Origin of the sequence: Wolbachia endosymbiont (group A) of Paraperithous gnathaulax, from assembly GCF_964028485.1 — a bacterium.
Lineage (GTDB): Bacteria > Pseudomonadota > Alphaproteobacteria > Rickettsiales > Anaplasmataceae > Wolbachia > Wolbachia pipientis.
In genome coordinates, this window is the sequence record NZ_OZ034784.1 from 1036698 (window position 1) to 1094368 (window position 57671).

Here is a 57671-nt window from a genome sequence, read left to right on the forward strand (position 1 = left end):
TGCAACAAAGCCATTCCAGTGTCAAGCACTGGAATGACATCATCTGTTGTGCAATTTACCTTCAAAAATGAATGTTCGTACAGTTATGGAAGACACATTGGAATGACACTATTTGCTGTCTTCAAAAATAAACATTCGTAAAGTTGTGCTTTTAATATGGGTTATCAGTTTAAAAATGTTGCTAATCAGCATATATGAATGTAATATTAATTAACATTCATAAACGAAGCAATACCATGGAAAATAGTTATAATGCCGATGCAATAAAAATCTTAAGGGGTCTTGATGCTGTAAGGAAACGTCCAGGTATGTACATTGGTGACACTGACGATGGATCTGGCTTGCACCACATGGTATATGAGGTTGTTGATAACGCAATAGATGAATCTTTAGCTGGGTATTGTGATAAAATTGAAGTTAGCATAAATAAAGATGGTTCAGTATCAGTAACCGACAATGGTCGTGGCATTCCAACTGACATTCATGAAGAAGAAGGAATATCAGCAGCAGAGGTAATAATGACTCAACTCCATGCTGGTGGTAAATTTGACAGCAATACCTATAAAGTTTCTGGGGGATTACATGGTGTTGGAATCTCAGTTGTGAATGCATTATCAAGCTGGTTGGAATTAATTATTTGGCGCAATAAGAAAGAACACTTTATGCGTTTTGAAGATGGTGAGTCTATTGAACCTTTAAAGGTAGTCAACGAAAATACAAACAAAAGAGGAACTAAAGTCACGTTCATGCCATCAACAGAGACTTTTAATGGCATTAATTTCAGTTACTCAACGCTTGAAAGTCGTATAAGAGAATTAGCATTTTTAAATTCAAATATCGACATTACTTTACGTGATCTGCGCAATGAACCATATACAGAATCTCATTTCAATCAGAGCAATCAATCTAAAGACAATTTTGGTACAGCAAATTTTGTGCAGTATTTAGATAAGAATAAGACACATGTAACTAAAATTGCCAGTATGAAAGGAGATGCAGAAGATCTTGGCATCAGCTTGGAAATATCGATGGAATGGAATGATTCCTACTATGAGAATATGTTGTGTTTCACTAATAATATACGGCAACGAGATGGTGGTACGCATTTGGCAGGATTTAGATCTGCACTAACTAGATGTATCAATACCTATGCAACTAATGAAGGGTTTTTAAAGAAAGCAAAAGTAAATTTAACTGGAGAGGACGTTAGAGAAGGTTTAACTTGTGTTTTATCTCTTAAGATGCCTGATCCTAAGTTTTCTTCACAAACAAAAGATAAACTAGTTAGTTCTGAAGCACGTGCAGTTGTAGAAAGTATAGTTTCTGATAAATTGAGCACAATCCTTGAAACTGATCCCAAATTGGCAGCAAGCATAGTAGAAAGAGCAATCAGGTCAGCAAAAGGAAGAGAAGCTGCAAGAAAAGCGCGCGAGCTAGTTAAAAGCAAAAACAATATTGATATTGCAACTCTGCCAGGAAAGCTTGCTGATTGTCAGGAAAAAGCTCCTGAGTTATCGGAATTATTTATAGTAGAGGGTAATTCAGCAGGTGGTACTGCAAAGCAGGGGCGTAATCGTAAAACACAAGCAGTGCTTGCCTTAAGAGGAAAAATTCTAAACGTAGAACGTGTAAGTTTAGATCGTATTTTTTCATCTGCAGAAATAGGCTCTTTAATTACTGCAATTGGTGCTGGAATAGGGAGTGAACACTTCGATATTGAAAAAGCTAGATATCATAAAATTATCATCATGACAGATGCAGATGTTGATGGTTCACATATAAGAACTTTGATTCTAACTTTCTTTTTTAGACATATGCGTGAAGTTATTGAAAAAGGTTACTTATACATAGCACAGCCACCCCTCTATAAAGTTACAAAGAATGCCAAAGACACTTATATTAAAGATGACGAAACTTTTGAAGAGTATATAATAAACTCAGCAGTTAAAAGATTAACACTAAGTGGTACAGCTACAGAATTTAACAACTTGCGCCTTATTTTGAATAAATGCGTTAGCACTTCTAATATTAGCAAAAATTATGATAGAGAAATACCACAAAATCTCTTAGAGTCATTGCTAATTTTAAGTAAAAAGAATGCTCTATCATCGGCTGATGAGATATTAAAGTATTTGAAGTTAATGTACAGCGAATACACTTGGGAAGTGGAAATAAAAGATGAAGAAAAAGAAATTCATATCTCTAAATTGTTTCAAGGATTGGCAGACAAATATATATTTGCACTTAGTATGCTTGAAGGCAAAGATATGCAAAACATATTAAGTTTGCTTGATGGTATAAGTAATTTATTTAATGGTGATTCATTTTTAAAGTCACAAGAAACTGAAATAAGAATCACTTCTCCAAGTACGCTTGCAAAAATAATAATGGACTATGGTAAAAAAGGTTTAACTCTGCAGAGATTTAAAGGTCTTGGTGAAATGAATGCTGATCAGCTATGGGATACTACGTTAAATCCTGAGGCTAGAACTTTATTAAAGGTTGAAATAAAAGATTGTGAAGAAGCTGATTCCATATTTTCAATATTAATGGGTGATATAGTTGAACCACGCCGTGATTTTATTAATAGCAATGCACTTAATGTGCATGATGTTGATATTTGAACTTTTAGCAAAATGTACGAACGTTACGGGTTTAAGCAAAGACTGTGTCATTCAAGTAGCTGACACTGGTTCCTTTATAACGGCGTCATTCCAGTGCTTGACACTGGAATCCAGGTTGCTCACAAGTAAACTAGCATAGAAAGTGGTTACAACGTTTTCGATGAGATTGCAGAAAGGCTGGATTCCAGTGTCAAGCACTGGAATGAAAGCAGTCCTACGTCATGCCGCGATTCATTCGCGGTATCTCTAGATCCCGCTAACAAGCAGCGGGATGACGGTTGTCAGGGTGTCATCCCACTACCTTCTCCTGTCATCCCAGTGCCTCCCTCCCCTGTCATCCAAGTAGCTTGACACTTGTATCTTTATGATGTGAGGCATTAGAGCTAAAATACCTCACAGGGAGGGTGAAGCTGATGCAACGCTAATGCCATTAAGGCCGAATCCCAGATTTTGCTTCCCTCCCATAGAGTTATAGCTCTTCTCATAATAATCCCAATAAGGTAAGAAGGATTTATGGTAGAGGGGTTTGTATGCCAGCAGCGTATAGTTACGACTTAAGGAAAAAAGCAATGGAAGCAATGGAAGCATTGGATGAAGGAGAAAGTAGAGCAACTGTTGCCAAGTGACCTTACCCAGAAAAAGTGGAGAGAAAGAAAGGAGTTTTTTTGGGTAAAATAAAATTTTGGAGGATTAGAAATGGTAAGAGAATATACGGCAGAATTCAAATTGGAAGCTGTTAAACTGGCAAATGAACAAAGAAAGGCAGGTCAAACAATTACAAAAATAGCAAGAGATTTAGGAATAAAGGGTGGTTTATTAGGAAAATGGATGAAGAAATATAACGAAAAAAAGTCAGCGGCAAATGCATTTCCAGGTAGAGGTAACATGGCTCCTTACGACAAAGAGAGGTTTGATTTACAAAGCAAGAGTAACAAGGGAAAGAGACATTTAAAAAAAAGCCCTGGCCAGTCAAAAAGAGTAAAATATTTTTTTATATAGTAACTGCTATAAAGTACAGGAATTATGTAGGATTTTCTGCTAGTGGCTACTATAAGTGGACCACAAGAAAAATAAGCAGTAGAGAATCAGCAAATAAAGAGCTACTCGAAGCTATTCAAAAAATATATCAAGTTTCTAAATGTAGATATGGAGCTCCTAAAATTCATGCTGAATTGAAGGCTTTGGGTAAAAGTTGCAATTTGAAAACGGTGCAAAGTATTATGCAGAAAAATGACATCAGGGCTATACTGAGAAGAAAGTTTAAAATTAAAAAACAACAAACAGATAATAGAGCTGTAGCTCCCAATATACTAGATCAAAACTTTATTGTTGATCAACCAAATAAAGTATGGGATTACTTACATCAAAACCAAGGAGGGATGGCTATATTTGGCAGCAATAATTCTCACGTATGGTAGTTAATGAGTAGTGCAATAAATAAACAATTGGTTATGAACTCTTTATTAATGGCCATTAATAGGCGTAAACCTGTTAAAAATCTACTGCTGCACAGTGACCAAGGTTCACAATATACTGCGCAAGGGTATCAATATCTCTTAGCTGTAAAGAATATAGATGAGTAATAAAGGCTGTTGTTACGACAATTCTGTTGCAGAAAGCTTCTTTAGCTCATTGAAAAGAGAAATACTTATTGATACTTCACAACACTCTGCTCAACACACTAGAACTGCAATATTTGAATACATAGAAATTTTTTATAACAAACAACGTCACTATTAACTATTGCATTCCAGAACAATTTGATGCATCATTCTTTTTGTAAAAAACATTCCGCACTTTCTCTCCACTTTTTCTGGGTAAGGTCAGTCAAACCTCCATTTTTTTTATATCAATTTATTACTTTTTTTCGGTTTGACACACTTTTTTGAACATTCCCAACGAAAAAAGAAAAACAAGGTTTAATTTTCTTTTTTATTTGCGATTTATCTATTAATTAACCGTGAAAGGTTACGTGTAATGCTTCTTCACATAATTATCAATAATTGCCTTAAATTCTTCAGAGACATTATCACCTTGTAAAGTTTTGAAATATTTGCCGTTTTTGTAGACTGCTGAAACAGGTTTTTCTCCATATCCAGGTAAGCTGATTCCCAAATTTGCGTGTTTGCTTTCTCCAGGACCATTTACTATGCATCCCATAACAGCAATGTTCATATGCTCTACACCTGGATTTTTTTTCTTCCACATCGGCATATGAGTTTTTATATAGCCATTCACCTCTTCAGTTAATATACGAAAACGATCGCTACTCGTGCGCCCACAACCAGGACATGAATTAACCTGAGGGTTAAAGTGTCGCAAGCCTATAGACTGCAATATTTCCTGACACACCACCACTTCATTAGTACGCGATTCACCAGGACGTTGAGTCAAAGAAGCCCGTATTGTATCTCCAATGCCATTTTGCAATAAATAAGTAAGCCCTGCTGCGGTATTTACCACACCTTTATTGCCCATACCAGCCTCAGTTAAACCCAAATGCAGCGCATAATTGGAAGATTTTGCAAGTGCCATATAAACTAAAATTAAATCTTGTACTTTGCTAACTTTACATGAAATGATTATTTTGTTTGAATTTAGACCAATTTCTTCAGCTTTTTTTGCACTATCAAGAGCAGACATTACAAGTGCTTTGCGCAGTATAACATCAGAAGGCCTTGAATTACTAAGCGAAGAGTTTTCATCCATCAATTTTTGCAAAAGGTATTTATCAAGACTACCCCAATTTACCCCAATTCTAACCGGAAGATCGTGCATTATTGCATACTCTATCACCCTTTCAAACTTCTCATCACGTTTGTCGCCAAAGCCTATATTGCCTGGATTGATTCTAATTTTACCCAGCATTTTGATGTTGTCTGGATAATCTTGAACTAATTTATCTAGCTCATATTGACCGCAGCCTACCAATATTTTACCGTCAAAACCTTCTTTATTTATCTCTTCTACTATATAAGGTATTGCTCTTGCTACCTCCTCTGAGTTCAAGGCAATTCGCACCAATTCTGAACCTGTACGCGCTAGTTCTGTTATCTCTTTTGCATAATGTTTTGCGCTACTTTTTATATTATCAGCATCTATATGCACGCCAAGCGCCATAGATTGTACAACTACAGGATTATTTCCGCCTATCTTTACTTTTCCAACTTCTACAACATGAGTTTTGTGCCTGGAAATCTGCGATAATTCATATGTATTATCATTCAATATCAGGTCTTTATCTAGCATATTATTAATGGCCAATATTGTGATACTATTTTACTGTGTCAGCTACACTGCCAAATGAACTTGAACCATTCAAACTATAAGCATCTACGTTATCCAAATTAGCAATAGAATCATGTGAGCACGTTCTTCTTGATGGAGTTTCTTTTATAGTGACATTTATAGGAGAAACTTTCTTTTCTCGTGTTGAAGTAACTTTCTTCTCTTCTTGTTGTTCACTTTCATGCTGCTTATTTTCATACTGGAAAACTGACTCTTGATCTATAAATACAGCACCCCTTAAACGTGCGATATTAATACCATGCTGATTTATCATAGTGCTCTCTTCATCGTCGACTATGCAAGCTTCCATGTCATTTGGCTCATTATCAAGACTAGCAATTTTTTTCTCTTTTAATTTTTTGATTAGATCTTCTTTATTTATAGCTCGATCTTGTAATTTTTTTTTCTTGAGCAATTCCCTACGCTTCTCATACAGTTTATATGACTCAGCAAAATCCTCATCTGTATGAAAGTTTGCACCACCAGGGTTACCAGGAGGTATGTATCTCTTACTGAGCTTAGATTTAGCTTCAGCACTATGCACAGTAAAAAAGCTAGAAACCAAAAACATTAATATAAATAAAATTTTAGAAAAAACCCTAAGCATATGGTGCTATAGTAAATATCGTGTTTTAAAAGATAGCAATTAACAAACTTTAAGTAAACCAGAATCTTTACTAACTTTACAATACAAATATTTTTCTAAAAAGTGATATGTTTGCTATCAAAAAAACCTACGCAGACTAAGAGAAGAGTAAGGTGTTACAAGTTGCGTAACACCTTTTCAAGAAAAGTGTTATGCAGCTATATGTTTGCAACTTTTAAGTTATTCTGTAGTTTTTCAGTACCATCGGTAGTATCTACATTACTAAGTTTTGCGTCTGGCGTATCTTTAGATAAGTCGTTTTTCTTCTCTTTATCAAGCTTAACTCCCTGATAGATACAGAATGCAACAAAAGAAGCGACCGCTATTGCGGCAACAGCACTGACTATGATACAAGTTGCCATTATTTTTTCTTGATCTGCTACTGCTTCTGTAAGTGTTTTCACTTTTTCTTCTAAACCTGTGAAGTTTTCTTGCAAGCCTGTAAGCTTTTCTTGCAAACCATCGAATTTATCGTTCAAACCGTCGAATTTACCTAATAGCTCTTTAAAATTTCCCGTGAATTCACCCGACAGTTTGATTACTTCTTGTTCCAAACCTGCGAAGTTCCCTGATACCTTCTCTAGTTCTCCCACTCTTTTTTGCAATTCTTCTATTGCTAACTTATCAAGACCCTTAAAATTATACATAATACGTTCCCACAAAGACATTTTTAACCTCCTAGCTAATTAATATATTATAATTTTACATTCCAAATGTTTAAATTATTATTAAATTAACTGTCATTATGTATTGACCTTTTAATAATTTTGTTTGACTTGCTTTTTGAAAGTGCGGAAACTTAAATTAAGGTATTACAAGATTGTTATTCAACCAATATCTCTCTTTTCCCTGAGTAATTTGGAGCGCTGACAATACCTTCCTTTTCCATTCTTTCAACGATGTTTGCTGCTCTGTTATAGCCTATTCTAAGCTGCCTTTGAATGTAACTGGTTGAAACTTTTTGATCTCTTTGAATGATGGCCACCGCTTGGTTATAGAGGTCATTTTCTTCATCCTCCGTTTCATCGTGTGACTCTGTAGAAGAATTTTCATCTTCTTTAGTGATTTCCTCCATGTAGTTTGGCTCACCTTGCATTTTCAGATGATCAACTATATCTTGCACCTCATTATCACTTACAAATGGGCCGTGAACTCGAATGATCTTACCACCAGAGGCCATATAGAGCATGTCACCCATGCCGAGCAATTGTTCAGCCCCTTGTTCGCCAAGTATTGTACGGCTATCTATCTTAGAAGTAACAGCAAAACTGATTCTCGTTGGAAAGTTCGCCTTTATCACACCTGTGATCACATCCACAGATGGGCGTTGTGTTGCCATTATGATGTGTATTCCTGCAGCACGAGCCATCTGAGCTAAGCGTTGAATAGAGCACTCTATTTCTTTGCCGGCAACAAGCATCAAATCTGCCATTTCATCCACGATCACTACAATATATGGAAATGTTTCCATCTTGATTGGTATTTTTTCAAACAGAGGTTTGCCTGTTGTTGAGTTAAAGCCAATCTGCACAACGCGCTCCAATTCTATTCCACTATTCATCGCTTCTGTGATTTTTTGATTATAGTTTATAACATTGCGTACATTCAAATACGACATCATGCGATAGCGGTTTTCCATTTCTTTCACGATCCACTTAAGAGCGACTACAGCCTTTTTTGGCTCTGTTACTACTGGCGTTATTAGATGTGGTATTGCATCATATATTGAAAGCTCAAGCATTTTGGGGTCGATCATTATCATCTTGCATTCGTCAGGACTTAATCGATAAACGAGTGAAAGAATCATAGTGTTAATCGCAACTGATTTACCAGACCCTGTGGTTCCAGCAACGAGCAAGTGAGGCATTTTAGTTAGATCTGCAATAACTGGTTTTCCACTTATTTCTTTGCCAAGCGCAATTGGAAGATTTAAGTTTGCATTTTGGTATTCTGGTGATTCAAGCAAATCACGCAGCATTACAATTTCCCGTTCCTTGTTCGGCAACTCTATTCCCATAGCATTTTGCCCACGAATTATTGAAATACGTGCAGAGAGTGCACTCATCGAACGTGCAATGTCATCTGCAAGGCCAATTACTCTTGCAGATTTCGTACCAGCTTGTGGTTCAAGTTTGTATAAAGTCACAACCGGCCCATAGCATACACTGATAATTTTTCCTTGCACGCCAAAATCACTCAGGACTTGTTCCAGCAGAGATAAATTTTTATTGCTCTCCATTTCATTCAGCTGTTTTCTCTGCAAAGACTCCTCTGCTTTGGAAAGTAAATGAATGCTTGGAAATTCGAACTCACTGAAAATTTCTTTGGTGGCTTTTTTCTGTCTTTCTTTTGGTTGTTGTTTAGTAGTGATTTTAGTTTTATGTTTTTCTTCTACTACTAATGGTGCAATTGAATACTCAGTAGTTTTATGTGATCTGAAGAATGGAACATTTACAAATAAGCAAGCTATTTTTTTACATAAGAAGAATAGAGAGTAAATTGCTCCCTTCCAACCAACAGATCCTACAAGACCTATTAATGTTACTATCACAAATACATAAAACGGGCAGTTATTAACGAGTGCATTCCCTATTATTCCACTGTGTCTGTACCTTGCTGTGATGCCTAGCGAAAGTTGTGGTAATATAGCACATACCCCTAAATTGATTAATATTAAATAGAGAATTTTCAGCAGTATTTTTGCTGACCTGAAGATCAACAAGTAAACTATGGTTGTAGCTATTGTAACACTAGTTAATCCAAGAAATTGAACCAATATATCAGCTAAATATGAACCTACTATTCCACCTAAATTTGTCACTTCCTCATTTGTAGCCGTGTTTAAGGAAGGATCTTTATAGTTATAGCTAAAAACTGATATATATATATATATTAAAAGGGATAGATATATTGCTGATTTTAGATATTTTTTTAACATCTACCTAAAGTAGTAAGCTACTGTATATTTTACAAAGTGAATTGTTATTAGCAATATCATTATAGATAAATCTAATCCGTTGAACGGTGGTATATATCTTCTAATAATCTTTAGTGGTGGATATGTCAATTGGTTCAAGATGTGCATTATGCTACTGACAGTTTCATTATATATGTTCACCATATTAAGTTTAACCAGCCAGTTTAGGACAACCCAACATATTAGAATGAAGCTATAAAGATCAAGTAACGTATTGAGTAGATATATGATTGGATGCATACATATCTATTACACGAAAGTTATATAAAAGACAAGTATTTAGCCTTTTCAAACTCAAAATGTTGTTTTTGCTGAACCAAAAAAAACTTCATTTTTTGAGCTGCGCAAAGCCACCTAAAGTAGAGAATGGACAAGGAAGGAGGGGTGTATAATATATATTAATGTTGATATTTATTTCTTATAAATATCATCTCTATGTCCTATCTCTGTGATAGTTACTATATGATCTAATTGATTTACTCTGTAAATTACACGATAGTCACTAACTCTTAGCCTTCTACATCCTTTTAAGTTATGATGTAGTGGTTCACCAAAATTTATTGGGTCAACTGTAAGACGTTCTTTTATAGCCTTTTGAACTCTTAGCCTTATTATCTTTGGAAGGTTTGGTAAATCTTTTTCAACAACACTCTTTAGAGACTTAACCTTGTAACGCTCTAATCCCACTTAATATCTTCAAAATCAACTGTTTCTGCACCTTCAACATCACGCTCATCAGAAATTTTAGATACTAAAAAATCCTCCATTTCAAGCTCAACTGCTTCTCTAAATAGTTTTCCTGCTAATTCTTGAACGGGCTGTTTAGTAAATTCAGATAATTCAGCAAGATGCTTTAAAGTTTCTTCGCTAAGAGCTATGTTAATGCCTGAATTTGCCATATGTTTTACTGAACTCTACTACTGTAACAAGTATACAACATTTTTTTTAATTTTTCAATAAAGAAAGTTGATGATACGTAAGAAAAATTTTGCCACCTGCGTTAATAAATAATTAAAAATTTAGCATATTTATCTACCCTCTATTCTATTACTTAAGTTAGACCACTTTTTTCTATTAATATTTTTTGTTTATAAAGATGAGCAGTTACTCATCACGCAGTTGATCTATGGATATAATACTACCGTTTGATAGTTTTTCAGTACATTTTTCACTTTTGTATTCTTTATCAGAGTCGATACTGATTTTGTCAAATATTAAAACATCTCCTGAAATTTTATCACGAAACTCACTAATAGCAAAAAACGGTATAGTAATTCGCTCTTGTTTTCCTTGAAAACTCAAACTGACGCTAAATTTATCCTCAGAAACTTTTAAATCATAGAATTGATGCTGTAATATAATAAGCATTTGAGTAGGGTATGACTTTTTCAAACGATCTGGCATGGTCACACCATTAAAATATGTGAAAAATAATATTTCTAAGTGAGGGATAAAACCATTACCTGATATAACATCTAAAGTCTTTTTGATAACTTGAAACTTAGCAGAATTAAGCAGTTTTTTGTAATCTGTTTGCTCCATATAACTTTCACATACGTAAATTTTGGGGAACTTCTGTTACCCGGCGTTCCCTAAACCGTGCTTTAGTAATAAACCGGTTGTGCTAAATTAAGCAGCAACACGATATTCTTCAGCAGCAAAATTATCGTTTGCATTTAAATTATGAACTCTTAGCGGTGGTGTCTAACCGAGCAAAGCTACCATCTTTACTATGCATGTCGATCCTTAATCGCCCCCGTATAATTAAAAAACATGGTGGAGGCGCCGAGTACTGCCCTCGGGTCCAATACACCTATTACAAGGTAATTTTATTGCTATAGTACACAAAATGTACATAGCTATTATATAGCAACATTAAATAAATGTCAAGATATTATGACCTTAAGTTGATTTATTGCTAAAACAAAATTAATATTCCCAGTAAAAAATTCTGTGCTCTTAACCTGACACATATGGCTTTTTGAATACTCCCAATGAAAATATTTATAAATAAATATTTACTCTTCTTTTTTATTGTTTTTAGGTTTTTCTTGATCAACCATTTCTCCACCGATCTCTTTTATTTTTAGTATCAACGACTCTGGTACATACATGTCAATTACTTCTTCTGCTGTCACAAATAAAGCCTGATAAGAGTGTGAATTTATTATCCAATTAGGCAATATGTCTTCTGCTTCTATTTTATACTCTCCCTCTTTTTTGTCATATACTGTGTAGCAATATAAGTGCACAGCAAAAAATAATACATAAGAGAGCAATATTCCTTTAAGCACTCCGAGAAAGATTCCAGTAACTCTATCGATAAACCCCAACCTTATGGGTGATAATATGTACATTAGCCAGTTATTTATTATCATGAATATAAGATTAAGTATAATAAATACAGAGATTGTAGAAAGTATGTTTAGTGTAACTTTAGAATCAAAATATTTACTATAATTTGGAGCGAAAAAATCATAGTGATTAGCTGTCAGAAAGACCGATAAAAATAGAAACATTAGTGCGCATAGCTCTTTTATAAAGCCTCTAGTTACCGAGATTATTACGCATAGAACAACAATGAAGATAATTAGGCTATCGAAAAGCATGTTTTATATCTATATGGTTTTCAAGATATAATAGTTGTAAATAACAAGGTTGTAAAATTAATTGTATTTATGCTGCATCAATTGATCTAAATACCTAGCGATCATGTCAATTTCTAAATTCAAATAATCATTTACTTTGTTGTACTGAAAAGTTGTATTTTCCCATGTATAGGGAGTGATATTTACTGTAAATTCCTGATTAATAACTGAATTCACTGTGAGGGAAACCCCATCTAGTGTAACGGAGCTTTTTTTTGCAACAAATTTAATTAATTCTTGTGGGCACGATAGTTTGATTTCATGAGAATCTAAATTTTGATTAATTGTTAAAAATTTTACTATCCCATCAACATGACCCTGAACCAGGTGGCCATCGATCTTATCGCTTAATCTCATTGCTTGTTCGAGATTTATTTTTTTTCCTATTCTCCACGTATTTAAGTTAGCAACCTTCATAGTTTCTTGAGATGCTTGGACTGTAAATGTATCGCTCATTATATCAACAACAGTTAAACACACACCAGAGCAAGCTATTGAATCTCCTTTATTTATAGAGGATAAATTTTGTGTCTTGATATGGAAAATTTGATCAGAGTTGGAGTGAGTGGTAGTATCAGTTATAGTCCCGATATCCGTGATAATTCCTTTAAACATATGGTGAAAATAAATAATTTTACCATGAAAAATTTTTTACAACAACTTATTTCTATTTTGTTATAGTTAAAGTAATTCTGGTTTACCGACAATTTAAAAAACGACAAATTCGTCATCCCGCTACGGTATGACGTAGGAAAACTGAGCCTGCACTAGCTATAGGCGCGAGAAAGGGGATCGTTTTCACTTACTTGTTCAATAGATTCTATAGAATATTCAGAATATATGAAATAAGCCAAACTCAGAACACATAATGCAGTTAATATTGGTAACCCTATGTTCAATGCTAGCCCAATACTTTCTCTTTTTTCTGGTGGCACTAATCCTTTTAACATTGACACTTTTCCTAACGGAAAATGCCATAAGCAAAGTGTTGATGCAGATGCTACTATTATAAATAGACAAAAATAAGCCTTTTTTGAGGAAAATATAGTTTTTAATGATGATTTGAGTGTAATGTTAGTAGGTGGTAGAGTTTTAGCTTCATTTGTTGCTGGTGAAAGATCTTTAATTGGTAAAGGGTTTGTAGATTTATGAGGAGTATTTTCATGTTGTGGAGAAGGTTGTTGTATATAAACACCTGAAACTAATTTAAGCAATTGCTCTTTTTTTCTATATACTTGTTTTTGTAAATATTCTTTACCTAAAAGTGAGTTACTAAGAGGTTGTGGCCTTTCGAGTATCTGTAATACTTCTGATATCTCGCCTGGCTCTAATATTGCATGTAATTGTTTATCTTGAAAGTAAACAATATTGAATACTGAGCTGAAAATATTGCAAAATGTTTCTGGATCTTGATTTTTGTATCCACTCATCACTTCAATAAATATTTTATCGAGTTTTTCCCCCTGTGCTCAATTTGGTTATCTATCATAGCTACTCTAGCATCATTTTGTGCTTGTTTTATGGCTAATGGTTTTTCTTTCTCTGATAGTTCTTTGGTCTGCTTTTTTGACTTCTTTTTTCTGTTAGCCTTAAAATACTCTGTGTGCGAAGTAGTTTGACCTACATTCTGTTCTGCTTCTTGAGGTATTGGATTTTCTATACTACCCCCTGTCATCCGAGTAGCTTGACTACTTGGATCCATGTTTCTTTTTTCCTGGTCAAACGCTGGAATAACACCAAATGGTATATTGTTGCTCTGTATAGAAAATTTTGGCAATTGTTGGGAAAAGAATTGTGACGTATTAAAAAAATTGGGTAGACAGAAAAAAGATCTAAACCAGAAAACGTTTTCATGCATTGCAGCAACTACTATCGAAACACGTGTAACTTGTTTTCCATTATTTGTTACATCGAAGCCAAATGAGCCTGTAACTGGTACGATTTGTTTATTTTGTGCATTTTTTTGGTTAGTTTCACTCTGTTCTTTTTTGTCTTCATTTTCAGTTTTTTCTGCATGTTGTAGCTTTTCATTTAGAAATAACTCGATTTGGTACAAGTTGTCCAGGTTAATGTTTTCAACGTCTGTTTGTAGCGTTATCGTTGTGCCCTGCAGAAGGATTTGAGGCGGAGCACTATTTACGAATTCTTCTACAGTTTTATAACTGTTAGTTTTACAGTAGTTATTATATAGTTCACTGCTTTCTTTGGGCACTTTTATGTTGGCTGTAAAATTTTTTTCCCGGGAAAGGCAGATTTTGAAAAAATTAATTAAAGAGTTTATTCGAAATAATCTTATATTAAAGGTGTCTTTATCTGTTGCTGTTAGCTCAAATGAAAATTCTTGTATATTACTTTCAATACTTCTCGAGCGAATAGTACTGATCTTAATTGTTTCGCTAGAAAATGCTTTACTTATGTTTCTGGATTTTTCCTTAAAGAGCTTAGGTAAATCCTCTATTTTATACTTATTCTTAGTTTCAGTATTACTGTTGTGCATAGTTGATACAGCAAATTCATCAACGCAAAGGTAAATAAAAAAGATTAATCAGTCAATAAATTAATAATCAGAATAGGGCAATTTTTCGGATTGTTGATGATATTTAAAATTTCACTATAATGAAAGTTTAAGCCAGCGTTTTTAAGATGAATAAAGAGTTATTAGATGACATACTTTCACTTGAAGATAAAGCAGTTTCCGAAATTGAGAATGCTTCTTCTTTACAAGATTTAGAAAAAGTTAGGCTATCATATTTGGGAAAAAAGGGTGTAATTAAAGCTTATTTTGACAACTTAAAAGAGATAGAAGACGCAGGAAAAAAGCGCAATTTAGGCGAAGTTATCAACGTTTTACGTAATAAGCTAGATCAGCTTATAATGAATAAGGAGAATATACTAAAAGCCGAAGAAGTTAACTTTAAATTGCAGAACGAGGCAGTTGATATCACGTTGCCTGCGAGGCCAGAAAAAATTGGCAAGGTCCATCCACTCAGTAAGGTTCTAAATGAAGTAAAGCTTATTTTTGCACATATGGGTTTTAAGGCAGTTGATGGCCCTGACATTGAAGATGAATTTCATGTATTTGATGCACTGAATACTCCAAGTCATCATCCTGCACGAGAGGAGCAAGATACCTTCTACTTAAAGAATAAAATAGATGATAAAAGAATGGTACTGCGCACTCACACCTCATCTGTACAGATTAGAACCATGGAAAAAACAAAAAAATTCCCAATTAAAATAGTAGCCGCAGGTAGAGTATACAGAAACGACTTTGATGCAACTCACACCCCTATGTTCCATCAAATAGAGGGGTTATATGTCGATGAGAATGTCAATATGGGCCAGTTAAAATTTACTATTCATCACTTCCTTAATAAGTTCTTTGGCGATAAAGGGCTGAAGATACGTTTTCGTAATAGTTTTTTCCCTTTTACCGAGCCTTCTGCGGAAGTGGACATAAGTTATAAAGGTAGTAAATGGATAGAAGTACTGGGATGCGGTATGACGCATCCAAATGTATTTCAAAATGTTGGAATAGACCATACTAAATACAACGGTTTTGCGTTTGGCATTGGTATAGAAAGGCTTGCAATGCTAAAATATCAAATTAGCGACTTGAGGAGCTTTTATGACAACAAAATCAGCTGGCTTGATCATTACGGTTTTCATTTTTCATCTTTAAGATAAGTGATAAGTAAAACTCATACGTTCGTTATACTTGCTGCAGGGCATGGCAGGCGGATGAATTCAGATTTGCCTAAGGTCCTACACAAAATAGGCAGTTTTTCCATGCTCCAGCATGTCATTTACAATGCAAAACAGTTAAATCCTGAAAATATTGCTGTTGTAGTTGATCAGCCTTTAATTGAAAGACTAAAGTGTTTTAAGGATATACAGTTAATTACACAAGAATTAACACTTGGCACGGGAGATGCGGTCAAAACTGCGATGAGAAACCTAAGAGAATTGCCAGATTCAAGCATAGTTGTTGTGCAGTATGGGGATACTCCGCTCATAAAAAGCAGCACAATAACTAAAATGATTAGTTATTTAGAAGGCAAGGCTCTAGTTTGCCTAGGTTTTAGGGCAAGCAATAAAGAATATGGTAGGTTAATCATTGAGAATGGTTCCTTAAGAGAAATCGTAGAAGCAAAGAGTGATAAAAATAATCATGAAGAGTTTCTTGCCAATGCTGGAATAATGGTTGCATATGCAAAGAATTTACGTGAATTGGTGGAGAAAATAGAGTGCAATAGCTCAACTCATGAATATTATTTGACCGATATAGTTTCCATTGCAGTGAAGAGTAATTTAAATGTCGGTTACGTTATTACCGGTGGAGAAGAAGCAACGGGAATAAATAACAGAAATGACCTTATAAAAGCTGAGTTTTACTTTCAAGAAAATAAAAGAAAAATTTTTACCGACTCCGGAGTAACGCTTGTTGCACCAGAGACTGTTTTCTTTTCTCTTGATACGCAAATTGCCAGAGATTCAGTTATTTACCCATATGTTTTTTTCGGTACTGGAGTGAAAATAGAGTCTGGTGCGAAAATACTGCCATTTTCGCATTTAGAAAACTGCTTAATTAAAAGTAATGCTGAGGTCGGTCCATTTACCAGAATACGCGGAAACACAACAATTGGTAATAAGGCAAAAATAGGAAATTTTGTGGAAGTGAAAACAAGTGAAGTTGGTCAAAACACTAGAATAAAACACTTAAGTTATATAGGAAATGCTAAAGTAGGGCAGGAGAGTAATATAGGAGCAGGCACTATTGTTTGTAATTATGATGGGAAAAATAAACATGAAACGAATATAGGGAGCAATTGCTTTGTTGGCGCCAATAGCTCACTAATTGCGCCGCTTAATATTCATGATGAATCTGTAATTGCAGCAGGTAGTGTTATAGTTGAGGATGTACCAGAAAAAAGCCTTGCAATAGCAAGAGAAAAGCAAGTAACTAAGAGAACAAAGTAGTCTAATTTAATTATGTTGTTGTGTCATTTTTAATATTAGACTTCTTGCATAACCATATAACAAACTTTTATTGGGAATAGAAACAAAAAAACTTCCTTGACAAACTCCGCTAGCCCCCTTATCATGAAACTGAAGCTATTGTATTTGCTTTCGCCAATCTGCAGATTAAAAGGTAAGGATTACTTAATGTATCGGCGTCTTATGTTCAATTTTTTGCAGTATATAGATACTGTATGTCTTTACAAAACTTCATCTACATCTAGATTTTTATCTAAATAAGCTGAACGCGCTTATAAAGCGTTACAAGACATCAAAAAATGCCAATACTCGACAGAGATAGTAAAAGACTAGCTAACTCGGGGATTCTTTGTCTTTTTTTCTGCTTAGTAAATTTCTTAAACGTTTGCAGCGTAAGTTAGTTGCAATTAAAAGCAGCTAAATTGCAGTGTTTAAGACTTAAAAAACGCCAATACTGAAAATAGACAATGACTAGGGTTTCTTTTGCCTTTTTTTTCATTTGGTAAATTCCTTAATGTTTATGGCTAAACGACAATCGTCATCCCGCTGCTTGTTAGCGGGATCTATTGCTGAGATACCGCGAATGAATCGCGGTATGACGTAGGACTGCTGTCATCCCAGTGCGTGACACTGGAATCCCAAAAAAGGATGATGTCATCCTAGTGCTCCTTTTTTTGTCATCCGAGTAGCTGACACTTGGATGACATCGTCATAAAGGAACCAGTGTCAAGCTACTCGGATGACAGGAGAAGGGGCTACTTGCATGACGGTGTCGGTAAACTTAGAGCTATAATAACTATTTGCCTTTTTTCTGCTTAGGTTATGCAAGAAGTCTACTGTCTGAGAAAAGGTAGATAAAAGATGAAAACAGATAGAAGTATTTTAGTAGCTCAAAAAGAACGTTAAGTCATGCTTTTTATTTATATTGACAGCGTATATGACATCGTTTACGATTAAAGTTAATAACAATAATTTATATTTATCATGTTTGCAGTAATTGAGACTGGTGGAAAGCAATATTTAGTAAAAGAAGGTAGTATAATAAAGGTAGAGAAGTTAGAAGCTGAAGAAAAAAAAGAGGTGGAAATCAATAAGGTGATTTGTATTTCAAATAATGGCTTATCTTATTCATCTAATGCTACTGTTAAAGCTGAAGTGTTGGAGCAGTGCAGGGGGGAAAAAATTATAATCTTTAAGAAGAAAAGAAGAAAAAATTACCGTAGGAAAACTGGTCATAGGCAGTATATAACTGTTCTTCGTATAAATGAAATTAGTCTTCAAAAGTAAGAGGTAAGATATGGCAACTAAAAAATCAGGTGGTAGTTCCTGTAATGGTAGAGATTCAGCGGGTCGTAGGTTAGGAATAAAGAAGAATGGGAAGGTTATTCCTGGTAACATAATTGTGCGCCAAAGAGGCACAAAATTCCATCCTGGGAAGAATGTTGGTATAGGTAAAGATCATACGATTTTTGCTAAAATAGAAGGCTGGGTCAGCTTTAGAAGATCAGCAAATAAAAAGACTTTTATTGATATCGTGCCTACAGATAATATGAAAGCTTCAGCTTGAATAAATCATGGGTCTGTAGCTCAGGTGGTTAGAGCGCACGCCTGATAAGCGTGAGGTCGGAGGTTCAACTCTTCCCAGACCCACCATTTAGTAGTTACTAACTGTGTTTTCTATAGCGGTTTTGATATTGTATAAGCAAAAACATGAGTTTATATAAAAATTTAGTAACCAGTGAATCAGTGGCGGCTGGTCATCCAGATAAAGTAGCAGATCAAATTTCAGATGCAATACTTGATGAGTACCTTTTTACTGATCCTTTTGCGCGAGCTGCAATAGAGACTTTAGTCACCAAAGATAACGTTATTATAGCTGGGGAAGTGTTTGGGCCTAACATCAAAAATAGCAGGATTGAAAGTATTGTACGGAATACAATAAAAGATATTGGTTACAAGCACGATGGGTTCCACTGGAGAAAAGTGAAAGTAAATATATTGCTGCATGAGCAATCAAATGACATTGCAATAGGGTTGGATCAAGGTGCTGGAGATCAGGGCATAATGTATGGCTATGCAACAACAGAGACAGAAAACCTTATGCCGGCACCCATTTTTTATGCACACTCGATTCTGAAAAATATCATGAGCGCAGTTAAAGAAGCAAAACTTGGTCCAGATGCAAAGTCACAAATCACTTTGGCATATGAGAATAACCTCCCGGTACGTGCTGAAAGTATTATTGTCTCAATACAGCACCCTGAGGATTTGGATCAATCAAAAGTAAAAGAAATAATTTACCCTTACATAGTTTCATCTTTACCTGAAGGATGGATGTGTCCTGAGGAAAATCTCTTAGTCAATCCAACTGGTAGATTTGTTATTGGTGGACCGGTTAGTGATTGTGGATTAACCGGACGAAAAATTATGGTTGATACTTATGGAGGTTATATTCCACACGGTGGAGGAGCGTTTTCCGGAAAAGATGCAACCAAAGTTGATAGATCTGCGGCTTATATGGCAAGATATCTTGCTAAAAATATTGTCTTTGCAGGCTTGGCTGAACGTTGTCTTGTGCAGCTTTCTTATGCAATTGGTGTATCAAAACCTACTTCATTCTATATTGATACATTTGGTGCGAATAAGGTAGAGGAAAGAGTAATTAAAAAGTTTATCGAGAATAATATAGATTTATCAACAAAAGGCATAATCAAGCATTTATCGCTTAATCATCCTATATATAAACGTACAGCCTGTTATGGACATTTTGGTAAAGAGTCAGAAAGTGACGGTGGATTTTCTTGGGAAAGCATAAACTTGTCTGCTGATCTTCGTAGAGAATTCAATATAGAAGGTAATAGTAAAATTTCTTTAGATTGCTAAAATTTTTGATTTACAGCCCCATATTTATATACTAGCTTATTGTTAAAGCATAGCACGCTTTTTCATAATAATTATACCACATTAGTAATAATTTTTATATTCAATTTTTATTGTGAGGCTTATAAAGTGTATAACGAAATAGAAGGAGAACTGTACAACGTAATTGTAAGAGGTTGTCCGGAAACTAGTAAATTCAAGCATATTCCCTCTTTAACATAACCCTACTCATAGCTAGGTATATGAAATTCTCAGTGGATGTTGTGAGTAAATCATACTCCTTCGATAGCCTTCTATTCCTATTAACCCAAGCAAAAGTCCTTTCTACAACCCATCTTCTTGGCTGTACTTTAAACCCTTGTTCTCTTGTTGGTAGTAGCTCAGGTGGCGTATCTTTGTGCACCCAAAATCTACATGGAGGCCTTTTAACAATTTCAATATCTATGTCATATTCTTCCTTTATGTGATTCTTTAAATTTCTTCCTTGGTATCCCATGTCAGCCCACATTTTTTTAACTTTAGTATATTTTGTTCTCATATTGTTTAATGCTATTTTAATACCATCTCTATCATTTTCGTTAGCAGCGCCTACGTAACAACCTAGTATAAAACCCTGAGTGTCTGTAATTATATGCCTTTTTCTACCCTTTACTTTTTTACTTCCATCATAGCCTTTGATCCCCCCTTTTCTGTAGTCTTTACAGATTGACTATCTACTATACAGGCACTCGGCTGCTCATTCCTTCCTATTTTTCTTCTACTATATTTTGTAATTTCATAATTCATTTTCTCAAAAATTCCCTGCTTCTTCCATTGCCTGAACTGCTCATACACAGTCTTCCATAGCGGAAAATCATTTGGTAAATACCGCCATTGACACCCTGTACGCAATACATAGAAAATTGCTTCTAATATTTCTTTTTTGCTATACTTTGGCGGCCTTCCTCCTTTCTTGTATGATACTCTGAAGTGTTTTTCTATTCTTGCCCATTCCCTTTCGCTTAGATCTGTTGGATACTTTTTTCTCATCTTTACCCCGTACTAAAATTTCAGATATTATAGCCTTTTACTTGTTTCCGGACAACCTCTAAAAGAGTTTTCTGATCTTATTGATAAAATAAAAGAACACCCTTTTAATGTTGAATTGATAAATAATACATTAGATTATGAAAAATTCAAATTCTACCTTCAGCAGGATTTTCTGTATTGTATAGATTGCGCTCGTGCTTTTTTAATTGTTGCAGCTAGAGTTGATGATATTGAAATGATGAGTAGTTTAATCAATTTGGCACAAGGAGCATTTTATGTTCGAGAACAGTATAAAAAATATTTTGAAGATTGTGATCTATCTGATGATCACAAAAAGTCAAGATCTTGTTCTGCCTTTACTGACTTTTTCATGAGTGCCGCATATCACAATTCTGTTAATGAAGCTTTAGTAGCATCTTATTCTTGCTTTAACATATACCAAATCGTTATACGCCATATGGTAAATGAGATAACAACTAAAGGGGTTAAAAATAACAAATACAAAGAGTGGATCAACATTTATAGTAGCGAAACAGTAAATGCTGTAATTGATGAGGTTACTGATATTACAAATAAGCTATATAAAAAAGCTAGTGACTGTGAAAAAAAGAGGATGTATGAGTTTTTTAAGAAAGGGCTGGAATTAGAAATAATGTTTTGGGATGAGGCATATTACTCTAATATATCTAGCAAAGAATATTAGCAGCGGATTATTTACGTTAACTTGATCTTTTATCGGTAACTACAGTGTTCAGTGGCATAATTAGGAGCTGTTACGGGTCAAATCTTTTAAAGGATATAATTGAGCATCCTTTTAATGTTGAGTTAGCGAATAACACCCTAAATATAGAGAACTTCAAATTCTATGCTCAACAAAAGACGTTGTTCTTAGGTGATTATATTCGTACCACCTTAATTACTGCATCCAAAATGGAAGATTATAGTAGTATTATCTCGCTTGCTGAAGTAGCCCAAAGAGTAGTGACTGTTAATAGAATGCTATATGACTACTACTTTACTATGTACGGTATAAGTCGCGAAAAGAAATCTCTTGAGTGTTTTAATTTCACTAATTTTCTTTTATCCATCTCGCATAGTAATACCTATGAGGCTATGACGGTTTTGTATTCTTGCATGTTTATATACGAGACTGTCGTTGATAGCATGAAAAATAGATTCAAGAAAAATAATAGATATAGGGATTGGTTTAATTTTTGTTACAGTGATTCAGTAAAGTCTGGATGCATTATTTTGGAAAATATTGTTGATGGATATTGCAGCAGAGCAAGAGAAAACGAAAAGAGCAGAATGCTTGAGTTGTTTAGAATAACTGCACAATTTGTGTTAGATTTTTTGAACGGTGCATATAATTTTTCAAGATTCAATCAATTTCCTAAGGAACATTGACAATTTTAAGCTAATTTGTATCCTTAATAAGTATTTTTTAAAATGCTATGAAAAGTAAAGAACATGATTTTCATTTAGTGGATCCAAGCCCTTGGCCAATTGCTGTATCAGCAGCAATTCTTATTCTTGCACTTGGATTAGTTGGCGCGCTTCATAAACAAATTGTCGGAATGTTTTGTTTAGTTTTGGGAATCTCCGCAGTATCAGGGGTGCTGTTTTATTGGTGGAGAGATGTAATAAGGGAGGCCATTTATGACAAATGTCACACTGCCATTGTAAAACATGGACTCAAATTTGCAATGTACTTGTTTATTCTCTCGGAGGTCGTATTTTTTATAGTGTTCTTTTGTTCATTCTTTAAAGCCTGGCTTGATCCAGTTTTTTTATTTGAGGCGTTTTCTCCTGCAAAAAAAGTTGAATGGCCCCCTGAGGGAATTTTGCCACCTGATCCGTGGTCACTACCATTCATGAATACATTAATATTATTGCTTTCTGGTACAACAATTACTTGGGCAAATCACTCTTTACTTAAAAATGATAAAAAGAGCATGATTAAAATGCTGTCCATAACTATATTGCTTGGAGTTTTTTTTATAATAGTGCAAGCAATAGAGTATCATGAAGCGAGTTTTTCTCTACAAGAAACAGGAGAAAAGCTTATTTATACATCCAATTTTTATATGATTACCGGTTTTCACTGCGCACACGTTATAATAGGAATAATATTTTTATCAGTGTGTTTATTTAGAGCACGGAAAGGCCAATTTACACTTCAGGACCATTTGTGCTTTGAGTTTGCCTCCTGGTATTGGCACTTTGTAGATGTAGTCTGGATATTTTTATTTTTGTTTGTCTATTGGTTAAGCGTTTATTAAGTGGTTAAAATAATAGGTCTAGATCCAGGAATAAGCAAGACTGGGTGGGCCATTATCAGCCTGAACGAAAAAAATAATATTGAATTTTTGGGCGGCGGTACCATATCAACTGATGGTAAATTGGGTACAGGTGAACGCCTACATACAATTTTTGAACAATTAAAGAAAGTAATTTCCCTATACTCTCCGAATGAAGCTGCGGTAGAAAAAATTTTTGTTAATAAAAATCCTAAATCTTCACTAACTTTGGGATATGCAAGAGGGGTTGTAATTTTAGCGTTAAAAATAACAAAGCTAACTATGAATGAATATGATGCAAACTATGTAAAAAAAAGCATTACCGGAAATGGCCATGCTGATAAGGATCAGATTATATTTATGGTGAAGCAAATAGTTAAAAATTTGAGTATAAAATGCCACCATGCTGCTGACGCTCTTGCTGTAGCAATTTGTCATGCTTATACGAAAGGTTCTTGTTTTGTTGAGTAACTTTTATATGGGATTCAGTTTGAAGATTTCCAGATCTGGAAAAACTATTTGATTGTATTTATCTTGTCTAACGTTCGTTGCAAAATAATACATGCGGAGATTTTATCATCTATTTTTTTCGATTTTGTGATTGATACTCCAGTAATTTTTAGTGTATGAGTTGCGATAGATGTTGAGAAGCTTTCGTCTTGTAAGTATATATTTACTTTATATTTTTTTATTATTTTATTTGCGAATTGGATTATAGTTTTACACCATTTAGTTTCTTGCTCGTCCATTTTTAATGGTAGTCCTATTACCATTGATCCAGATTCATTTTCTTTGAATATTCTATGCAGATAACCTAAATCTTTGCTCATATTTTTTCTGTGATATATGCTATGAGCTGTGGCTATGAGCTGTGTTTTATCGCTAAATGCTATGCCTATTTGCTTTTCTCCCATGTCAAGGCACATTATGCGCTTATCTTTTGGAATAGACTTTAGAAACTCATCTGGATTTCTATGTAGCATCTATTAGACTTCCTTTAAAGTGACCTTACCAAAAAAGTGGAGAGAAAGTTAAGAAAATTTTTTACAAAAAGAATAATGAATCAAATTGCTCAGGAATGCAATAGACTTCTTGCATAACCCAAACTAAGTAGAAAAAGGTATCATCTAAGTAGCTGACACTGGTTTCCATCCAAAAGGGCAGTGCCCCTATGATGTCATTCCAGTGCTTGACACTGGAATCCAGACTTTAATTGTTATACTTGTAAATAAGTCTGGTGAGAATAGACGTTCATCTCAAAATGCAGTATTTTTGTTGAAATAGCTCAACTGGATTCCAGCGTCACGCGCTGGAATGACACCTTTGTGTTTGCATAGCTGTACGAACATTGTGATTTGAGAGCAATCTCCACAAGGGAGGATGTCATTCCAGTGCCCAGACACTGGAATCCAGGAAAAAGAATGGTGTCATCCAAGTAGCTGACACTGGGATCCAGAAGACTTAATTTCAACCAAATAATAAAGGCTGGATCCCAGTGCTTGGCACTGGAATGACAGCAATCCTACGTCATACCGCGATTCATTCGCGGTATCTCGGCCGCTAACAAGTAGCGGGATGACGGTTGTCGTTTAGCCATAAATATTTAAGAAATTTACCAAACGAAAAAAAAGGCAAAAGAAGCCCCGTGGTTGGCTAATTACTTACATTATACTTTCAAGTATGGCGTTTTTTTATTCTAAACACTTAATAACCGCGATTTAGCTGCTTTTAAGCCGCAACTAATCTAAATTATAAACGTTAAGAAATTTACTAAACAGAAAAAAAGGCAAAAGAAACCCTAGGGTAGCTAGTTATTCACTATCCATTTTTTAAGTTGGCGTTTTTTAATGTTTTAAATGCTTTATAAGCGTATTTCAGCTTGTGTAGGTAAAAACCCAGAAATTTGATAAAGACATAGAGTGCACATAGTGCAAAAAATTAAACATGAGACGCCAGATACGTGAGTTTTTTTGTCATTTAATCTGTACAGAGAAGATAAATAAATAGCTTCAGTTTCATGATAAGGGGGCTGGCGAAGCTTGTCAAGTAATCTTTTGCATTTAACCCGTTTCTATGGGTAAAACAATCTGCATACCACTTAGCTAACATGAGTTTTGTTTTGACTTTTTGTGCTAATTTTGCAGAATATTAAGATTATCATTTAAATAAAATACATGACGAAAGAGGATTGGGAAGCGGTAATTGGGCTTGAGGTGCATGCTCAAGTTTCTTCTAATACGAAGCTATTTTCTAGCTCATCAACGGAATTTGGTGCTGAGCATAACACTCAAGTTTCTCTAGTTGATGCGGCAATGCCAGGTACGCTGCCAATACTAAATTATTACTGCATAGAGCAAGCAATACGCACTGGTCTTGCACTTTCTGCAGAAATTAATAAGTATTCTTACTTTGATCGGAAAAATTATTTTTATCCTGATTTACCACAAGGTTACCAGATAACTCAGTTTTTTGAGCCAATAGTTAAAAACGGTAGAGTATTTATCAACGACAATGAAAAAGAAATAAGAATTGCGAGAATTCATTTAGAGCAAGATGCAGGAAAGAGCGTTCATGAGGAAAGCAGAACTTATGTAGAGTTAAATCGTGCAGGGGTTGCTTTAATGGAAATTGTTTCAGAGCCAGATCTCCGTTCATCTGCGGAAGCTGCAGAATGCATGAAAAAATTGAGGCAGATTTTGCGTTACATTGGTTCATGTGATGGTGATATGGAAAAGGGATCACTTCGTTGTGATGCAAATGTTTCTGTCCGCCTAAAAGGCAGTAGTACATTTGGCACTCGTTGTGAAATAAAAAATCTGAACTCGATACGTTATATTGTGCAAGCTATAGACTATGAAATACAAAGACAAATTGAAATTTTAGAAAGTGGAGAAGAAATAAGTCAAGATACCTTATTGTTTGACGTTGCTTCGGGAAAAACAAAAGTGATGAGAAGCAAAGAGGATGCAAGCGATTATAGATACTTCCCTGAGCCTGATTTATTACCTGTTGAGGTAAGCCAGGATAAAATTGATTTAATTCAATCATCTTTGCCCGAGTTGCCAGATCAAAAAAAGCTGCGATACATTGAGGAATTGGGTATCAATGAATACGATGCAAACGTCATTACCTCCGATAAAGCAATTGCTGATTATTTTGAGGAATTGATAAAAAAACATGATTCAAAGCTCGCCGTTACCTGGTTAACCGTAGAGCTTTTTGGTCGTTTGAATAAAGCAGGTATTGATATTGTGAGCTCCCCAATCAAAGCAAATGCTTTGTCCGAACTCTTAGATTTTATCGTTGATGGAACAATCTCTGCTAAACTTGGCAAGCAGGTATTCGATAGTATGTTTGAAACTGGCAAACCTGCATCTTTAATTATAGAAGAGCAAGACCTAAAACAAATAACCGATAGAGGTCAAATATCAGGAGTTATCGACACAATCGTCAATAACAACCAAGATAAAGTTCAAGAATACAAAAGCGGTAAAACAAAGTTATACGGATTCTTTGTCGGCGAAGTTATGAAACTTACCAAAGGAAAAGCCAGCCCTGATGTGGTGAATTCAATTTTGAGTGAGAGATTAAGTAATTAGTCACATTTTTTTATTTACATAACAGCACATCTCGTAGATATTCCAAGGTCTTTGTTACGATATCTGTATATCATGACATATAACTTTTTTACCATTTGTTGGTACTATTTTTAAAATTATGTGAGGTTGAGGATGCCTGAAACTTATCCTGCTTGGGGAAGAAAGCGGTCTCTTCATGGTGATATCTACCAACTAAAGTGGGTAATGCTGCTTCTCAAACGTGCAGTAGATGTTGGATATTCTTTCCGTTTAGCTACAGAAATGGAATCAGCTACGGGTTTTGATGATATTGTTTTTCAGGATAGGAAAAATGAAAAAATAGTACATAGGTTTATACAAAACAAACACAAGCAAAATGAATGCGAAAAAATCGGTGTAGGTAAATTGCTTTCAAAAAATAAAAGTGGTGAATTTAGCGTTCCAAAATATTTTGTTTCATATCTAAAGATTAAAATTAATCCAGATTTTGCAGATGGTGACCTAAAGGACTTTACTATCTGTACTAATATCGGTTTCGATCTAGCTCAAAGTGCAACACAAAATACAATAAAAAAGTTGAAAGCAAAAACTTCGGGACCAAACAAGGGAATAGAAATTGCAGTTGAAGTAATAAGCACTAGTGATATTTTTTTTAAATACGGCGGTACGAGATACAAGTTCTCTTGTACTCACGATAACATGATTTCAATAGTGCAACCGGCATTTAAGAGCGCTGTAAAAGAAGCAATAGAAGAATTGGAAAAGGAGATAAAAGAACTTCAAGGTAAATCAGATCAAAACTCAAAAAGAAAATTGGAAAGAAATCAGGTATGGCAACGTGAGTTTGAGCGAATGACAAATGAAGGCAAGTTAGAAGAGAATATAAGGGAATTTTTTGATAAATTAGTATTTACAGTAGATCAACCTAACGAGATAAAACTAGCGGAAATCATTGAGAATGAGTTGGGAAAAGAATTTAATAATCTCGATAAAAAGAACGTTTATAGTCGCTTTCTGGTAGAAGTTCTGGATTGGATGAAAGCAAGAGAGGGAAAGTTTCTATCACATGAAGAAATAAAGGAGTTTTTTGAAAAAATAAGAGAGGAAATTTTAGGAGCGATTTGGTTTGATGTAAGAGGTCCAGTCAGACTATTTACAGGAAGAGATGAGGAATTGGGAATGCTACATGATTCGCTACAACGCGATCCCAAAGGTGCTGTAATTTCATACATAACGTCTATTAGTGGTCCTGGGGGGATGGGAAAAAGCCAGTTAGCTAGAAAATATGCTTGTAAATATAGAAGATATTATGACGGCAATGTTATATGGATAGACGCTGAAAACTTTGAAGCTATGAAAGATTCTTTCTTAAGGTTAGCTAGAGATAGATTAGGTATTTCTTCTAAAGATAAGTATGGAAACGACAAAACGATAGAAACTATTGTTAGAGAAGTATATGCTTTCTTCGCAAGAAGGAGGAGCCTGTTCATTTTCGATAACGTTCAAGAGTACAAAAAGATAAGTAAATTTTTGCCATTTTCTTTATCTCCTGATCTTAACAAGCCTCATATTTTGATTACCTCGCATGATCAGGAACTGGAAAAGGGAATAGACGTTATAAAGCTAGGAGAATTGGAACAAAGAGACGCTATAGAGTTTGTTAAAAAAGGATTTAATATACTAAAAAAAGATAAATCGCAAGATCGGGAGATAGAAAATTTGGTAAGAAGGTTGCAATGCTTTCCTTTAGCTATACAACAAGCAATATCATATATTGAAGATCAGAGAATAATAGAGGAGTTTAAAATTAGTGATTACCTAAAAGAGTATGAAAAGAAAGCTAAGAAGTTGCTTAAGTCTAAAATATTTCAAGGAATTGATAACGACTATACTAAAACAACTTTTACAGCTTGGGAAGTTACGATGGATAAAGTAAGAAGTGATGAACAATATGGACCGTTAGCTTCAGAGATTTTAGATGTTTTGGCTTATTTTGCACCTGATAAAATCGCTAGAGAAATATTCTTAAATTCGGTAAGTGATTATAAGAAAAAGCAGTTAAAGCTAGCCATCCGTTTACTTGTGAGATATTCCATGGTGGGCGGTGAACAAAACCAAAGTGTATTAAATGTCCATAGGTTAGTACAGGAAGTAACTGAATTAAATTTACAAAAGGAAGGCCGAGAAGAAGAAGTTCTCAGAAAAGCCCTAGAATTAATAAATAGTGGTAATATAGTAAAAGATAGTACAATTCATGTTGCATCTATTTGGGGATATGCAAGTAAATATGGTAAATTGATTGATGACTTTTATTTCAGCTCATCTTATGTACATGGAGAACCGCTTTTTATAAAGAAAAGTGCACCTTTACACTTCCTTGCTGTAAGTGGTGATTATGAAGCAATTAGTGCAATAATAACACATATAGAAAGACATTACCCAGGTGAATTGGTAAAAACTGTTAATGTTAAGGACAATCTCGGTCAAACTCCGTTACACCACGCTTCTTATAATGGAAATTTGAGAGTAGTAGAGTATCTTATTAGTAAAGGTGCTGATATTAATGTTAGAAGCGAAAATGACTGGGTTCCATTGCACTATGCTTCTAGGAGTGGAGTACTAGCTGTAGTGGAGCATCTTATTAGTAAAGGTGCCGATGTTAATGCTAGAAGCAAAGATGACTGGGTTCCGTTACACCTGGCTGCTTGTATTGGAGAGCTAGATGTGGTGAAGTGCCTAATTAACAAAGGTGCTGATGTTAATGCTAATGCTACAAAGCCACTTTATTATGGAACTCCATTACACTTAGCTGCATACCACGGAAAATTGAATATCACAAAGTGCCTAGTTAGTGAGGGTGCTGATGTTAATGCGAGGGATGGGAATAACTGCACTTCTGTCCATAGAGCTGCTTACAGTGGAAAATTGGATGTAGTAGAGTACCTTATTAGTAAAGGTGCTGACCTTAATACTGAGGATGGAGATGGCAATATTCCGTTACATAAAGCCGTCCAGAATGGGAAATTAAATGTGATAGAATACTTCGTTGGCAAGGGTGCTGATGTTAATGCTAAAAACAGATATGACTGGACTTTGTTACATTGGGCTGCTTATAACGGCCAGTTGGATATAGTGAGATATTTAATCAATAAAGGTGCTGAGATTAATGCTAAAAGTTGGTCTAATGACACTCCGTTGCACCTAGCCGTATGTAGCGGAGTGTTGGATGCGGTAAAGTGTCTTGTTGGTAAAGGTGCTGAGGTTAATGCTAAAAGCAGGTATGGAGGCACTACATTGTGCTTAGAGGTTGTCCGGAAACTAGTAAATTCAAGCATATTCCCTCTTTAACATAACCCTACTCATAGCTAGGTATATGAAATTCTCAGTGGATGTTGTGAGTAAATCATACTCCTTCGATAGCCTTCTATTCCTATTAACCCAAGCAAAAGTCCTTTCTACAACCCATCTTCTTGGCTGTACTTTAAACCCTTGTTCTCTTGTTGGTAGTAGCTCAGGTGGCGTATCTTTGTGCACCCAAAATCTACATGGAGGCCTTTTAACAATTTCAATATCTATGTCATATTCTTCCTTTATGTGATTCTTTAAATTTCTTCCTTGGTATCCCATGTCAGCCCACATTTTTTTAACTTTAGTATATTTTGTTCTCATATTGTTTAATGCTATTTTAATACCATCTCTATCATTTTCGTTAGCAGCGCCTACGTAACAACCTAGTATAAAACCCTGAGTGTCTGTAATTATATGCCTTTTTCTACCCTTTACTTTTTTACTTCCATCATAGCCTTTGATCCCCCCTTTTCTGTAGTCTTTACAGATTGACTATCTACTATACAGGCACTCGGCTGCTCATTCCTTCCTATTTTTCTTCTACTATATTTTGTAATTTCATAATTCATTTTCTCAAAAATTCCCTGCTTCTTCCATTGCCTGAACTGCTCATACACAGTCTTCCATAGCGGAAAATCATTTGGTAAATACCGCCATTGACACCCTGTACGCAATACATAGAAAATTGCTTCTAATATTTCTTTTTTGCTATACTTTGGCGGCCTTCCTCCTTTCTTGTATGATACTCTGAAGTGTTTTTCTATTCTTGCCCATTCCCTTTCGCTTAGATCTGTTGGATACTTTTTTCTCATCTTTACCCCGTACTAAAATTTCAGATATTATAGCCTTTTACTTGTTTCCGGACAACCTCTAATACCAATTCCCATTACACGGCAAACAGATGGACAAAGATGGAAGAAAAGCCATAATGAAGTAAGTAAAATAGTTGAGGTATAAATGGCATTAAGATCAAAATTATTGGATGAAAAAGTAGTAGAATCAGCAAAAGAAATGCTGAAGAAAGTAAGGAATAATGCATATGTTTCAAAAAAACTAAATGCTGTAATTGCAGCAAAAAAGTACAGTATAACGGCTGTAGCAAAAATATATTGCATTTCAAGAAGCGCACTAACTTCGTGGGTAAAACTCTTGAAATTTGGCAGAGAAGAAAAACTGTTTGCTCCTCCACAACGCCGTAGAAAAACTAAATTAAATCAGGTTCAACTACAGCAAATTGAAGAGTGGATAGAAGAAAATCCTAATATTACCATTAAAGAAATGAGAATAAGAATCCAGGAAAAGTTCAGATTAAATATCAGCAAATCTACAGTACACCGCTATATGCAAAAGATGAAATTCTCATATATTACACCAAGACCAGTTCATAATGGACAAGATAAAAGCAAACAAGAGGAATTCAAAAAAAAATCTCAATGGAGCTATTAGCAAGTATCCAGAAAAAGAGCTATTTTTCTTTGATGAATCACGGTTTGGCACACATTCAAAGGTTGGACATGGGTGGTTTAAAAAGGGGATTAGAACACAGGTTAAAACAAAATTAGGTAGGCAAAATTTCTATCTCTATAGTGCGGTTAATCCTAGAAATGGAGAGAGTTCTAGCTTATTTGCACCAAATGTCAACACTGATTGCATGAACATATTTCTTGAGCAGATGTCGCAATATCTAGAAACACGAGAGGCTTTTCTTGTTATGGATTGTGCTAGTTGGCATAGGTCAAAAAATTTAAAGGTACCTAAAAATATCGATATTATATACCTACCTCCGTACTCACCTGAGCTAAATCCTGTTGAGAGGCTTTGGTTATATATAAAACAGAACATTTTGCGCAATAAAATATACGATACAATTGCTCTGCTTGAGGGTGCTTTGTGCAAATTTATTACTTCTCTTGCCAGCTCCACAATTAAACAACTCTGCAATGTCTCCTATTTGACTGGCCAACAATGAGAGTTGGTATTACATCAAAACCAAGGAGGGATGGCTATATTTGGCAGCAATAATTCTCACGTATGGTAGTTAATGAGTAGTGCAATAAATAAACAATTGGTTATGAACTCTTTATTAATGGCCATTAATAGGCGTAAACCTGTTAAAAATCTACTGCTGCACAGTGACCAAGGTTCACAATATACTGCGCAAGGGTATCAATATCTCTTAGCTGTAAAGAATATAGATGAGTAATAAAGGCTGTTGTTACGACAATTCTGTTGCAGAAAGCTTCTTTAGCTCATTGAAAAGAGAAATACTTATTGATACTTCACAACACTCTGCTCAACACACTAGAACTGCAATATTTGAATACATAGAAATTTTTTATAACAAACAACGTCACTATTAACTATTGCATTCCAGAACAATTTGATGCATCATTCTTTTTGTAAAAAACATTCCACACTTTCTCTCCACTTTTTCTGGGTAAGGTCATTTTTGCCTTGACCAAGAAAAAATTCAGCTATTGCCTTACTTTCTCTTGCAACAACTTCTTCCTTAACAATTTTTCCTTTCTCATCAACGATACTTATAAAAGTTTCTTTTAGTGAGATCGCTATAATATTCCATGAGACTGCTCCTACTAATAAAAGTTTAAATTATTTTTGAAGAACTTATTCTACTGAATTCGTTACTTCGTGCTAAAATAATGGACTCCATCATTCAACAGCAATTACAGTATGTTTACCCTTTTTCTTGTTATTTTTCTAATCTATAGCTAGCGTTCAAAACCATATTCGAAAATACGTTTTCGGATTTTTTTTAATGCTGTTTATTTCATCCTCAACATCGTCTCTACCTTTATGAACTAAGTAGCAGCATTAAAAATTATAACGTACCCCTATCTCTAGAGTTGCATCTGGTATTTGTTTTGCTTTTATACCACTTAGTTGCCCACCCATGGTCATACCAACTGCACCAATTATCTGCGGAGTAATTTCATAATCAACACCTAACTTTAGTTTATAGGAAATAGAACTCAGTATTTTATCTACTACAGATGAACCAGCAGCTTCACCACCTGATTCTGGAGCACCTTGTGTTTCTTCTTCCTTTTCTTTTTCTTCTTGTGAACTATTGCCATCACCATCAACTGTATCACTAACACCAAAGCCAAAAGGTGTTATTTGGAGATACCCTCCTAAACCTCCGCTGACATATAGTTTAACGGGATCAATATCAAGGTCAGGATAGAAGCGGTAGTTTGCCAATAAGCTAGCTCCTATGCTCTTTAATGACTTAATATTACTGAGAACCTCAAGTTCAAATTTAGAGTTTTGGTCATAATGGTAACCAAGAACAACACCAGGTTTCATTTTAAAGCCACCACCCCAACCAGTACCAAAGTTTAAACCTGCATAGTACTTATCTTCTGACTTACTTGCACTATTACTAGCTGCACCTGCTAGAGATGAAGTAAGCAACACAGCCAAAACGCACAATCTCTTTATTTTCATATAACTCCTCATACAAAAAAATATATAATGCATAAGTATATATCCTTTATATTAAAAAAGATATAACTACATGTCAAAAAAAGTATAGCCATAAAATCAGATTATATAAAACGTACTACTCAGGTCTTTTATATAACTATATTTACTATCTTATTTGGTACAGCATATACAGTGCGAACTTTGCTTTGATCGATCTTACTGGACACAGAGTCTATCGCTATTTTCTTCAATTCTTCTTGAGGTAAGTTAATTGCCACCTTGATTGTTGTACGTAATTTTCCATTGATTTGCACTGCTATAGTTACCGTATCGTCAACTAATAATGATTCATCAGCTTTTGGCCAAGGTTGACCTCCTATTTCTTGCCATAGGCTTTCAGCTAGATGTGGTATGAATGGTTCGATTACTCTGATTAATATACATATACCTTCATCAATAAGAGATTTTCCAGTTTTTACGTCTATTTCAGCTATTAAATTCGTCATCTCACGAAATTTTGCCACTACACAGTTTAATCTGCAGTTTTCCAAGTCATCTGTAAGTCCGTGTAAGAGTTTATGAATTTTTTTTCTGTACTCTAGAAGTCCACCCATAACATTTTCATTATCATAGTGTATATTTACAGGTCTTAGCTGCATGACCATACGCCACAATTTATTTACATAACGAGAACAACCTTCCACGCCATCATCGGACCATTCCATATCTTTCTCCGGAGGAGTGTCGGACAACACAAACAAGCGAGCAGTATCAGCACCATACTTTTCTATGATAAAGTTTGGGTCAACTGTATTCTTTTTCGATTTGCTCATTTTTTCAACTTTGCCCACTTGAACTTTTGCACCTCGCGCTATTAATTCTTTTGCTTCTGCGGGAAATAGCCACTTACCATTTTCGTCTTTATAAGTTGCATGGCAGACCATTCCTTGAGTGATTAAAGTAGAGAAAGGCTCTTTAATATCAAAATAGCCACATTTGGTTAAAGCACGGCAGAAAAATCTTGAATAAAGCAAATGCAGAATTGCATGTTCTATCCCACCTATATAATAATCAACAGGCATAAAACGATTACATGCATCTTTGTCTATTGATTTATCTTCACTACAGAATGCAGCAAAATACCAGGAAGATTCAAAAAAGGTGTCGAATGTATCAGTTTCACGCTCTGCTTGCTTTCCGCACTTTGGACAATCAACAAATTTCCAAGTTGGGTGCTTATCCAGCGGATTGCCACCACTTGTAAATTCTACATCTATTGGTAGAACTACAGGAAGGTCTTTTTCTGGCACTGGAACAGTTCCGCAATCTTTGCAATATATGATAGGTATAAGGCATCCCCAATAACGCTGCCTTGAAACTCCCCAATCGTGCAAACGATAGTTTATTGTTTTTTTGCCTATTTTTTTTTCTTCAAATTTTTTAACTATGGCTTCCTTTGCTTCACTAACCATTAATCCGTTTAAGAATTCGGAGTTAAACATTGTCCCGTCTCCAGTATACGCCTCCTTTGTCATCTGAGTAGCTTGACACTGGGATCCATTGTAAGAATTCTGGTCACGCGCTGGAATGACACCTAAGTGGGCTGAAGAAATAACGGGAATTATCGGCAAATTATATTTCTGTGCAAATTCAAAGTCACGCTGATCATGTGCAGGGCAACCAAAAATCGCGCCTTCCCCATATTCCATCAACACAAAATTCGCTATGTAAAGCGGCAATTCCTTATCAAGAAATGGATGTTTGACGTTTAATCCGGTGTAAACTCCTATTTTTTCATCGTTCTCTCTTTTTGATTTTATTTCCTGGATCCCAGTGTCAAGCACTGGGATGACAACAGAAGAACCATTCTTTAAATCCTGCACAATAGGATGCTCTGCTGCCACTGCACAAAAAGAAGCCCCAAACAAAGTATGAGGATAAGTTGTAAAAACTTTTAATTTCTTATTCAGGCCAACTACTTCAAACTCTATAGTTGCTCCTTCAGATTTTCCTATCCAACGCTCCTGCATTGTTTTGACTTTTTCTGGCCAATTTTTCAAACTTTGCAGGCACTTGAGTAAATCTTCAGCGAAATCAGTAATCTTTAAAAACCATTGGAACAACTTACGTTTTTCAACAACTGCACCTGATCGCCATCCTTTTCCATCAACCACCTGTTCATTTGCAAGCACTGTTTGGTCCACTGGATCCCAGTTAACCCATGATTCTTTTCGATAGGCAAGCCCATGCTTTAAAAAATCCAGGAAAAATTTTTGTTCGTGTTTGTAATAATCAGGCTCACATGTGGAGAGTTCACGCTCCCAATTATAAGAAAGACCTATAGATTTCAACTGTGTACGCATATTATCTATATTCTCTTTTGTCCATGTTTCGGGGCTAATATTGTTATCCCTTGCTGCATTCTCAGCTGGTAATCCAAACGCATCCCAGCCAATTGGATGCAAAACCTCAAATCCATTAGCTCTCTTGTAACGCGCTATCACATCCCCTATTGCATAGTTACGTAAGTGTCCCATATGAATTTTACCAGATGGATATGGAAACATTTCCAACACGTAACACTTTTCTTGTTTACCACTCTTGCTTACAGAAAAATCCCATTTATCTTGATAAAATTTTTCAACACTTTTAAAATCATATTTCATATAAATCCAAATTCAATTACAGTTCATATGCATCAAAGGATCAACCGCTTGGCCATTATGTCGTATTGTGAAACACATCTGTGGATCTTTATCTTGTGTGCTTGATTTACCTGCAGATCCAATTACTTGACCTTGCTTTACTTTATCGCCAATTTCAACATGTATGTTTTTTAAATAGGAGTACACAGTCATGTAATTATCTTTGTGTTCCACTATAATTAAATTCCCATACCATCTCAGCCCTTTGCCTACATATATCACTTTGCCTGGTGCAGAGGAAACTACGTTCGTTCCATTTTGAGCAGCAATTTTTATGCCATCCTTACACATTTCATCAGAAGAGGTAGCTGAACCTTTAACTGGCATTACAAATTTACAATTTACCCCCACATTTTGTGTATTATTGTTATCTTTGTATATCCTATTTATGATGGCTTTTCTACTTTCTTTTTGCACTGAAGGCTCCCTAATTAAATGGTACTCTCTTGTATATTCCAGATCTCTTTTTCCGTAAAATTCTTCGCCTTTAAGCAGCACAGGTGCAGGTTTTTGCAGGCCACAGCCTATTAATATTGCTAATAACATAAGAAATGAGGCTATATGCCACATTTTAAACTCTCACAAAACTCCAAAATTTTAGCGAGACGTAGTGTTTCACGCCTGCTTGTTACTTTCCTCGTTATTTATTTTACTAGTTAAATAGTCCCTCAAATCGGTGAGTTCTTGCAACAAATTCTTTGTGACTTTTATATCATTACCAAATTCTTTTTGCACTCCTTTTATTGTATATCCTTTATCATATAGCATGTATTTTACTTTCTTTATGGCCTCTATACACTTGCGATCATATAGCCTTCTTCCTTTACGCTTTGTAGGCTTAATTTGATGAAATTGACCTTCCCAAAATCTCAAAACATGCTGTTCCAAATGTAGCTCTTCAGCTACTTCCCCAATCGTATAAAATAATTTTTCCTTGTTCATTAATTATTGATTGATTTTTTTATAATTTTTGAAGGCCTAAAAGAAACTGAATTTCTTGCCTGAATCATCACTTTCTCCGATGTATTTGGTATATTTCCTGGTCTTTCCTTCTTTTTCTTAACCAAGAATGTTCCAAATGACGATATTTTTACTATTCCATCCTTTACCAAGCTTGTCTTTATTTCGTCCAATATATCATCTATTATCGAAACAGAGTCTTCCTTTGATAATCCTATTTCTTGGTTTATATCTCCAGCTATCGTTGCCTTAGTTACTGTTGTGTCTTTTGTTGTAACGTGATCCATTATTGATAAATATTACAATACGTAAATATAATATAGCAATCGACTCGAGATTCAGCTACTTTATTTTTTAGAGTATGTCTCTTTTGTTGCATAATTTAAAATACCGGCAACTATCAATATCGCAAATATTGCAAAAAGTGCCATTTTATGATCTGTAAAAAGTGCTAACATTGACACTATAACTCCACTGCCAATAAACATAAATCCATTGATAATGGATGATGATGTGCTGATGTATTTTCGTTTCACAATCTCGCTGCCGACAGTAAAATTAAGCATATGTCCTCCCGCAAAAAACCCGAACATTAACATACAAAAGTACACAACGTGGACTGTTAAATGGCTGTATAGTAAAATAATAATTGAGACGCCTTGCAATAAAGCAAAAGCAGAAATTACATGTTTCCTATTTTTAAATAAGTTTGAGATTCGATCTGCAATTGGAGCACCAACTGCAAGACCAAGCCATAGTATTGCAGTTGCTATACCTGACTCCATTGCATTGAGTTCTGAGTTGCCCAGTAACCTTGGAGCCCACAAGGTATTAAGTGCTAAAAATGTTCCAAAAGTAATAGCACCCACCACTGAAGTTATCCAGATATCTCTTAATTTTAGCACTGTTAATATAGAGCACATTACTGTCTTCATAGAGCTTTTTATTGTGCGCTTTTCTGAGCTGCTTTCTGGAAGTGTGTTTGGACAAAAAAGCGTAAGTACAAATATCAACACACCAAATAGTATTATGCATACAATCAGATTTTTCCAATATGCATCTTCGGCAAGCAAGTTAGAGAACAGTATTTGAATTACCAAAGCAGAAAGGCTTGAAATTGTCTGCACTAGTGAAAACATTAGTCCAAATTGGGCAGCGGAAAAACATATGCTACTTGTGTGAGCAGCACCAATAAAACCAAATGATGCTCCAGTTGCAATCAACACTTGAGACAAAATCAAATGGGAGAAATTGTCACTATTAATAAGGACAAAAAACCCCAAGATCATAGTTGATAACGAGAAAAAATAAATTTTTTTACTGGAAAAAACATTAAACGTTGCTCCACTAAAAAATTGTAAGATGGCGAAAGTCCAAGTATATGCTGAATTAGCCAGTGCAACTTGCGCGATTGTAAGTCCAAGTTCCTTTTCGAGATTTACACTTATAAAGGTATAAATTATCTGCATGTTGCTGAATATAACAACCAAGTTACTAATCAGCCAAATGAACCAAGCCTTAGCTCTGCTTTCCATAAGATTTATTTTTATAAGTAATCTATTAGAAATTTAACACTAAGTCTCTTTTTAAGCTATTGTTTCCTGACTACTGTTATAGCTAACCCAAAAAACGGTTTCCCTACGTCATGCCGCCGCGGTATCTCTTAGCCGCTAACAAGCAGCGGGATGACGATTGTCAGGGTGTCATCCCAGCGCCCCTATGATGTCATCCGAGTAGCCAACACTGGTTTCCATCCAAGACGGTGTCATTCCAGTGCTTGACACTGGAATCCAGACTTTAATTGTTATACTTGTAAATAATCTGGTGAAAATAAACGTTCATCTCAAAATGCAGTATTTTTGTTGAAATAGCTCAACTGGATCCCAGTGTCTGGGCACTGGGATGACACCATAGGAGGCTACTTGGATGACAAAAAAAGGAGCACTGGGATGACAGCAGTCCTACGTCATACCGCCGCGGTATCTCTAGATCCCGCTAACAAGCAGCGGGATGACGAGCTTATCGTCACGCCGCCACGAACCGTCATACCGCGATTCATTCGCGGTATCTCAGCCGCTAACAAGTAGCGGGATGACGGTTGTCAGGGTGTCATGAAAGTAGCTGACACTGGAATCCAGAAAAAAAAGAAATATGTATCAGCTACTTTCATTTGCTGCGCCTCGAAAATAAACGTTCATGTAGCTAAGCCATAAATCCAGTATAAAGACCTTTAATCATTGGCTTCGTAGTACTTCTCAACCAACTTATTAAGTAACCTTACACCAAAACCTACTGCTCCTCTTGGACAAATGTCAGTACCTTTCTCGTGCCAAGCAGTGCCTGCGATATCTAAATGTGCCCAGCAAGTTTCATTCACAAAACGCTGTAAAAACTGTGCAGCCATTATGCTATCTCCACCAGAGCCTGCAGGAGCGATGTTTTGAACATCAGCAATCGGTGAATCAATAATTTTGTCATAAGTTTCATTCATAGGAAAACGCCATAACTTCTCATTTACTTCATTTCCTGCATCAATCAGACGGTTTGCTAATTCATCATTATTTGAAAAAAGACCAGCATATTCGTTATTTCCAAGTGCAACCACTATAGCACCAGTTAAAGTTGCAAGATCAATCATAAATTTTGGTGAGAATCTATCTTGCGTATACCATAAAGCATCTGCAAGTATGAGCCTTCCTTCTGCATCGGTGTTCAACACTTCTATTGTTTGTCCAGACATTGAAGTTACTACATCACTTGGTCTTTGAGCATTACCACCCACTGCATTTTCTGCAAGTGCGACCACACCGATCGCATTTACTTTTGCTTTTCGTCCTGCTAAAGCATGCATCACCCCAACCACAGTAGCAGAGCCTGCCATGTCATATTTCATTGACTCCATACCACGTGAAGGTTTGAGTGATACTCCACCAGTGTCAAACGTTATACCTTTACCAACAAAAGCTATAGGCTTTTGTTCTTTAGAAGCTCCATTCCATTTTATCACTACTAATTTTGGTTCTTTACTACTTCCTTGTGCAACTCCAAGCAAGGCTCCCATTTTTTTCTCTTCCATCTGCTTTTTATCAAGCACCTCGATTTCAAGGCCAAGCTTAGTAAGTTCTTTTTTTATATGATCAGCATAGGATTCTGGATATAGAATGTTAGGAGGCTCTGTTATAAAAGAGCGCGCAAGGAATATACTCTCACCTTCTTGCCTTAAGTGCTCAAATGATCTTTCAGCATTACTTAATTGTTCATCTTTTACTAATACGGTAATCTCCTCTACCTCTGTAATTTTCTCATCCTTTTTAGTTTTATACTTATCAAACTTAAAACTACGCAGAAACGCACCATATGCAACATTTGCTGCACTACCTTCGATTAAAACCGCTGCTTTTTTAATTTTTAATCTGCTTAGCTCACAATATATTTTACCACCAATATTTAATTCTTTATTTTCATTCCATTCATCCTTCTTACCCAGTCCAACAACTATAACATTTTTTTCTTCTGGCAAAGCAGTAGAGAAAAATTCACCAAAACTTCCATTGAAATCGCTAAATTGCTTTATATTATCTATGACCTGTTTCCCTTGCAAAACTCCGCCATCATTTACGGTTTCGTTGTCTTCAAATAAACCCATTACTATTGTTTTAAAATCGGGCGAAATTTTAGAAATTGTTATTTTCATTGCTGGTATCTCCGTTGCAAATAATTGTAAACTGTACATAAAACATAGCAAAAACATCAGTAAGATATTTTTCATATACATCCTAAGTACAATAACACTTAAGTTTACTATGGACTCCCTTACATGCAAGGTTTTTTATCTTTTATTAGAGAACTTATTATATCCGCCCAAGGTAATGTTAAACGTATAGGTTTTTATGACCTGATCACTGTAAGTAAATGGTGTTATGAGAAGGCTTGCAAGCCCATTACTAACAAAATCTTCAAGAACAGGATCAGCGCAATTATCGCAATTATGGTCAGCAAAAAACATTTGCGTTGTGAATTCTGGAAAATCCGGATGTTGAACTAGAAAGTTGATATGTGGAGCTCTATCACCAATTTTACCAGGTGCTATCGTAATAAAATTATAATAGCCAAGATTATTCACTACAAACCTTCCTGATCCAGCAAAATTCAGATCATCCTCTATATTCTTATCGTAATGGTTCACGCCGCGTGAATTCGCGTGCCATATAGAAACTACAGCATTTTGTATTGGTAAGCAGTTTATATCAGTAATTCTACCCACTATGTGTATTAATTCCCCTATTGCACTATTTGGAGAACCAGGTTTCCTTCTTAAATTGTTTGAAGAGCTAAAATTTTTTGGCCTTGCATCAAGGTCATATATTTCCGGAGTTTTAATGCAGTTGAGCAAAACAGGATCAGCTGCAAATAGCGGCAAACTGAATATCATTTGTACTAAAAGTGCTAACAAGATATTTTTCACATTCATTTCATTTATAATAGACTTCTTGCATAACCATATAACAAACTTTTATTGGAAATAGAAACGAAAAAACTTCCTTGACAAGCTTCGCCAGCCCCCTTATTATAACACTGAAGCTATTTATTTATCTTCGCAATCTCTGCAGTGGATTAATGACAAAAAACTTAATGTATTTGGCGTAAATCATGCTTAATTTTTTGCACTATGTGCACCTTATGTCTTTATAAAATTTCTAGGTTTTTACCTAATATAAGCTGAAATGCGCTATTTAAAACATTAAAAAACGCCAACTTAAAAAATGGATAGTGAATAACTAGCTACCCTAGGGTTTCTTTTGCCTTTTTTTTCTGTTTAGTAAATTGTATCCGTTCAGCGGAGTGGTAGAATAAGGTAGACAAAGCAAGATAATAAAGATAATCATAGAGCAAAAGTGAGGTAATGTGGTAAACCTTTGAGAACTTTGCAAAAATTTACAGCAAAAAATAGAAAAACTGAAAGCAGAGATAGAAAACTTAAAAGCAGAAAATAAAGCTTTAAAGATAGAGAACGCTGAATTAAAGGAAAGGCTCGGTTTAAATTCAAAAAACTCATCCCTGCCCAGCTCAAAAGAGCTATACAAAATAAAAAAGGACAAGCCAAAAAGCGAAAGGAATGTTGGCGATCAGGTTGGGCATAAAGGAAATTTTCATGCCACAATGGAAGCGGATAAAGTAGTAAAAATAGAGTTGCCTAATATTTGCGAATGCGGAGGAGAGCTTGTAATATGCGAAAAACCTTATGTTCACCAAAAAGTTGATCTTCCGGAAATTAGGCCTTATGTAGTAATTGGAACATGGTCGTTGTTGGAGATGCAGAAAAAGAAAAAGTAGCAAGTTACCAGAAGGTGTTACGCCAGATACATTTGGTCCAAGGGTTAAGTCTATAATTGCAGCACTCAGCGGATTTTACAAAAACTCAAAGCGTGAAGTGGCTAGTATCATAAATGACATTTTTAATTTGAACATAAGTGTTGGCAGCATATCAAATCTTACTATTACCCACAAATATAAATGTACTTATAAATAAAGTATTACAATATTAAAGTTTGCAAATATTGAGGGTATAAAAATGGCAAACGAGAGTAATGAATGGGCTAAAAATGAATTTGGAGATGCTGTACTTGGAGATAAAAGATTAACTGACCGATTAGTAAAGATTGCTGATAGTTTGATAAGTTTACCTGAAAGCTCAATTAATGAGGCATGCGGAAGTTGGTCAGAAGCAAAAGCAGCATAACGTTTTTTTCAAAATGAGAACGTAAAAGAAGTCGATATTCTAGCTTCACACATTGATAAAACAGTTGAAAGAACAAAAGCTCATAAAAGAATTCTTGTGATTCAAGATACAACTTATATTTCATACTCAAGCCATAAGCGGATTGGGAACTATTGCTGGAAAAGGAGCAGTAATGCATACAGCCCTTGCTGTTAGTACGGAAGCTGGGAATACTGGATCAAAAGATTTACTCGAGGCAACTCATTTCTGAAGAAGAAAAAAGACTAAAGAGCCATCGTAACAACGTTCATATTGAGGATAAAGAAAGTATGAAATGGCTAGAAAGTTTAAAGAAAACAAATAATATTATAGATCTGGCCCAAACCGAAGCTATAACTGTATGTGACAGAGAAGCAGATATGCATGATTTTTTTGAACTTGCACATAATCTTAACTCAGCAATTTTAGTAAGAGCTCGCCACAACAGAAATGTAAATAAAAAATTCATGCATACCAGGAACAAGCAAAAATTATGGTCATTTATCCAAGGCCTCCCTTGCGCTGGAAAAGTAGAAGTTGAAATCCCTGCTAGAGATAACAAGCAAAAAAGGACAGCGTTTTTAGAAATTAGATTCGGAAAATTTATCACATGAAGGCCATATAAAATGTAAAGAAGGTCACATAAAATATAAACCGACAGAGTCTACAACTTCACGCAATTCATGTTGTTGAAAAAAACTCTCCTCCCGAAGCAAGTCCTCTAGAGTGGATGCTTTTTCCGGTCAGTACTTTTGAAGAAGCTGTTGAAAAAGTTAGTTGGTATTGTTTGAGATGGAAAATAGAGATATTGCATAAGATTTTAAAATCTGGTCTCAAAGTTGAGGAATGTAGACTTGGAACAGCAGAAAGATTAATGAGGTATTTAACAGTCATGAGCATTATTGCTTGGAGAATTTTCTTTATTACATCAATTGCAAGAACTAACCCAACATTACTATGTACTGCCTTATTAGCTGAGGAAGAATGGAAAGTTTTATATGTTAAAATACACAGGAAACCATGTCCAAATATAGCCCCTACTATAAAAGAAGCCGTTTCGTGAACTTGGAGGTCATTTAGCAAGAAAAAGCGACCCAAAACCAGGACCAATTACTCTTTGGAAAGGGTGGAGACGTCTCTTTGATCTAGCAGAAGGATGGAGACTTGCTCATGAACCTCATATTTGTGGGTAATAGTAAGGTTTCTAAGGGAGGGAGTAGTAGTAATACTGCTTCCTTACCTGACCAGTTTGCTCGTGATAAAGGTTTTGAGAAACGAGCTCAACTATATGCTGCTAAGGCTTACTCAAGGCAAGCTGATAAATCTGGTAAGTACATTGATTTAAAGAAGGTTTTCTTTATTGCTATCTCTAATTGTAATTTATTTCCTGATAAGCTTGATTATATATCCAGCCACACTATAAGAGATGAGAAAACCAATGAGCATGACTTAAAAGATTTTCAATTTGTATTTATTGAACTACCTAAATTTCCTAAGAATAAGGAAGAACAGCTAGAAAGCATAGTGGATCGTTGGTTATTTTTCTTCAGTGCGAACCGGAAAGCCGTGGTTTTGTGATGGTTAAATTCCATCTTCCCTAGACATCGGGGATAATGTATGTCTCACATTTCAAAGGATGGCAACCTTTGGGATGCAAGCATGAGATAAAAGCAGGTAACACTAAACCTCATGGTGAATCCCTGCAAACAGAGTTAGATATGATTACGAGAGGAACCTATGTTTGAATTGTCGTCAAAGCATAGTATGCGAAAAGAGGTTGAACTACGCATAGACCAAAATGGTACGAAGCAAAAGGGGAACTAAAGATTGAAGACTTTAGTTATTGATGTTCCCAGCTTCCGGCAAATAGTAGGAATCTAAGTTTAACGTGAAACGAAGCTATGGAACGGAGTAACCACATAAAAGCTCTTATATTCATTAAATATAAGTAGGTAGCCAACCACAAGCTGCTATGTGGAAGGATTGTTTAAGAAGCTAATGCCCAAAGTAATATCTGGGATATGCAGACGTAAACACTTTAATTTGGAAGGTAAAGTGGTGAATAGTAGTGAATATGTTATGGACCAGCAAAAAGCTAGGTATGAATGGAATGGAATTCCTTGGCGAAAGCTGAAGAAATCTTCATTTAAGCTACAAAAACGAATTTACCAAGCCTCTAAATGTAATGATATCAAAAAGATGCATAATCTTCAAAAATTATTGCTCAAATCAACAAGTGCAAAAACACTCGCTGTTAGGAAAGTAACACAGGACAATAGGGGGAAGAAAACTGCAGGTATTGATGGAAAGGCTAATCTTAATCAAAAAGAAAGATTACAACTATCATATTCTTTAGATATAAAAGAAAAAGCAAAGCCATCAAGACGCGTCTGAATCCCAAAACCTGGTAAGCCATCGGAGCATCGCCCGCTTGGTATACCTACTATATCACAAACACTTGTAAAAATGGCTTTAGAACCAGAATGGGAGGCAAAACTTGAGCCAAACACTTATGGTTTTAGACCTGGTAGATCATGTCATGATGCAATTGAAGCCATATTTGATGTGCTAAAACAGAAAACAGCATATGTATTAGATGCTGATATTTCTGGATGTTTTGACAATATTAACCATAATAAACTGCTTGAAAACCACACCAACGTTAAAGAAAATCATAAGAAGATGGTTAAGGGCAGGCGTTATGGAAGATGGAAAGTTTCAATCCACAAAGCGTGGTACAATTCAAGGAGGCACCGTTGCTAGCTTGTGTTGCATTACACGGATTAGAGCAACATGTCAAAAAGCATTAACAAACGAACTCTTTCAATGCATGAAAAGAAAATATGGTAGGATATCGCATAAAAACGCGCAAAAGTCTATTAGTGTAATTTTCTACTGTGATGATTTTGTCATCATACATGAAAACGAAGAGATTATTCTTAAAGCAAAAATTTTAGTTGAAGAATGGTTAGAAACCATTGGACTAAAATTAAAGCCCTCTAAAACAAGAATTTCTCATACATTAAGAACCATTGACGAAACAAAACCAGGATTTGATTTTCTTGGATTTTCAATAAGACAATATCCAACAAAAGAAAGTAAAAAAGGTTACACATTATTAATAAAACCAAGTCGTAATTCTATAAAGCAGCATACATTTGCTATTAAACATAAACTTAGAGAAATGCGTGGGGCGCCACAGGAAGTAATAATAAGGAATCTCAATCCAATAAACAGAGGATGGAGTCAATATTACTCTTCGGTAGTTTCATGTAAAATCTTTAGCTCATTGGATAATACTATACATAGAAAGCTCTGGAAGTGGGCAGTCTTTAGGCACCCAAACAAAGGGAAATGCTGGATAAAAAGAAAATACTTTAAAAAGTATAATAACGATAACTGGCGTTTTATGACAAGTAACAAGATACATCTTATTATACACAGCGATCATGTTATTAAACGACATATCAAAGTGCAAAAAACCAGATCTCCATATGATGGTGATTGGGTATATTGGGGTAATCGTCTTAGAGAAATACCAGATAAGCCATCGAGAGTAATAAAACTATTGAAGTTACAACAAAGTAAATGCGGTAATTGTAGACTATGGTTTGAAAGTGATGATATAATAGAAATACATCATAAAGACCGGAATAGACGAAACAATATGATCAAAAATTTATCTTTGTTACATGGGCATTGTCACGATGAATTACACAGGAGGTGTGCATGACAAGCACCAAATTAGAGAGAAGCCGTATGAGGCGCAAAGTCTCACGTACGGTTTTGAAGTCGAGTGAGGAGGGGCGACCTTCTTCACTTAGACAACAGTATGCAGATGAAACTACAGATGAAGACCTAAGGAATATAGCAGAAAAATCACCAATAATAAAGTTAGCCTACGATGAATTAGACAGGTTTAGCTGGAATGAAAAAGATTTAGTAGCATATGAAGAAAGAATAATGGATCTGCGGAAAGAAGAAGCCATTCTTGAATACAAACTTGAGGAAGGTATAGAGAAAGGAAAAATCGAAGTTGCAAAAAATTTACTTAAAGCTGGTGTATCTGTTAATTTAATAGCTGAATCCACTGGCCTTTCTCAAGCTGAAATTGTACAGCTTAAGCAAGAAGTGGCCTAAGTATCACGTTTTTCAGGGCTTTTTTAGCTCGGCAGTGGTCTGAAAAGTCCATTTTTCACTTTATAAAATGTTTATATTTTACCACCTACTTTATTTGAATAAGTTCTTCTGCCACACTCTGAACGGATACTTGAATCAGGCTCAAGTTGACAAGTAGATGTTATCTTGTTATAATAAATATTTATTAATTTAATCTTAACTTAAGAGGGTATTTATGGTAGCAAGTGATAGTGTTTTAAAAAGGTATGCGTTAGCCTATATAAAGAAATTAGGTAATAATAATAATATTGAAGGGTTTCTACAGTATTGTAATAATACACCGAATTTAACTTGGAGCAAGGAGAATTTTAAAAATGTGTATGAAGAATTTACACATCCAAATTCAAGCAATAGGCACGATACAGGAAGCAGAAATGATCAATATAACGCAGGGAATAACGCACAACCTACAGGCTCTCAGATTACACATATACATGTACACAATAGAGGTTTAGACTTTTGGGATTATTTGCTATTACAATGCTGGATGGATTCTTTATTCGGTGGACGTGGTCACACTACGGTTAATAATATAACGAATATTAACAATGGTAATACCACTCATCAAGGGAGAAAAGAGAATAAAAAAGAATCAGAAGACAGTAGAAAGCTATTAGCTTTGGGTATAGTAGCTGCAGTTGTGTGTGTTGCTTTCCATGCTGGTATGTGTTTTTGGTATAACAGCAGCAGAAAAGTGGCTAGAAAAGAAGAAAAAATAGATTACCTGGATAGTAAATTTAAAACGTTCAGAAATATAGAATTTGCGGTTGGCGTTGTTTCTTTGGCAGCTTTGGTAGCTTGTGCTGTTTACCCAGTCTTACCAGTGTAGGGTTTAGCTATCCTTGGCGTTAATTCTCTCGTATGTTTTGCTGGTGGTTTAGCTTTTCATATGAAGCATGAGGAAGAATCAGAAAATATCGAGAAAGCTGAAAGAGCGGTAGATAGCTATCTTAAACAAGTGCATGGTTATGGAGATTCTTCTCGTGATGCACCACCTCCTTACTCTCCTCAATATCCTAATACTACTCCAAGCGCTCCTCCTTACTTTCCTTAAAGCGCTTCTCCTTCTTATAGTGAATTTAATAATCCTAATGTGGAACAGCAGTCTGGGAATTGTGAGTGGTTCATGCGTGGTAAAATTAACAGTTTTATTTTTAGCCAAATTAATTGAATCAAGCTACAAAACCTGCTAAAGTTAACTTTGTGAAAGCACCCTTAGCTCAGTTGGATTAGAGCATTTGACTACGGATCAAAAGGTCGGGCGTTCAAGTCGCTCAGGGTGCACCACATTTTATAGGAAACAGAAGTCACACTTGAAATTAATATATGTAATACCTATCTTTCAAGGTTAAGCACTAAACTATTATATATGAGCAAAAAAGACTACTATGATCTGCTGGAAGTAGGCAGAAATGCCAGTATTGATGAGATAAAAAAAGCGTATAAAAAATTAGCATTAAAATATCATCCTGATAGAAATCCTGGCAATCAAGAAGCAGAGGAAAAATTTAAAGAAGTAACAGCTGCATATGAAGTTCTGTCTGACTCTGAGAAAAGGGCAGGCTATGACCGTTATGGCCACGAAGGTGCTTCTGGTGGATTTCAAGGCTTTAGCTCTGCAGGAGATTTTAGCGACATATTCAATGACTTCTTTGGTGGAGGATTCGGTGGTGGTGCAAGTAGATCGAGAGCAAAAAGAAGTACAACAGGAGTATCTGGAGCAGACCTACGTTATGATCTTGAAATTACCTTAGAAGATGCATTTAAAGGAATACAAGCGCCTATACATTATGTGACAAATGTAAAATGTGATACATGCCAAGGCACAGGTGGCGAAGGAGCAATTAAACCAGTTCAGTGCCACACATGCCAGGGAAGCGGTAGGATTAGAACTCAACAAGGCTTTTTTACCATCGAAAGAACATGTACTACATGCTATGGGGAAGGAGAAATAATACAAAACAAATGTAAGAAATGTGGTGGAAGTGGACGTAGAAGAGATGAAGTAAATATATCCGTTTCAATTCCAAAAGGCATAGAAGAAGGAGCTAAGGTAAGGATAAGTGGTAAAGGAGAAGCTGGAACAAAAGGTGGAAAAAGTGGAGATTTATACGTATACGTGAAAATAATTTTCCATAAAATCTTTGCTAGAAATAAAGCAGATTTACACTGTAAAGTGCCTATAAGAATGACACTAGCAGTGCTTGGTGGTGAAATCGATATTCAATCAATTGATGGAGCTAAAATAAAAGTAAAGGTCCCTGAAGGCACTCAAACTGGTACCAAACTACGTTGTAGGGAAAAGGGTATGCCATATATGAACTCACATGCTCGTGGTGATTTATACGTACAGGTAATAGTTGAGACTTTAAATCCAAAAAATTTAACTAAAAAGCAAATTGAACTATTAAAAGCGCTTGAAGAAGAGGAAAATGCAAGTGTACAACAGCAATCTGAAGGGTTTTTTAGTAAAGTAAAAAAAAAATAAGAAATCTGCTAAATGACATAAAGGGGTAACTGTTTACGGGTTTTCATTTAATCCTGCAATTCTTTGACCTTATTAATGGAAAACTTAACAATAGTGTTATTATTAGCCAACAGAAACTTCTTAGTTCCTTAAAACTATGTAAAAGCAATAAATTTCTTTATTTAAGGTCGAAGTTTTGCTATTCTCAGGTTTTAATAATTTAAATTTAATGAATATAAACAAAAATGAGTTTTTATTTCTTCCGCTTGGGGGAGTAGGAAGAATCGGGATGAATGTTAGCCTATATCATTACCAAGGTAAGTGGATTATGATCGACCTTGGTGTTGGTTTTGCAGATGAAACTATGCCAGGTGTTGAGCTGCTCATTGCTGATATAGATTTTATTGCTCAAAGAAAAAAAGATTTACTTGGAATAATAATTACACATGCACATGAGGACCACTGCGGTGCAGTGCCCCACTTGTGGGAAGAGTTGCAGTGCTCCATATATACAACAAAGTTTACGGTTAATTTTCTTAAAGAGAAACTAAAAGAATTTCGATTGGAAGGTATAGTGCCTGTGAAAGAGGTAGACATAAATGGCAGCATAAATTTGGGTCCTTTTACCGTCGAGTTTATAAATGTAACTCATTCAATTCCTGAGGCAAATTCAATATTAATTAGCACTGAAATGGGTAGTGCACTCCATACCGGAGACTGGAAATTTGATCCAAAACCTGTTGTTGGATTAACTTCTAATATGGAGCGTCTAAAAGAAATTGGCGATAAAGGTGACCTGCTTGCAGCAATTTGCGATTCAACCAATATATTAAGCAAGCATCACCCTGAGTCAGAAGGTGAAATTTATAATAATATTTATAACATAATAAAGCGGTCTAAAAAATTAGTTGCTGTTTCGCTATTCGCTTCAAATGTGGCACGAATTGAAACGATAAGCCAAGCTGCAAAAGCACTAAATAGAAAAGTAGTTTTACTTGGTAGATCTTTATGGAGAATAGTGAAAGTTGCGCAAGATAGTGGTTATTTAACTGATTCTCCTCAGTTTCTTGAAGCAAAGGAAGCAGTAAATTTTCCAAGGGAAGAACTGGTGCTACTTTGCACAGGTTGTCAAGGTGAGCCACTGGCAGCTACCGCAAGACTTGCTGCTAAGAGTCATCAAGCATTTAAAATGCAGCAAGGTGATACCATGATCTTTTCGTCAAAAATCATTCCTGGAAATGAAACTCGTGCGCACAACATGCTCAATGCCTTTATTGAGATGGGGGTAGAAGTTATTACTGAAAAAACAGAGCATGTTCATGCTTCTGGGCATCCAACAAGAGAAGAGCTAAAGGAAATGTATTCTTTAATAAAACCGAAGATGTCTATTCCAGTTCACGGCGAATATATTCACACGCATGCACATGTAAAATTTGCTAAAGAGTGCGGCGTGGCAAAAGCAATAATGATTGCACCAGGTGATATTGTTAATTTGGAGAACGGAGAAAAGGTTGATTCAATTGATGTTGACTACTTTGGTATTGATGGTATGTTGCTACGTCATCCGGAGAGCAGTGTTATAAAAATGCGTAAAAGAATGAGAGATGCCGGAGTTATTGTGGTAACAGCAGTTGTAAACAAGAAAAATAAATTGCTTGCTAAACCAAAAGTATTTGTACCTGGTGTTTTTGAAGTGCTAGAAGATGCAGCTACCATACAGAAAATTGTCAAGAAAGTTGAGTCGTTGTTTAGTTTGCAGCCAACAAAAAAAATTAAAAATAAGATTGAAAGTTCAATATTGAGTATCTTAAAGGAATATTTACTAAAAAGGCCTATAATTGAGGTTCAGATAGAACAGGTATGAAATGAATGAAGCTATTCGTTCATCTGGTGTTATTTATTTCGTTATTTATTCCTTATTTTACAAAAGCTGCTTTATATGTTGATATAAAAAAAAGCAGTGTTGGTAACATTGGTCTTGTTGTATCTAAATGTACATGTAAAACAGCGTTGGAAAGCGAATTAAGCGAAAATATTGCAAAGGTAATAGGAACAAATTTATCTAATTGTGGCTTATTTAATGTAAAACGTGGCGCGGAAGCTGAATCTAAATCTTGGAAAAGCGATACTGTAGTCACAGTAAGTTTAAGCGAAATATCTGGTAGTGCATTAGAGCTATCATTTCGTTTATTTGACGCTTTTACAAAAAGAGAATTACTTACTCAGTCAGTTGTTTTTCCAGCAAAAGACTGGGGAAAAATTGGTCACCTCGTTTCGGATGTGATACATGATAGATTAATTGGTGAGAAAGGGCACTTCAACACAAAAATCACGTATATCGCTGAAGAAAAAGATAGCAACTACAAATCTGTGCGTAAAATTGCTGTGATGAATCAAGATGGAAGTAATATAAAATACTTAACAAATGGCGATAGATTTGTGTCAACACCGAGATTCTCACCAAATGGAAAGGGCATTGTTTATATCTCGTACGCAAATGGTAAAAGTTATATAATATTAAAAAATTTAAAAGATAACACTGAATCAATAATCAGCGCATTTGAAGGAGTTGTTTCTGCACCAAGATTTTCTCCCGATGGTAAATCTCTTTTAATTTCCCACTCATTGGGTGGTGAAACGAATATATTATCTTTGGATTTAAGTAGTAAACGAACAAAAAAAATTACTAAAGGTTCAGCTATAAGCACTTCTCCCTCTTTTTCTCCAGATCAAAAGTATATGGCTTTTAGTTCTGATATAAGTGGGAGTCAGCAACTGTACGTTATCGATTTTACTAACAAAAGTAAAAAACCTAAAAGAATTAGTTTTGGAAGTGGAAGATATGCTACGCCTGTTTGGTCGCCAAAAGGAGATCTGATAGCTTTTACAAAGATTCAGTCAGGAAAATTTTACATAGGAGTTATGAAGCCAGATGGCAAAGAAGAACGTCTGCTTTCAGAGGGGCATAAAATTGAATCCCCGGCATGGTTACCAAATGGTAGAGAAATCATTTTTACAAGAACAGAATCACCAAGCAACTCTAAACTATATTTAGTAGACTTAGTAAAGAAAAATCAAAAAATGGTTTCCACTCCCACAAATGCTTCTTTACCGGATTGGTCTTATTTTTGAAAGTAGATCTATTATAGATTTGATATGAGCCTTATTTTACTTTAATTGCTTATAACCTTTGGCACTACGAAATACCCATGCTCAGGTTTTGTATTGGACAATATCTCTTTTTTAATGTTTTGAGAATTTATAACATCATCGCGTACATGAATGTCCTTGTCTATGCTGCCATAACGCATAGGAGAAACACCTTCAGTATTAACTTGCAATAAAGTATCATGTATCCAATCCAGCATTGTCAGTTCTTTGGAGTAGTGATCAATCTCGTCATTTGATAACTTAATCCTTACAAGCTGTGCAATTTTAAGCATTTCTTCTTTGGTAATTGTTATTTTTCTCTTATTTGCAAATTCTATTAGTGAAGTAATAACGTCTTCTGTTGACTTAGCTGGCATCTTTACCTCCTTGGATAAAGTGAGTTAAAATATCTACGACCGAAACAACTTCTATTTTACCAGTTTTTTCAAATTTGTGAAGTATGGTATCCGTAATCACTAATTTATCTAAAGAAGAGGAAGAGATTTTCTCAACTGCACTTCCTGAAAGCACGCCATGTGTGATGCATGAAATTACGGACTTTGCTCCGTGGCCTTTTAAAGCAAGAGCTGCATTACACAATGTTCCACCAGAGTCAACTATATCATCAACAATGACACAATTTTTGTTTGCAACTTCTCCTATTATGTTCATTACTTGAGATGTGCCTGCTTTCTCCCTATATTTATCTACTACAATAATCTTATCACTTAACCCTATCTTGTACTTTTCCTCTAAAGTCTTTGCAAAAGCACGTGCTCTACCAATTGCTCCAACATCAGGTGCAACAATTGCCAAATTTTCCGTGTGTATAGAGTCAACAAATGCTTCAAAGCAGTTCAAATTAGTTATCGGTACATCAAAGAATCCTTCAATTTGACTTGAGTGCAAATCAATAACTGCAACGCTACTTGCACCTGCAGTTTGAATAAGATTTGCAACTAATTTGGCACTTAAAGCAGACTGCACATTATTGTTCTTGATAATTCTATCTTGCCTGCTATATCCATAATAAGGGATAATTACTACTATCCTTTTGGCTCCTAATCTATTTACTGCATCAATTATAAGCAGAAGCTCCATAAGATTATCATTCACAGGGGGAGAAAGAGATTGTATTATATATACTTCTTGATTATATAGATCATTTGCTACTTCTACATTTACCTCACCATCGGTAAACTTTGATATCCAAGCAGAGGATGGTTGAACATCTAGCCGGTTAACTACTGATTCCCCTAATTCCTTACTAGCATTACCTATTATTATCTTCATAACGCACTAATTGAGTTTTTAAGATTATACAGAAATTGTGAAATAATTGAAATGTAAGTGTCTTTATCTAGCATTCTTGTCGGTGAATTAGATACCTCTTGTACAATGACCTGTCATTTTCACGCGTTGTTTCAATATACAGACCCAAATTGAAACAACTATACAAAATCCTGCTTATGTTTCAAGATAAATGACTTTAATGAAATATAATTTATCTAGTCATTTGTATCTGCTAACATACTACACTTCCCATTGTAGAGCCTCTGCAACTTACTGAAATTTATAATCGCTTTATAAAAAGCTTTATACTCTTTGCTTAATTGGAGGCGCTACCTCTGCACTTTCTGCTCTGTCTAGGGTACTACTTGGTTTTTCTGCAGTAATTTTTTGAATGCTACCATCTACCTTATTCTTGATATCTGCTCCATATGATCTTAATACTTCAATAGCTTTCTCGTTTCCACTATTCAGCGCAATATCCAAAGCATCCATTCCATCATTATTTTTGTGGTTGATAAAATTCTCTAACTCAAAGATTTTTATATATTGCTCAATGATGAATTCTACCACTTTTCCAGGGCAATTATTAGCGGCAGGAAAGAGTACTGCATTGTTATTATTGTCTTTCTTTGTTACATCTGCTTTGAGCTTGTCTATCAAATACTTGATAATTTCTATTCTGCTATCATCTTCTGCTTCAGTGCACTGCCTAGCAGCTAAAAACAGAGCTGTTCGCCCATTATTGTCCACATCTTCAATATCTTGTCCCTTATCAATTAAGGCTTGTATTATATTTTTGTTCCCATATAAAGCAGCAAAGTGAAGAGGAGTATACCCTTCGGTACTTTCTCTTTCATTAATCAATGCACCATGGCTAGCTAGTAATTCTATAAATTCTGGCGTATTTGCAAAAACTGCAAAGTGCATTGGTGTTAGATCATCTTTACCATGATTTTGAGTTTTTGCATTAACGTTTGCTCCATTTTTTATCAGCAATTTTGCTATTTCTAATTGTTTGCGTCCGATGGCAATATGCAGTGGCGTACGATTGCGTTCATAATGATCATTGACGTTTGTGCCACATTTTATTAGTAGTTCTGCAGCTTCAATATTACCTTCCTGAATTGCAACGTATAAGGAAGCATATCCATCTTTTGTTTCCTCTGTCATACGAAATTGCAAACATGTTAGTTCATATATTATTAAGGATTATTATTAAGTTTTTATTAATACAATATTAATGTAGCGGGATGACGAGCTTATCGTCATCCCGCCGCGAACCGTCATACCACTGCGAACCGTCATACCGCCGCGGTATCTCTAGATCCCGCTAACAAGCAGCGGGATGACGGTTTTTCAAATTATCGTAAGTCAGTTTAGCTATAGCTACAAGTTTCATTCTTCCCTTACAAATAACTTTACTGCGTCCTTTTTTCGGATTCAGAATTAGCAAGAAACGTTCTTGTAAGGTGGTCTACTAAAATTTTGCTTTATAAAACAATGTCTGAACTATGCAATTAATACATTATCAACACAACTGATTCATAAAAGCAAATATTATAACCACGAAGAGAGAAAATGTTATGCTTAGTTTAATAAGAAAGACCTTGAGAAAAAAATGACTCATCAGGTAAACGATTCGAAATTGAAAGAGAAAGATGAAAAAAGTATTTTAAAATTAGCATCAAAAATAGAAGGCAAAAAAAGTAGCATTGCTGAAGAACTAGAAAAAATATCTGAAAAGGAAAAACAAAGGATTCTTACTACGGAAGTAAGTAAACATCGGGGTAAAGAATCAACTATTATATCACTTGCTTATGCTATACTACGTAAAGATAGTATGGCTGTTGAGAAAATGTTAAGAGTAGCTAAAGAAAACGGTATTCTGAAAGACATTCTTGACGCAACAACAACTATAAAATATCCAGGTGGTCAGGAAGAAACTTGCACACCACTTACTTATGCCATATTATGTAAAAATAGCAAAACTATTGAAGAAACTTTAAAAGTCTCTAAAGAAAACGGTATTCTGAAAGATATTCTTGATGCAACAACAACTATAAAATGTCCAGATGGTCATGAAGAAACTTGCGCACCGCTTACTTATGCTATACTACGTAAAGATAGTATAGCTGTTGAGAAAATGTTAAGAGTAGCTAAAGAAAACGATATTCTGAAAGACATTCTTGACGCAACAACAACTATAAAACATTCAGATAGCCGGGAAGTAACTTACACACTACTTGCTTATGCTATACTGCGTGAAAATAGTATAGCTATTGAAGAAATTTTAAAAATCTCTAAGGAGAACAGTATTCTGAAAGATATTCTTAACGCAACAATAACTATAAAATGTCTAGATGGTCGGAGAGTAACTGTTACACCACTTGCTTATGCTATACTACGTAAAGATAGTATGGCTGTTGAGAAAATGTTAAGAGTAGCTAAAGAAAACGGTATTCTGAAAGACATTCTTAACACAACAATAACCATAAAACATAAAAATAATCAAAAAGTAACTGATAAGTTACTTGCCGCATTACATGATCGCAAAGTTATTCAAAAAATTTTAGACATAGCTAGAGAAAATGATATTCTGAAAGACATTCTTAATGCAACAATAACTATAAAATATCCAGATAGTGAAGAAAAAATCTACACACCACTTACTTATACAATATCATGTAAAAGCAACGAAGCTTTTAATACAACAAGAGCTATAAATCAAGATGGTCAGGAAAAAACTCACATCCCATTTCCTACCCTTGATAAAAGAGAAACTGAATTAAAATTAAAAGAAAAAAGACAAAGTAGAAGAGATGAGGGATTAAATTTTAACAATGGTAGTAGTGACAAAAATGTTGAAATAAAAGTTAATGGGGATATCTTGTTGCAGCATAGTAGTGGAATTGAAAATGAAATAAATCATACTGCTGTACGTAATGATGTAAGGGGGGTAAAGCCTCTAATAGAAAGTAGAGTAAATGTTAAAGTACAGAATATAAATGCAGTGATTGCAACTTCTGTGACATTTAAAATGATTGCAACTTCTGTGACACTTGAGTTGGTAGCTAGTAAAATAACATGTGTACTGTCAAAACCCACCACTAAATTGGAAGAAGTAGCTATAACATATTTTCAAGGTTTAGCACTATATTTGTGAAACTTAATTTATATGTGCTAAACAAGATGCTGATTAGTTTTATAGCTAACCCAAGAAAGGTTTCCCTACGTCATACCGCCGCGGTATCTCTAGATCCCGCTGCGGGATGACGATTGTCGTTTAGCCATAAATATTTAAGAAATTTACCAAATGAAAAAAAAGGCAAAAGAAGCCCTGGGGTTATTATCTGCTTTAAAATATTGGCGTTTTTTATGTTTTAAACGCTTGACAAG

54 protein-coding genes, 2 tRNA genes, 1 other RNA gene and 4 pseudogenes are annotated in these 57671 nt (G+C 35.2%); 34 read left to right on the plus strand and 27 right to left on the minus strand.

Translation table 11 applies throughout. From position 1 onward, the window contains the following. Positions 1-236: 236 nt before the first annotated feature. From gyrB to ABWU74_RS05560, 5 genes are all read left to right on the plus strand, one after another. Positions 237-2624 carry a DNA topoisomerase (ATP-hydrolyzing) subunit B gene (gene gyrB, locus ABWU74_RS05535; protein WP_010962371.1) on the plus strand — a complete coding sequence of 796 codons (2388 nt, stop codon included), beginning with the start codon at positions 237-239 and terminating at the stop codon, positions 2622-2624. Positions 2625-3320: 696 nt separating this feature from the next. Continuing rightward, positions 3321-3623, plus strand: coding sequence for a transposase (locus ABWU74_RS05540; RefSeq protein WP_209472831.1), 303 nt, complete (start codon positions 3321-3323; stop codon positions 3621-3623). A 122-nt stretch (positions 3624-3745) separates the two neighbouring features. After that, complete coding sequence (locus ABWU74_RS05550) at positions 3746-4042, plus strand: IS3 family transposase (protein WP_094189604.1); 297 nt, start codon at positions 3746-3748, stop codon at positions 4040-4042. Between the two features lie 3 nt (positions 4043-4045). Beyond that, the gene (locus tag ABWU74_RS05555; protein ID WP_010082071.1) at positions 4046-4207 is read left to right on the plus strand and encodes a DDE-type integrase/transposase/recombinase; all 162 of its coding nucleotides are present in this window, start codon (positions 4046-4048) and stop codon (positions 4205-4207) included. Continuing rightward, complete coding sequence (locus ABWU74_RS05560) at positions 4200-4364, plus strand: IS3 family transposase (protein WP_084741697.1); 165 nt, start codon at positions 4200-4202, stop codon at positions 4362-4364. The genes ABWU74_RS05555 and ABWU74_RS05560 overlap by 8 nt, the downstream gene beginning before the upstream one ends. Before the next feature lie 228 nt (positions 4365-4592). Here ABWU74_RS05560 and ispG read toward each other — a convergent pair whose 3' ends face one another. The 12 genes and pseudogenes from ispG to ABWU74_RS05620 all read right to left on the minus strand — a co-directional run bounded on the left by ispG (position 4593) and on the right by ABWU74_RS05620 (position 14680). Continuing rightward, positions 4593-5873, minus strand: coding sequence for a flavodoxin-dependent (E)-4-hydroxy-3-methylbut-2-enyl-diphosphate synthase (ispG, locus tag ABWU74_RS05565; protein ID WP_070356735.1), 1281 nt, complete (start codon positions 5871-5873; stop codon positions 4593-4595). A gap of 25 nt (positions 5874-5898) precedes the next feature. Next, positions 5899-6519 carry a TRP75-related protein gene (locus tag ABWU74_RS05570; protein ID WP_070356736.1) on the minus strand — a complete coding sequence of 207 codons (621 nt, stop codon included), beginning with the start codon at positions 6517-6519 and terminating at the stop codon, positions 5899-5901. A gap of 197 nt (positions 6520-6716) precedes the next feature. Next, positions 6717-7226, minus strand: coding sequence for a hypothetical protein (locus ABWU74_RS05575; RefSeq protein WP_209472690.1), 510 nt, complete (start codon positions 7224-7226; stop codon positions 6717-6719). A gap of 155 nt (positions 7227-7381) precedes the next feature. Next, positions 7382-9496 carry an FtsK/SpoIIIE family DNA translocase gene (locus tag ABWU74_RS05580; protein WP_209472688.1) on the minus strand — a complete coding sequence of 705 codons (2115 nt, stop codon included), beginning with the start codon at positions 9494-9496 and terminating at the stop codon, positions 7382-7384. Continuing rightward, positions 9497-9775, minus strand: coding sequence for a YggT family protein (locus ABWU74_RS05585; RefSeq protein ID WP_006279515.1), 279 nt, complete (start codon positions 9773-9775; stop codon positions 9497-9499). Positions 9776-9946: 171 nt separating this feature from the next. Next, complete coding sequence (locus tag ABWU74_RS05590) at positions 9947-10222, minus strand: type II toxin-antitoxin system RelE family toxin (RefSeq protein WP_209472686.1); 276 nt, start codon at positions 10220-10222, stop codon at positions 9947-9949. Beyond that, positions 10213-10434, minus strand: coding sequence for a hypothetical protein (locus ABWU74_RS05595; protein ID WP_006279415.1), 222 nt, complete (start codon positions 10432-10434; stop codon positions 10213-10215). The genes ABWU74_RS05590 and ABWU74_RS05595 overlap by 10 nt, the downstream gene beginning before the upstream one ends. Positions 10435-10639: 205 nt before the next feature. Continuing rightward, positions 10640-11077 (minus strand): ClpXP protease specificity-enhancing factor SspB, encoded by a 438-nt coding sequence (locus ABWU74_RS05600; RefSeq protein WP_006279412.1) that lies wholly within the window; start codon positions 11075-11077, stop codon positions 10640-10642. 21 nt (positions 11078-11098) lie between these two features. Next, positions 11099-11429, minus strand: a transfer-messenger RNA (tmRNA) gene (gene ssrA / locus ABWU74_RS05605). A gap of 124 nt (positions 11430-11553) precedes the next feature. Then, positions 11554-12144, minus strand: coding sequence for a CvpA family protein (locus tag ABWU74_RS05610; RefSeq protein WP_010962383.1), 591 nt, complete (start codon positions 12142-12144; stop codon positions 11554-11556). A 57-nt stretch (positions 12145-12201) separates the two neighbouring features. Next, positions 12202-12798 (minus strand): riboflavin synthase, encoded by a 597-nt coding sequence (locus ABWU74_RS05615; protein ID WP_010082169.1) that lies wholly within the window; start codon positions 12796-12798, stop codon positions 12202-12204. A 152-nt stretch (positions 12799-12950) separates the two neighbouring features. Beyond that, a pseudogene (locus ABWU74_RS05620) lies at positions 12951-14680 on the minus strand (hypothetical protein). A gap of 146 nt (positions 14681-14826) precedes the next feature. Here ABWU74_RS05620 and pheS point away from each other — a divergent pair. The 6 genes from pheS (at position 14827) to metK (ending at position 20064) form a co-directional block, all read left to right on the plus strand. Beyond that, complete coding sequence (gene pheS, locus ABWU74_RS05625; RefSeq protein WP_209472684.1) at positions 14827-15870, plus strand: phenylalanine--tRNA ligase subunit alpha; 1044 nt, start codon at positions 14827-14829, stop codon at positions 15868-15870. Beyond that, positions 15871-17163, plus strand: a complete 1293-nt coding sequence (gene glmU / locus ABWU74_RS05630) for a bifunctional UDP-N-acetylglucosamine diphosphorylase/glucosamine-1-phosphate N-acetyltransferase GlmU (RefSeq protein ID WP_353289266.1) — start codon at positions 15871-15873, stop codon at positions 17161-17163. A 1002-nt stretch (positions 17164-18165) separates the two neighbouring features. Continuing rightward, positions 18166-18468, plus strand: coding sequence for a 50S ribosomal protein L21 (gene rplU / locus ABWU74_RS05635; protein ID WP_006279565.1), 303 nt, complete (start codon positions 18166-18168; stop codon positions 18466-18468). Between the two features lie 10 nt (positions 18469-18478). After that, a complete protein-coding gene (rpmA, locus tag ABWU74_RS05640) occupies positions 18479-18748 on the plus strand; it encodes a 50S ribosomal protein L27 (protein WP_006279564.1) in 270 nt (89 codons plus the stop codon). Positions 18749-18757: 9 nt separating this feature from the next. After that, a tRNA-Ile gene (locus tag ABWU74_RS05645) sits at positions 18758-18834 on the plus strand. 57 nt (positions 18835-18891) lie between these two features. Continuing rightward, the gene (gene metK / locus ABWU74_RS05650) at positions 18892-20064 is read left to right on the plus strand and encodes a methionine adenosyltransferase (protein WP_182282475.1); all 1173 of its coding nucleotides are present in this window, start codon (positions 18892-18894) and stop codon (positions 20062-20064) included. Between the two features lie 193 nt (positions 20065-20257). On the opposite strand, the gene ABWU74_RS05655 is transcribed toward metK, so the two are convergent. Continuing rightward, positions 20258-21090, minus strand: a protein-coding gene (locus ABWU74_RS05655; protein ID WP_209472412.1) for an IS5-like element ISWpi1 family transposase whose coding sequence is annotated in 2 segments (ribosomal slippage) — positions 20258-20721 and positions 20721-21090 — 834 coding nt in all. Because the reading frame shifts where the segments join, the coding sequence is not laid out codon by codon here. Positions 21091-21205: 115 nt separating this feature from the next. On the opposite strand from ABWU74_RS05655, the gene ABWU74_RS05660 reads away from it, so the two are divergent. Genes ABWU74_RS05660 through ruvC form a run of 4 tightly spaced genes read left to right on the plus strand, consistent with a single transcriptional unit; the run spans position 21206 to position 23861 of the window. Then, positions 21206-21793, plus strand: coding sequence for a TenA family protein (locus tag ABWU74_RS05660; protein ID WP_353289267.1), 588 nt, complete (start codon positions 21206-21208; stop codon positions 21791-21793). A 44-nt stretch (positions 21794-21837) separates the two neighbouring features. Next, on the plus strand, positions 21838-22497 hold the full coding sequence (locus ABWU74_RS05665; RefSeq protein ID WP_010962391.1) for a TenA family protein: 660 nt from the start codon (positions 21838-21840) through the stop codon (positions 22495-22497). Positions 22498-22544: 47 nt separating this feature from the next. Then, positions 22545-23372, plus strand: a complete 828-nt coding sequence (locus ABWU74_RS05670) for a cytochrome c oxidase subunit 3 (RefSeq protein WP_006279354.1) — start codon at positions 22545-22547, stop codon at positions 23370-23372. Next, a complete protein-coding gene (ruvC, locus tag ABWU74_RS05675) occupies positions 23373-23861 on the plus strand; it encodes a crossover junction endodeoxyribonuclease RuvC (protein WP_209473140.1) in 489 nt (162 codons plus the stop codon). A 44-nt stretch (positions 23862-23905) separates the two neighbouring features. Here the strand turns inward: ruvC and ruvX are convergent, their stop codons facing one another. Both ruvX and ABWU74_RS05685 read right to left on the minus strand, forming a co-directional pair. Beyond that, complete coding sequence (gene ruvX, locus ABWU74_RS05680; RefSeq protein WP_209473142.1) at positions 23906-24373, minus strand: Holliday junction resolvase RuvX; 468 nt, start codon at positions 24371-24373, stop codon at positions 23906-23908. 302 nt (positions 24374-24675) lie between these two features. Next, positions 24676-24861, minus strand: coding sequence for a hypothetical protein (locus ABWU74_RS05685; RefSeq protein WP_138264918.1), 186 nt, complete (start codon positions 24859-24861; stop codon positions 24676-24678). 703 nt (positions 24862-25564) lie between these two features. Between ABWU74_RS05685 and gatB the strand changes: the two genes are divergently transcribed. Both gatB and ABWU74_RS05695 read left to right on the plus strand, forming a co-directional pair. Then, a complete protein-coding gene (gatB, locus tag ABWU74_RS05690) occupies positions 25565-26989 on the plus strand; it encodes an Asp-tRNA(Asn)/Glu-tRNA(Gln) amidotransferase subunit GatB (RefSeq protein ID WP_264705778.1) in 1425 nt (474 codons plus the stop codon). Positions 26990-27121: 132 nt separating this feature from the next. After that, a complete protein-coding gene (locus tag ABWU74_RS05695) occupies positions 27122-30316 on the plus strand; it encodes an ankyrin repeat domain-containing protein (RefSeq protein WP_353289268.1) in 3195 nt (1064 codons plus the stop codon). Here ABWU74_RS05695 and ABWU74_RS05700 read toward each other — a convergent pair. Beyond that, positions 30296-31128, minus strand: a protein-coding gene (locus ABWU74_RS05700) for an IS5-like element ISWpi1 family transposase (protein ID WP_209472412.1) whose coding sequence is annotated in 2 segments (ribosomal slippage) — positions 30296-30759 and positions 30759-31128 — 834 coding nt in all. Because the reading frame shifts where the segments join, the coding sequence is not laid out codon by codon here. The genes ABWU74_RS05695 and ABWU74_RS05700 overlap by 21 nt on opposite strands. 145 nt (positions 31129-31273) lie before the next feature. Here ABWU74_RS05700 and ABWU74_RS05705 point away from each other — a divergent pair. From ABWU74_RS05705 to ABWU74_RS05715, 3 genes are all read left to right on the plus strand, one after another. Then, positions 31274-32285 (plus strand): IS630 family transposase gene (locus ABWU74_RS05705; protein WP_094745768.1). Its coding sequence is split into 2 segments (ribosomal slippage): positions 31274-31735 and positions 31737-32285, totalling 1011 coding nucleotides; the frame shifts between segments, so codons are not numbered across the junction. Between the two features lie 72 nt (positions 32286-32357). Next, the gene (locus ABWU74_RS05710) at positions 32358-32519 is read left to right on the plus strand and encodes a DDE-type integrase/transposase/recombinase (RefSeq protein ID WP_010082071.1); all 162 of its coding nucleotides are present in this window, start codon (positions 32358-32360) and stop codon (positions 32517-32519) included. Next, complete coding sequence (locus ABWU74_RS05715; RefSeq protein ID WP_084741697.1) at positions 32512-32676, plus strand: IS3 family transposase; 165 nt, start codon at positions 32512-32514, stop codon at positions 32674-32676. Before ABWU74_RS05710 ends, ABWU74_RS05715 begins: the two co-directional genes overlap by 8 nt. Positions 32677-33148: 472 nt before the next feature. Here the strand turns inward: ABWU74_RS05715 and ABWU74_RS05720 are convergent, their stop codons facing one another. From ABWU74_RS05720 to ABWU74_RS05755, 8 genes are all read right to left on the minus strand, one after another. Continuing rightward, positions 33149-33784 carry a hypothetical protein gene (locus tag ABWU74_RS05720; protein WP_353289269.1) on the minus strand — a complete coding sequence of 212 codons (636 nt, stop codon included), beginning with the start codon at positions 33782-33784 and terminating at the stop codon, positions 33149-33151. Between the two features lie 128 nt (positions 33785-33912). Beyond that, complete coding sequence (gene leuS, locus ABWU74_RS05725; protein WP_353289270.1) at positions 33913-36429, minus strand: leucine--tRNA ligase; 2517 nt, start codon at positions 36427-36429, stop codon at positions 33913-33915. A 12-nt stretch (positions 36430-36441) separates the two neighbouring features. Next, positions 36442-37038 carry a murein hydrolase activator EnvC family protein gene (locus tag ABWU74_RS05730; protein WP_006279879.1) on the minus strand — a complete coding sequence of 199 codons (597 nt, stop codon included), beginning with the start codon at positions 37036-37038 and terminating at the stop codon, positions 36442-36444. 45 nt (positions 37039-37083) lie between these two features. Continuing rightward, positions 37084-37410, minus strand: coding sequence for a MerR family transcriptional regulator (locus ABWU74_RS05735; protein ID WP_006279880.1), 327 nt, complete (start codon positions 37408-37410; stop codon positions 37084-37086). Continuing rightward, complete coding sequence (locus ABWU74_RS05740; RefSeq protein ID WP_006279881.1) at positions 37410-37715, minus strand: integration host factor subunit alpha; 306 nt, start codon at positions 37713-37715, stop codon at positions 37410-37412. The genes ABWU74_RS05735 and ABWU74_RS05740 overlap by 1 nt, the downstream gene beginning before the upstream one ends. Before the next feature lie 60 nt (positions 37716-37775). Continuing rightward, a complete protein-coding gene (locus ABWU74_RS05745) occupies positions 37776-38963 on the minus strand; it encodes an MFS transporter (protein WP_141456806.1) in 1188 nt (395 codons plus the stop codon). A gap of 695 nt (positions 38964-39658) precedes the next feature. Then, complete coding sequence (locus ABWU74_RS05750; RefSeq protein WP_233395611.1) at positions 39659-41122, minus strand: leucyl aminopeptidase; 1464 nt, start codon at positions 41120-41122, stop codon at positions 39659-39661. 135 nt (positions 41123-41257) lie between these two features. Beyond that, entirely contained in the window at positions 41258-41899 is a 642-nt protein-coding gene (locus ABWU74_RS05755; RefSeq protein ID WP_010962336.1) for a protocatechuate 3,4-dioxygenase, read from the minus strand. A 476-nt stretch (positions 41900-42375) separates the two neighbouring features. On the opposite strand from ABWU74_RS05755, the pseudogene ABWU74_RS05760 reads away from it, so the two are divergent. The 13 genes and pseudogenes from ABWU74_RS05760 to ABWU74_RS05820 form a co-directional block, all read left to right on the plus strand. Beyond that, a pseudogene (locus ABWU74_RS05760) lies at positions 42376-42946 on the plus strand (DUF6444 domain-containing protein); the annotation flags it as partial. A 54-nt stretch (positions 42947-43000) separates the two neighbouring features. Further along, positions 43001-44379, plus strand: a pseudogene (locus ABWU74_RS05765) (IS4 family transposase). A gap of 7 nt (positions 44380-44386) precedes the next feature. Next, positions 44387-44734, plus strand: a pseudogene (locus tag ABWU74_RS05770) (PD-(D/E)XK nuclease family transposase); the annotation flags it as partial. 450 nt (positions 44735-45184) lie between these two features. Continuing rightward, a complete protein-coding gene (locus tag ABWU74_RS05775) occupies positions 45185-45580 on the plus strand; it encodes a reverse transcriptase N-terminal domain-containing protein (RefSeq protein ID WP_264329422.1) in 396 nt (131 codons plus the stop codon). A 51-nt stretch (positions 45581-45631) separates the two neighbouring features. Next, positions 45632-45949, plus strand: coding sequence for a reverse transcriptase/maturase family protein (locus ABWU74_RS05780; protein ID WP_353289454.1), 318 nt, complete (start codon positions 45632-45634; stop codon positions 45947-45949). Continuing rightward, entirely contained in the window at positions 45888-46919 is a 1032-nt protein-coding gene (locus tag ABWU74_RS05785) for a group II intron maturase-specific domain-containing protein (RefSeq protein ID WP_353289271.1), read from the plus strand. Before ABWU74_RS05780 ends, ABWU74_RS05785 begins: the two co-directional genes overlap by 62 nt. After that, positions 46916-47326 carry an Rpn family recombination-promoting nuclease/putative transposase gene (locus ABWU74_RS05790; RefSeq protein ID WP_095742612.1) on the plus strand — a complete coding sequence of 137 codons (411 nt, stop codon included), beginning with the start codon at positions 46916-46918 and terminating at the stop codon, positions 47324-47326. Before ABWU74_RS05785 ends, ABWU74_RS05790 begins: the two co-directional genes overlap by 4 nt. Positions 47327-47540: 214 nt before the next feature. Next, positions 47541-48194, plus strand: coding sequence for a hypothetical protein (locus ABWU74_RS05795; RefSeq protein WP_353289272.1), 654 nt, complete (start codon positions 47541-47543; stop codon positions 48192-48194). A gap of 60 nt (positions 48195-48254) precedes the next feature. Beyond that, positions 48255-48419 (plus strand): hypothetical protein, encoded by a 165-nt coding sequence (locus tag ABWU74_RS05800; protein WP_353289273.1) that lies wholly within the window; start codon positions 48255-48257, stop codon positions 48417-48419. A gap of 155 nt (positions 48420-48574) precedes the next feature. Beyond that, positions 48575-48652 (plus strand) — tRNA-Arg (locus ABWU74_RS05805). A gap of 82 nt (positions 48653-48734) precedes the next feature. Further along, positions 48735-49853 carry a molecular chaperone DnaJ gene (dnaJ, locus tag ABWU74_RS05810; protein WP_012673045.1) on the plus strand — a complete coding sequence of 373 codons (1119 nt, stop codon included), beginning with the start codon at positions 48735-48737 and terminating at the stop codon, positions 49851-49853. A gap of 208 nt (positions 49854-50061) precedes the next feature. Continuing rightward, on the plus strand, positions 50062-51696 hold the full coding sequence (locus tag ABWU74_RS05815) for a ribonuclease J (protein WP_012673044.1): 1635 nt from the start codon (positions 50062-50064) through the stop codon (positions 51694-51696). Between the two features lie 5 nt (positions 51697-51701). Next, a complete protein-coding gene (locus ABWU74_RS05820) occupies positions 51702-52964 on the plus strand; it encodes a Tol-Pal system protein TolB (RefSeq protein WP_209473168.1) in 1263 nt (420 codons plus the stop codon). A gap of 41 nt (positions 52965-53005) precedes the next feature. Here the strand turns inward: ABWU74_RS05820 and gatC are convergent, their stop codons facing one another. The 3 genes from gatC to ABWU74_RS05835 all read right to left on the minus strand — a co-directional run bounded on the left by gatC (position 53006) and on the right by ABWU74_RS05835 (position 55445). Next, on the minus strand, positions 53006-53359 hold the full coding sequence (gene gatC / locus ABWU74_RS05825) for an Asp-tRNA(Asn)/Glu-tRNA(Gln) amidotransferase subunit GatC (RefSeq protein WP_010962323.1): 354 nt from the start codon (positions 53357-53359) through the stop codon (positions 53006-53008). Beyond that, positions 53349-54275, minus strand: coding sequence for a ribose-phosphate diphosphokinase (locus tag ABWU74_RS05830; RefSeq protein WP_209473167.1), 927 nt, complete (start codon positions 54273-54275; stop codon positions 53349-53351). The genes gatC and ABWU74_RS05830 overlap by 11 nt, the downstream gene beginning before the upstream one ends. Positions 54276-54578: 303 nt before the next feature. Then, positions 54579-55445, minus strand: coding sequence for an ankyrin repeat domain-containing protein (locus ABWU74_RS05835; RefSeq protein ID WP_006280296.1), 867 nt, complete (start codon positions 55443-55445; stop codon positions 54579-54581). Positions 55446-55893: 448 nt separating this feature from the next. Here ABWU74_RS05835 and ABWU74_RS05840 point away from each other — a divergent pair, with 448 nt between their 5' ends. Continuing rightward, positions 55894-57438, plus strand: a complete 1545-nt coding sequence (locus tag ABWU74_RS05840; RefSeq protein WP_353289274.1) for a hypothetical protein — start codon at positions 55894-55896, stop codon at positions 57436-57438. The last annotated feature ends 233 nt before the right edge of the window (positions 57439-57671 follow it).

What these genes read in the sequence shown, in the direction of transcription:
- gyrB (WP_010962371.1), top strand. Translation starts at nt 237, where the DNA reads ATGGAAAATAGTTATAATGCCGATGCAATAAAAATCTTAAGGGGTCTT.
- ABWU74_RS05540 (WP_209472831.1), top strand. Translation starts at nt 3,321, where the DNA reads ATGGTAAGAGAATATACGGCAGAATTCAAATTGGAAGCTGTTAAACTG.
- ABWU74_RS05555 (WP_010082071.1), top strand. Translation starts at nt 4,046, where the DNA reads ATGAGTAGTGCAATAAATAAACAATTGGTTATGAACTCTTTATTAATG.
- ABWU74_RS05560 (WP_084741697.1), top strand. Translation starts at nt 4,200, where the DNA reads ATGAGTAATAAAGGCTGTTGTTACGACAATTCTGTTGCAGAAAGCTTC.
- ispG (WP_070356735.1), bottom strand. Translation starts at nt 5,873, where the DNA reads ATGCTAGATAAAGACCTGATATTGAATGATAATACATATGAATTATCG.
- ABWU74_RS05570 (WP_070356736.1), bottom strand. Translation starts at nt 6,519, where the DNA reads ATGCTTAGGGTTTTTTCTAAAATTTTATTTATATTAATGTTTTTGGTT.
- ABWU74_RS05575 (WP_209472690.1), bottom strand. Translation starts at nt 7,226, where the DNA reads ATGTCTTTGTGGGAACGTATTATGTATAATTTTAAGGGTCTTGATAAG.
- ABWU74_RS05580 (WP_209472688.1), bottom strand. Translation starts at nt 9,496, where the DNA reads ATGTTAAAAAAATATCTAAAATCAGCAATATATCTATCCCTTTTAATA.
- ABWU74_RS05585 (WP_006279515.1), bottom strand. Translation starts at nt 9,775, where the DNA reads ATGCATCCAATCATATATCTACTCAATACGTTACTTGATCTTTATAGC.
- ABWU74_RS05595 (WP_006279415.1), bottom strand. Translation starts at nt 10,434, where the DNA reads ATGGCAAATTCAGGCATTAACATAGCTCTTAGCGAAGAAACTTTAAAG.
- ABWU74_RS05600 (WP_006279412.1), bottom strand. Translation starts at nt 11,077, where the DNA reads ATGGAGCAAACAGATTACAAAAAACTGCTTAATTCTGCTAAGTTTCAA.
- ABWU74_RS05610 (WP_010962383.1), bottom strand. Translation starts at nt 12,144, where the DNA reads ATGCTTTTCGATAGCCTAATTATCTTCATTGTTGTTCTATGCGTAATA.
- ABWU74_RS05615 (WP_010082169.1), bottom strand. Translation starts at nt 12,798, where the DNA reads ATGTTTAAAGGAATTATCACGGATATCGGGACTATAACTGATACTACC.
- pheS (WP_209472684.1), top strand. Translation starts at nt 14,827, where the DNA reads ATGAATAAAGAGTTATTAGATGACATACTTTCACTTGAAGATAAAGCA.
- rplU (WP_006279565.1), top strand. Translation starts at nt 18,166, where the DNA reads ATGTTTGCAGTAATTGAGACTGGTGGAAAGCAATATTTAGTAAAAGAA.
- rpmA (WP_006279564.1), top strand. Translation starts at nt 18,479, where the DNA reads ATGGCAACTAAAAAATCAGGTGGTAGTTCCTGTAATGGTAGAGATTCA.
- metK (WP_182282475.1), top strand. Translation starts at nt 18,892, where the DNA reads ATGAGTTTATATAAAAATTTAGTAACCAGTGAATCAGTGGCGGCTGGT.
- ABWU74_RS05670 (WP_006279354.1), top strand. Translation starts at nt 22,545, where the DNA reads ATGAAAAGTAAAGAACATGATTTTCATTTAGTGGATCCAAGCCCTTGG.
- ruvX (WP_209473142.1), bottom strand. Translation starts at nt 24,373, where the DNA reads ATGCTACATAGAAATCCAGATGAGTTTCTAAAGTCTATTCCAAAAGAT.
- gatB (WP_264705778.1), top strand. Translation starts at nt 25,565, where the DNA reads ATGACGAAAGAGGATTGGGAAGCGGTAATTGGGCTTGAGGTGCATGCT.
- ABWU74_RS05695 (WP_353289268.1), top strand. Translation starts at nt 27,122, where the DNA reads ATGCCTGAAACTTATCCTGCTTGGGGAAGAAAGCGGTCTCTTCATGGT.
- ABWU74_RS05710 (WP_010082071.1), top strand. Translation starts at nt 32,358, where the DNA reads ATGAGTAGTGCAATAAATAAACAATTGGTTATGAACTCTTTATTAATG.
- ABWU74_RS05715 (WP_084741697.1), top strand. Translation starts at nt 32,512, where the DNA reads ATGAGTAATAAAGGCTGTTGTTACGACAATTCTGTTGCAGAAAGCTTC.
- ABWU74_RS05720 (WP_353289269.1), bottom strand. Translation starts at nt 33,784, where the DNA reads ATGAAAATAAAGAGATTGTGCGTTTTGGCTGTGTTGCTTACTTCATCT.
- leuS (WP_353289270.1), bottom strand. Translation starts at nt 36,429, where the DNA reads ATGAAATATGATTTTAAAAGTGTTGAAAAATTTTATCAAGATAAATGG.
- ABWU74_RS05730 (WP_006279879.1), bottom strand. Translation starts at nt 37,038, where the DNA reads ATGTGGCATATAGCCTCATTTCTTATGTTATTAGCAATATTAATAGGC.
- ABWU74_RS05735 (WP_006279880.1), bottom strand. Translation starts at nt 37,410, where the DNA reads ATGAACAAGGAAAAATTATTTTATACGATTGGGGAAGTAGCTGAAGAG.
- ABWU74_RS05740 (WP_006279881.1), bottom strand. Translation starts at nt 37,715, where the DNA reads ATGGATCACGTTACAACAAAAGACACAACAGTAACTAAGGCAACGATA.
- ABWU74_RS05745 (WP_141456806.1), bottom strand. Translation starts at nt 38,963, where the DNA reads ATGGAAAGCAGAGCTAAGGCTTGGTTCATTTGGCTGATTAGTAACTTG.
- ABWU74_RS05750 (WP_233395611.1), bottom strand. Translation starts at nt 41,122, where the DNA reads ATGAAAATAACAATTTCTAAAATTTCGCCCGATTTTAAAACAATAGTA.
- ABWU74_RS05755 (WP_010962336.1), bottom strand. Translation starts at nt 41,899, where the DNA reads ATGAATGTGAAAAATATCTTGTTAGCACTTTTAGTACAAATGATATTC.
- ABWU74_RS05775 (WP_264329422.1), top strand. Translation starts at nt 45,185, where the DNA reads ATGCCCAAAGTAATATCTGGGATATGCAGACGTAAACACTTTAATTTG.
- ABWU74_RS05785 (WP_353289271.1), top strand. Translation starts at nt 45,888, where the DNA reads ATGGAAGATGGAAAGTTTCAATCCACAAAGCGTGGTACAATTCAAGGA.
- ABWU74_RS05790 (WP_095742612.1), top strand. Translation starts at nt 46,916, where the DNA reads ATGACAAGCACCAAATTAGAGAGAAGCCGTATGAGGCGCAAAGTCTCA.
- ABWU74_RS05795 (WP_353289272.1), top strand. Translation starts at nt 47,541, where the DNA reads ATGGTAGCAAGTGATAGTGTTTTAAAAAGGTATGCGTTAGCCTATATA.
- ABWU74_RS05800 (WP_353289273.1), top strand. Translation starts at nt 48,255, where the DNA reads ATGAAGCATGAGGAAGAATCAGAAAATATCGAGAAAGCTGAAAGAGCG.
- dnaJ (WP_012673045.1), top strand. Translation starts at nt 48,735, where the DNA reads ATGAGCAAAAAAGACTACTATGATCTGCTGGAAGTAGGCAGAAATGCC.
- ABWU74_RS05815 (WP_012673044.1), top strand. Translation starts at nt 50,062, where the DNA reads ATGAATATAAACAAAAATGAGTTTTTATTTCTTCCGCTTGGGGGAGTA.
- ABWU74_RS05820 (WP_209473168.1), top strand. Translation starts at nt 51,702, where the DNA reads ATGAAGCTATTCGTTCATCTGGTGTTATTTATTTCGTTATTTATTCCT.
- gatC (WP_010962323.1), bottom strand. Translation starts at nt 53,359, where the DNA reads ATGCCAGCTAAGTCAACAGAAGACGTTATTACTTCACTAATAGAATTT.
- ABWU74_RS05830 (WP_209473167.1), bottom strand. Translation starts at nt 54,275, where the DNA reads ATGAAGATAATAATAGGTAATGCTAGTAAGGAATTAGGGGAATCAGTA.
- ABWU74_RS05835 (WP_006280296.1), bottom strand. Translation starts at nt 55,445, where the DNA reads ATGACAGAGGAAACAAAAGATGGATATGCTTCCTTATACGTTGCAATT.
- ABWU74_RS05840 (WP_353289274.1), top strand. Translation starts at nt 55,894, where the DNA reads ATGACTCATCAGGTAAACGATTCGAAATTGAAAGAGAAAGATGAAAAA.